Source organism: uncultured Streptococcus sp., assembly GCF_963525625.1.
Taxonomy (GTDB): Bacteria; Bacillota; Bacilli; order Lactobacillales; family Streptococcaceae; genus Streptococcus.
The window spans coordinates 173015-228800 of record NZ_CAURLD010000002.1 but is presented as its reverse complement, the minus strand read 5'-3'; the positions used below and the strand labels follow the sequence as shown (position 1 = coordinate 228800).

Here is a 55786-nt window from a genome sequence, read left to right as displayed (position 1 = left end):
ACCTCGTTTATCGAAGTAATACCAATTTCCATTTTCATCTTGGATAAAGGAATTTCTAGCTTGATAGCCACTAGTTGAATAGTACTTAGTACCACTAGCATCACTGACAAATCCTGTGTAAGCATTCTTATTAACTAATTGCTTAGGCAGTACCATCTCACCATTCTTGTTGTTGAGATATTCGTTGCTAGCCCAGTCTTTAAGAACATAGTAAGCACCACGACCCAAGATATTGGTACCGTTGAAGTGTTTAGCAGACCACTTGGTAATCTTCTCATCAGTCGTCATCTTTTGGCCGTTGGAAATCTGTACTCGTTCAAAGATTTCTGGGTATTTAGCTTTGAGTTCATCCAAGAAGGCTCCACCATACTTGCCTTGATAGTCTGTACCATTCGTTCTAGTATTGGCAACGTAAAGTTTTTCCTTGATTTCTGCGCCTTCACGGTAGGTTCCATAGTTGTTGACACGAGTTGCCGTTACCACTTCTTTACCTGGCAGGTTGTAGATTTGGTCTGGCACCCAGTCCGCAATGGCTTGGATATTGACACTGTGAAGAGCACGGAGAGCATTGAGCAGGTCATTTAAAGAACCATATTTATTGTTCTTGCTCATTGCCATATCATAACGGTCTTCAAAGGCATAACCATTCTGGATGATAGAATCTAGGAAAGTGCCATCTTGGCTAGACACATACTGAGGCGGCAACTCAAATGAAGTCACTCCCCATTCCTTGAAGAGGTTGACATTTTTAGCAATGACTTTATTGGTATACTGGTCATCGCGAGTTGCAAAATCTTGGAAGTTAGAGAAGCCTTCGTAAATCAGCTGAGAATCAAGGGCTGCGCTAGACTCATAAACCTGACCGCTGGCATTTTTCTTCTTGCTAGCTGTTACACGAGCATCCTGATCTGCCTTAGCACCAACTGGTACCCAAACAGCCAGATAACCAGAAACTTGGACATTGCTGTAGCCTGCGATATCGTTCATATCAAAGGTCAAAATACCATTGGCATCTGTCTTCTTCCAGAGGGATTGCGGTACTTCTTCGTCAGTTAGATAGCGGGAAATGCCATCTTTGGTCGTCAAGAGCACAGGACGGTAGTATTGATTCTTATGGGCTGCTCCCATATTGACTTGCAGTTTATCCCATACATTTAACTTGAGATTAGGGTTGTTAGAAGCAATAACAGCCATCCCTTGGGTACGGGTTTCTGCTGTTCCTTCATCTGTCGCTTCGTTAGCACCAGTACCGTAACGAACAGAAGTCAAAATACCATTGTAAGACCATTTATCAGCCTCACGAGGTACACCCATATAGGTGACTTTCATGTCCTGACCGCCGGCTACATACTTAATACGAGCCCGCAACAAGGCATCGATAGCGTCGTGGTAAGGAGATTTTTTCTCCATATATTGGCCATCATCTGTGTAGAGATCACCATAGTAAACCCGAGTGATGGAGTCTTTGTTGGAGAGCATGAGAGCATGAGCAGTTGGGATATTGAACTGCGTATACTTCTTGTCTGCCTTGCGCATATCTTCATTGTAGATCTTGAAGGCTTGCTTGAGCTCATCCATGGTAAAGGTCAAACCATCCGTATTTGGATTGATATTTTCTCGGATGATGTCAGCAATAACGGTTTGTACTTCACTATCATGTGCCCGGACAAAGATATAGTTAGCCATCCGCTCGCCATTTTTCTTTTCAGTAGAACGGTCATTCAGACTATTCGTAATCGTTGGCTCTACACCGCTACGGATAGAAAGTTTACGCATGAACGAATAAAGCAAGGACAGACGAAGCTTATTATCAATCGGCAATTGAGCACCCTTGGTGTCTTTGTTGTAGTCAGGGTCGTTGTCAGACCAAGCTTCTAAGATAGACAGATGCTTAATAGCCTGCTCTTCACTTTCTCCGACCTTGTAGCGAGACTTGAAGTAGTCAGAGGCAATTTGGAGCAAGTCCGCATTGACATTATCCACCGCATCGACACGGACTCCGTCAAAGTTAGCAGTCGGATCATTAGCTACGATGCTGCCGAAGTTCATCATAAAGTGCAGCCAGTTGAGTTGCTCAGCCTGAACAGCTGGATTAGAGTTGTCAAAGTCGTTGGCCAACAGGAACTCATAACCACCGTTTGACTTGTCAATAAAGTACTTAGGTGTACCAGTTTGGCTGGTAGGTGTGCGGTTCAGGATGCGGTACTTAGAATTAGCATGAGAAGTCTTATCACTATTGGTATAAAGCAGAGCTCCGCCTTGCAAGTGGTCCTTATTCGTACCAGTTGTTTCAGACTCTGTCTTAATGTTCCAGTTTGGCTGAGTTTTGACAAATGAGCCCATCAGTGTTCTCAGCCATTTAGTATCGCCTTCTTTACCGATTCTTTCTTCAATTTTGCGCTGAACCTGCTGAGAAGCACCTGTCAGGATAGCTTGTTCCACTTTGTTTTCAAAAGCTCCTGCTCCCAGACCTTGCTGGTTCATATAGTTAAGATAGCTAACCTGCGTTTGCTTATCAGGCCACCAAGCCATTAAAAGCGGACGCAAGTCAGTCTCTGTAGACTGAGTCCATGTTTTTCCATCCTTGAGGATAGCTTTTGGACGATACCAAGTATCCGCTGTCAGGTAGCCGTCAACTGTTTCGATGTCCTTTTCCGTAGTGCCATGGAAGGCATTCATTCTGGTGAATTCATTGTTAAGGCTGCTAGTACCTTGCTGGAATTGATACTCAGCTGAATCAATCAGTGCTCCAGTCTCTGCATCGAAATAAAGAATTTTTCCATTGAGCTCAACAGCGAAATTCTTTTTAACTGTACCGTCGTCCTGAACATAGTATTTCTTACCATCAATCGTCTTGATGTGAGATAAGACATCATCATCATGCTCAGTATTAACAGGTGCCGCTTGGGCTTGAGCAGCACGCATTCTTTCAGCTATCGCTCCCTGTCTTTGAGCCGGTTCTGGCAAACGATCTTTCTTTGCAACCTTTGGATTTGCAACTATCTTGTCTGTAACAGTCTTCTTTGCTTGTTTGTCAGCAGTTGCGGGACTTGCTTGTATATCCTGACCAGCTGCTTCCGGTTTAGCAGTTTCTGATGTTGCATTAGCTGCTTTTGCTTCTTCAGCAACGGCTGCTTTTTCTGTAGTTGCTGCTTCTGCTACTGCCGGCTTAGCTGGCTCTTGAGCATCTGTTTGAACCGCTGCTTCCGTATTTGCTGCAGTTTCAGCAGTTTTTTCACTGGCTACAGCAGCATCAACCACCTTGTCTGCAGAAGTTGCTTTTTCTGCTTCCAACTGAGAAGCTGAGTTGGCTTGTACTTGAACCGGCTGCCCTGAGCCACTATCCTGAGCTGCAGTTGGTTCTTGAACTGCCACCTGCTTAACATCATCAGCGTGGACAAGACCTGCTTCGAGACCAAGTACTTTTGGTGCTACGATAAGTGCTAAGGTAGTCACACCGATGGCTACCCAGTTCTTCTTAACTTTATGCATCTTATAATGAATTTTTTTCTCCATCATAAAGCCTCCTTCTGAATTTGGTATAAAGTTATACTCTTATTCTAGTATATTTTTAGAAATGAGTCTATTTTATTTGCACATCTGCAACTGGGAAAGGCAAATTCTTTCAAACTGAGCCTTGAGCTTCTGGGCAACACCGAAGGAATCTAAAAATTCCAAGAAAGATAAGCATTCCTCAATATCACTCAGAGCATAGCTATTCCCAACCTTGTAGGAATAAAGAGCCCTATGATACTTAATCAGCATCCGATCATAAAGATCTGTCTCAGGGATTTTAGAATGGTCAAGATAATTGAGGAATCTCATAGCAACTAGCAAATGATTACTCTCTATGCAGACGCTGATAACATTAAGCAGCATCTTGATAATACGCCGGCGATTCTCCGGTAGATTATTATAAAACTGGGTGCGGTTAATCATTTCACTAGCAAAGGTCTCCAGTGTTTCCAAGGTCAATAGATCCACACTATTAGTAAAGAGCCAGAGCTCATAACGCCCCCACTCCTCAACGGAAAAGAGATAATCGGTCAGAAATTCTACATCTTTCTTGCTAATCTGAAAATCTGGACTGCAGGAAGACAATACTGCTCTAACAACAATTGTATTAAGCCTATAATTCTTCTTCTCAGGGAACTTTTGAGCCAAAGCTTCTGAGCTAGCCAATATACTTTGGAGCTTGACGACATTGTTTTCCTGATAAGCATCAGCTACTTTTTTTGAGAAAAGCGCATCATCTGCCTCAATGTAGTTATGGTAAACATACTGAAATTCGTCTAGAGAAACAGCCATATTCTTTAAGCAGCAATAGAAAGAATCAAGCGTGATACCACTGACTCCCCGCTCAAAACGAGACAGCTGAGCCACTGAAATATCTCCGGCTGCCGCTTCTTTAAGAGACATGTTTTTTGATTCTCTAATGACTTTGAAAATTTTTCCAAATGTTTTCAACATACCGAACCCCCGGTTTCATATATGCAATAAAATTTTTTACTAAATTTAATATACTAGTAATATATTTCTGTTTTGTTACAAAAAAACTACTTTGTATTTCTAAATGATACAAATAGATTAACTTGAACAATAAAATAACTCAATATAGTGACTTTTTCTGAAAATTTTATGGTTTTCAAGAAAATGCTAATTTTATAAGAAAGTCAGGAGGGTTCAACCTGACAACTTGAAAACACCGGCTTTTTTAAATCTAGCCTCCTTACTTATACAAAAATAAACTTGGATAATCTAAATTTTATAGACAACTGAAATGAAACTGTAACAAAATCTAAACGAATATTTTTTAGACATGACTTATTTTAGATATGACTTAAAGGAAGTAAAATGAAAAGGACTTAGTCCTGAATAATACAGAACTAAATCCTTTTGGTAGTTATTTATCTAACTTTTGGGAATAATTTCAGTTTCCCAGTTTTTACATCTGTCTCAATCGCTCCACCCGCTCTGAGATGGGAGGATGCGTATAGAAGAGTTTCTTCAGTCCGCCTTCTTTCTTAGGGTCGCTGATATAGAGAGCTGCACTTGCATCATCAACATGATGTTCCATAGGCTCACTGCGATCCAGCTTGAGCAAAGCATTAATCATCCCTTGCGGATTGCGGGTCAGCTCTACACTGGAAGCATCAGCCAGAAACTCCCGCTGACGAGAAATGGCCAACTGCACCAAGGTAGCTGCCAAAGGTGCCAGAATGATGGCAATTAGCGATACGATAAGGAGAATAATTCCCAAACCACTATCGTTATCTCGATCATTACTACTGCGCCGTCCGCCACCAAACCACATCATCCGGCCAGCCAGGCTAGACAATAGGGTAATAGCACTGGCCAAAGCAACAGCAATCGTTGAAATTCGGATATCATAATTTCGAATATGACTGACTTCATGGCCAATCACTCCCTCAAGCTCCTCACGATTCATGATTTGCAAGATACCCGTCGTTGCTGCGACAGCTGCATTTTCCGGCTTAGAACCGGTCGCAAAAGCATTGGGAGAGGGATCCTCTACGATATAGACACGTGGCATAGGAATCTGAGCGACCATAGCCATATCTTGTACGATATGATAGAGCTCAGGTGCTTCCTGCTCAGAGACCTCACGGGCTCCATTCATAGCCATGACCACTTCTGTAGACTGAAAAATCATCACTCCGGCATAAATAGCTCCGATAATCAAGGCTAGCAAGACACCACCTACAGCAGACCGCAGCCAGAGATAGCCAACAGCCGCTCCAAGGAGAGCCAAGAGACCGAAAAAAGCGATAAGGAGGAGCCAAGTCCTCCTTTTATTGCTGGCAATTTGATCAAATAGCATCTTAGTCACCTAGTCCAGTGCTACCAAAATCAACTTTTGGTACAGCCTTTTCTTCTTCTGGTGTTTTGAGGAAGTCCGCAGCTTTAAAGCCAAACATTCCTGCAATAATATTGCTTGGGAAAGTTTCCAGCTTGACATTGTAGTTGCTAGTTACTGAATTATAAAGCTGACGAGAATAAGCAATTTTATTTTCAGTATTGGTCAGCTCTTCCTGCAACTTCAAGTAGTTGGTATTTGCTTTCAGATCTGGATAGCTTTCAGCTACTGCAAAGATTCCAGAAATCTGACGAGAAAGGGCGTCGCTGGCTTGCATGGCTTCGGCTGGTGAAGCAGCTGAAGCTACCTGGTTGCGCAGTTGGGTTACCTTTTCCAAGGTTGCTTGCTCGTACTTGCCATAGCCTTTGACCGTTTCCAAGAGGTTAGGAATCAGGTCATTACGACGTTTGAGCTGCACATCGATCTGACTCCAAGCTTCCTGAGTCTGCATGCGGCTTTTAACCAAGGTATTGTACGCACCAACAACGAAGAATGCTAAAACCGCGACAATAATAAGAACAATAATAAAAGTCATGATATACTCCTTCAATTTTGATTAGACTTATTATATCAAAAAATAGAGGAACTGTCTTTATTCTTGACATTGATTTAGAAAAGATGTACGATAAAGGAAAGAATAAACCGACTGTCGGTCTAATAAAATTTTACTAATAAAAAGGATGCAAGCATGGCCAATAAAAAAGACTTTATCTTAGATACCGCTCAGGAGCTTTTTATGGAGCAAGGCTTTGACCAGACCTCTATCTCCCAGATTTTAGAAGCGACTCAAATCGCCCGTGGTACTCTCTACTATTACTTTTCTTCTAAGGAAGAGATAATGGATGCCATCATTGAGCGAACCATTGAAAGAGCATTTACAGCTTCCCAAGCCTTTGCTGATAATCGTGAATTGACTATCATAGAGCGCTTGGTTGGCAGCATGGCTGCTCTAAATCTTAATCATCAAGAGGGAGAGGGAGTGCTGCTGCATCTCAATCAGCCGCAAAATGCACTCTTGCACGAAAAGACCAATCAAATTCTTCTTGAACGGGCACCCCAGATTTTACTTCCTATCATCCAAGACGGCATCGCCGCTGGAGACATGAAAACTGACTATCCATATGAAAGCCTGGAAATGATTCTTACTTATTCGCTTCAAGTTTTTGGCAGCAGTTTTCAGGCTCTACCTCCAGAAAAACAGCAGCAAAAACTGCAAGCTTTTCTCTATCTTTTAGAAACTCTTTTTCACAGCCGGAAAGGCTACTTTGATCCCTTTCTATCTCTGATTCAGACTCAAAGCAGCTAGACAGCTAATTACTAGATTTACTATTTACACTTACTTGACATTGCAAGCATAAGGAGGTAACTATGAAACAATCAGGCTTTAGACTCTTTTTATTGATTTGGATAGGAAGCCTCATTTCAGAAATCGGCTCTGGTATGACTTCTTTCGCTTTAGGTGTTTATATCTTCCAGCTGACCGGTTTGGTTTCTGTTTCTTCTTTTGTTACGCTTTGTGCTTTTCTACCCGGTCTTTTGGTTACTCCTCTGGCTGGAATTCTGGCAGATCGCTATGACCGAAGATTGCTGATGGCTCTGGGAGATGGCTTGTCAGGCTTAGGCGTTCTCTGGATTTACTTTAGTCTGAAGAATCCTGCTTTGATTTTTATCTGTATCGGAGCTGCGATTAGCTCACTCTTTTCAGCCTTGGTAAATCCAGCCTTTAGAGCTACGATTTCCGACTTGCTGCCTGAGGACCAGTTATCAAAAGCAACTGGTTTGTCCCAGATTAATGGCATTGCCCGCTATCTGATTTCACCAGCCTTGGCTGGAATGATTTTGGCGAGTGGACATATCAGCACGATTCTGTTGCTGGATTTTTCGACCATTTTCGTGACAGTAGCCTGCACCTTGCTCGCTCGGAGGGCCATTCACACACAAGTTTATAGCAGTGATAGTCGTTTCTGGGCTGATTTCCTTAAAGGTTTTCAAATCGTCTATGGAAAAAAAGGCATCTGGATTTTAGTCCTAGCTGGAATAGGCTTTTCCTTCTTTCTGGGAACAGTGCAAATCCTGCTTTCTCCCTTGGTGCTGGCTTTCTCAGACGCCAAAACGGTCGGTTGGGTCATGACCATCTCTAGCAGTGGTATGCTGATTGGAGGCTTGGTTCTGGGGATATTTGCTATCAAAAAACACTTCCATCGTATGCTCTGCCTATCTCTATTTCTACTGGGGCTCTTCATGGTTGGGCTGGGAATGAAGGAAAACTTCATCTGGATTTGCAGCTTTGGCTTTCTCCTCTTTGCTGCTCTGCCTTTTGCCAATACAGCCATTGACTACCTGGTCCGCATCAATATTAACAAAGCCGATCAAGGCAAGGTCTGGGGAACCATTGGCATTATTTCTCAGCTGGGCTATGTGCTAGCTTATGCCGGCATGGGTTGGGTTGCGGATACACTTTTCAAACCCTCGCTGACTTACTTTGGCTGGCTGGCAAATTCCGTCGGAAAAATCATCGGTGTTGGAGGAGGCAGAGGCTACGGTCTGCTCTTTATCCTATCCGGTATCTCTATCAGCATCGGTGCTTACCTGCTCTCCCGAGCACGTTCAGTAAAGGAGCTGGAATATGTTTCAACGCTTGATAAAAAATGATTTAAAAGAAAATAAAGTCAGTATGCTGGTCATCGGGCTTTTCCTTCTTCTGACTCTGACTCTAAGCTTTGCAGCCACGCGCCTGACCATCAGTCTCACTAGCTCGATTGAGCGCTTTGTGGAAACAGCTAAAAGTCCTCACCTGCTACAGATGCACAGCGGAAACGTCAACCGAGAACGCCTGCAAAACTTCGTCCAGCAGCATCCGGAAATTGCCTCCTGGCAGCTGACAGACTTTGTCAACGTGGAAGGGTCAGCCATCCGTATCAATGGGCAGGACTCGCTTCAGGACAGCTCTCAGGATAATGGCTTTTCCAGTCAGAACCAAAACTTTGACTTTCTGCTGGATCAGAATAACCAGCCTGCCCAGCCTCGGCCAGGGCAAGTTTATATCCCCCTTTATTATTACAATAGCGGAAAAATCAAAATCGGCGACCAAATAAGGGTCGGCAAACTGCAGCTAACTGTCCAGGGCTTTATCCGAGATGCCCAGATGAATGCTGGTCTAGTCTCCTCCAAGCGCTTCCTCATCTCGCAAACTGATTTGCAGACTCTGAAAAAAGAAGCATTTGCATCTAATGAGAACCTGATTGCCTTTCGAGTGCATAAGCTTAGCCAGATTTCTACTATCGAGCAAGCCTATAAAAATGCCGAGCTTGAGTCCAATGGACCGCCTATGATTACCTATCCGACTATAAAGATGATTAATGGCTTCAATGACGCTCTAGTCATCCTGGTCATGGGGCTGCTAGTTGTGGCCATCGTTGGCATCACCTTTCTCTGCATGCGCTTTGCCCTCTTGACCAAGATTCAAGAAGACCTGCAGCAGATTGCAGTTATGAAGGTGATGGGACTGCCCCAAAGCTTTATCAGCAGGGTCTACCTGACCAAGTATTATTTCTGTCTGGCTCTAGCAACCATCGTAGGCTGGGGACTGTCCTTTCTCCTGAGCGCTCCTTTTAAAAAGCAAATGTCACTGTCTATGGGACAAAGCCCGACGCCCTTCTATAGCTATCTTTTGGAAATACTAGTGGCTCTGCTGCTCTGTCTCTTGGTCTTCTGGCTGACTGCCCGGCCTCTTAGCTCCTTTAAGAAAATGACGCCCAGCCAAGCTTTAAGATTAGCTTCTTCCAACAGTCTGGCCGAGACTCGTTCTACTCCGAAAATGGGCTTACCGACTATCCCCTTCTTAGACAGACCCTATTTCGCTCTGAAAACGATTCTCAGTCATAAAAAACTCTATTTGACTATCTTGTTCATTGTCAGTTTGATTAGCCTGCTTATCCTGCTGCCAGCCAGTCTCTATAGCACTGTGATGGACAAGAACTTCATCCAGTATCTGGGAGCTGGTCAGGCAGATGTGTTGATTGATATTTCTCAGACTGAAGATATCGATACCAAGGCTGCCCAGCTTCTGAAAGAACTGCAGGCAGACAAGGATATCGCAGAGATCAATCAGTACCAAAGCCAGAATTTCTCCTATCAAGACCAGCAAGGTCAGACCCAGCAGTTGCGGGTAACTCTGGGAAACCATGCAGGATTTCCAGTCAAATACAGCCAAGGTCGTTATCCTAAAAACGAGCATGAAATTGCCCTCTCCAAGCTTATGGCAGAGGAGCTCAAGCTAAAAGCAGGAGACAGCCTGACCTTGACGGTAGACGGTCAAGCCAGAAAACTAAAAGTGGTCGGTATCTACTCAGACCTGACCTACGGCGGCAAGACCGCCAAGGCTGTCTTTGTGACAAAGCAAGCGCAAACCCTCAATAGTCTGACGACCATCCGTCTTAAAGATGCTAGCAACAAAGCTCAAAAAATCAACGAATGGAAAAAACGCTATTCCAACTATAAATTAACCGATGTAGAAGACTTTTTCCATCAGACTTTTGATGACACGCTAGCCATGCTCCGCCTGATTCAGACCAGCGTTTTCTTGACAGGGCTCGGCATTGTCTTCATCCTTATGACTCTCTTTGTCTATATGATTTTCACTAAGGATCAAGCTGACTTGGCGCTTTATCGGATGCTGGGATTTGGCAGTGAACGACTCAGGAGCCACTACCTGCTCGCTGTCTGCTTCATCTTGATGCTGGCTCTGGCAATAGCCGACCTGCTGCTCCTTAGTCTTGGGCAAGAAGTCTGCAGTCTGCTGCTCAGCAGCTTCGGTATCAGCAAACTCCAGCTCATCATCAATAAGTCGCTTACTTTTCTATGGGCACCGCTGACTCTGCTTCTTAGCGGACTCACAGCAGCACACATCAGTCTCCGAGCTCTGAACAAGCTGGAAATTGGACGCTATCTCAAGGAACATTAATCTTAAGCAGATAGCTTTCGAGCGCTTAGCATTTATTTTACATCCGAGGAGAAGCCTATGTTATTAGAAGCACATAACCTCAGCAAAAGCTATCAGGAAAATCAGGAGCCCATTCTCCGTGATTTGTCGCTAGAGATTGAAAGCGGCCAATTCATCGCCATCATGGGGCCGTCCGGCTGCGGGAAATCCACTCTTCTCAATCTTCTGTCCACCATTGACAGACCTGACCAAGGACAGATTCTTTACCAGGGACAGGACCTGCTAGCCATGAAAGATAAGGACTTAGACCGCCTTCGCAGAGAGGCTTTCGGCTTTGTCTTCCAGCAGGCAACCTTCCTGAAAAATCTCAATATCCTAGACAATATTTGCCTACCGAGTATTATTGGTAAGAAAAGCAGCGAGCGAAAGGCAGCCTATGAGCGAGCCAAGGAGTTAATGGCCCTGACTGGAATCGAGGATATAGCCCACCGCAGCATCCATCAAGTATCGGGCGGCCAGCTCCAGCGAGCAGGCATTTGCCGCGCTCTCATGAACCAGCCTCGAATCATTTTTGCTGACGAGCCGACAGGAGCCCTCAACTCTCAAGCCGGCCGTCAGGCTATGGAGCTCATGCAGCACTTCCATCAGCAGGGCGCAAGTATCCTTCTGGTAACCCACGATGCCAGCGTGGCTACCTATGCCGACAAGGTCCTGCTCATTTTAGATGGCAAGATCAAAAAAGAAGTTCTCTTTGACCCAGCCGCTAATCAGGATGAGCGGCGCCAGCTGCTCTTGGCGGAGCTCAATCAGATTGGCATATAAGAAAAGAGGCCCTTTGGCAGAATGCCGGGGTCTCCTTTTTGTGATATAATAGGATGAATACTGACAAACAAGGATGAAACTATGACACCGCAAGAATTTTACCAGCTCTTAGCCCAGCAGGGAATCGAGCCGACCGACCGCCAGAAAGACCAATTTGAGTGTTATTTTCAACTCTTGGTCGAATGGAATGAAAAAATCAATCTAACAGCTATTACCGAGAAAAATGAAGTCTATCTCAAGCATTTCTATGATTCAATAGCGCCCGTTTTGCAAGGCCTGATTGATAATCAAGACCTTAAGCTATTAGATATCGGAGCCGGGGCTGGCTTTCCCAGTCTCCCTATGAAAATCATCTGCCCTCAGCTGGATGTGACTATCATTGACTCGCTCAATAAACGAATCAACTTCCTCAAACTGCTGGCTGAAGAGCTCGGGCTGGACAAGGTTCACTTCTACCACGGTCGCGCAGAAGACTTTGCTCAGGACAAGGCTTTTCGGGCTCAATTTGACTTGGTCACTGCCCGTGCAGTCGCTCGGATGCAGGTTCTGTCTGAGCTGACCATTCCCTATCTAAAAGTGGGTGGCAAGCTCCTAGCGCTCAAGGCTTCTAATGCTCCAGAAGAACTGGAAGAAGCAAAAAATGCCCTCAATTTACTCTTTAGCAAGGTCCAAGACAATCTCAGCTATGCCTTACCAAACGGTGACCCTCGCTTTATTACGGTGGTGGAAAAGAAGAAAGAAACACCCAACAAATACCCCCGCAAAGCCGGCATGCCCAATAAAAGGCCATTATAAGAAAAAATCAGGCAAGGATTGCCTGGTTTTTTATGTCACCGACTAGAAGCTCAATGTAGAAAAGAGATGCTACAAGACTACCGCAAGTATAAAAAGTCACTTACTCACTGTCCTGTTCCTCTAGTTTTAAAACATTGATAAATTCTTCATAAGAATTGACTACATGATCTTGACCGTCTTTTGTGATATTACCATAAACAGTTAAATTATCAAATAGTTGCTTATCTTTCGGTATTAAAAGACTGTAAATGTCTGACAGCAGTTTAGGATCTGTCTTATCCGTCAAAAGATATAATTGACCTCCCTGATTCGTCATCAAGTCATAAGCTTTAGGGTATTCCTCCTTTAGGCGCCAATCAGAAGATTGTTTAATAACTGAATTGGGGAAAGAGATAGATGAGAATATATTATCAATAGGCTCTTTATAGTATTTTTTTAAACTTGTAAAATTACCAATAATATCAGTTCGCTTATCTTTTGGAATTTCGACATCTTTTGGAACATCCTCTATTTTTCCTGTCGCCATATTAAACAAAACTATACGGCCACTTCCGCCTCCAACCTTTTCTAACTCCACTGTTCGATATTCTTGATTATCATAACTAAAGAAAGCCGAATAAGTCGCAAAAGGTACATAACTATCATCATATTCTCGAATCGCTTCAAGTAAATCATATTCCTTACAAGATAACTTATTAGTACTAATATCGTAGACCTGTATTTTCCAAAACTCCCCCCAACTTAAATCTTTCAGATTAAAATCAGGATCATGAAATTGGCGAACAAATTGATAGCTGTCCGTTGAAAGATAGTGCTTTCCATAAACCGCTGCGCCAAATCCTAATGCCTGTCCTTCGCCACTGTTATTATCTGGGACTTTTGAGTCAATAATTTGGGAATTTGCTTTTTTCCATGAAATAACTAAGCCTTGTTTGTTTGCAATAAATTCGTAAGCTCGTGGTTCAATTGCATAGTTTCTTTCTTTATAACGATTATATGTAAAATATCGATACGCATCGTAAGCACCGACTAAAGACAAGACAATGACGAGCACTGCTATAAATTTCCATTTTTTCTTCATATTACTCCTTCCCTTTCAGCGTGTAAGTCTCCTAAAACTCCTAAAATAGTATGTAAATAGAAGATAGTTTAGGAAACCATACATTCATAAGGAACATGCTCCATTCTACCTCCACGGATTATAAAAGCGGCCGTGATTGACTGCGAAGAGGGCAAAGCAAAGTAATAGAAAAGCGACTGCCAGTGTCAGCACCAGCATATCTCGTCTGCTTAGAGCTTGATAGGTATACCAGGTACGTTTTTTATTTTTCCCAAAGCGGCGCAGTTCCATGGCTGTGGCAATGGTATTGATGCGCTCGAGAGAGCTGAAAATCAGCGGAATGATAATCTGCAGATTTCCCTTCACGCGCTGAGACAGTTTAGCTTTCTTGGATAATTCTTGCCCACGCGCTTCCTGAGACATTCTGATTAGGAAGAATTCCTCCTGCAAATCTGGAATATAGCGAAGCGTCAGACTGACCGCATAAGCAATTTTATAAGAAATACCAAGCTGATGTAGGCTAGAAGCAAACTGACTGGGATGGGTTGTCATGAGGAAAATTACTGCCAGAGGTATGGTCGAAACATACTTGAGCAGGAGATTAAAGAGGTAGAACAGCTCCTGAGCAGTTAGATTATAAGCTCCCCAGCCAGTCCAGAGGACATCTTTGGCTCCATAGATATCGACACCATACTGAGGGGCAAAAAGATAGACCATCACTAAGTTAAGAGCAGCAAAGGATGCCGCAAAGACTAAAACAAATGAAATGTCTCGGATGCGGATGTGGGATAGCCGAAAGAGGCAGAGGGACAGCAGGGCTAGCCCCAGCAAAAAGCGAGTATCATAGCTAATCATAGCTGCCACTGATACCAGAACAAAGAACAGCATCTTGCTGGCACCGGACAGACCATGAAGAAACGTCTCGCCTGCATGGTAGCCGATTAATTTTCGCTGATTAAGCATGCTTGTTCTCCTTTTTTTGCATATAAAACTCGGTCAAAGCCAGAGGGTCGGCACCAATCTTCTCAGCCAGAGCAAAGATTGACGTTTCCTTTAGATGGGCCGCCGCAATCAACTCTTGATCTGTCAGCACCTGCGCAGGAGCCTTATCGGCTAAAATCTGACCATCCACCACAACCACTGCCCGATCTGAGTAATCCAGCATCAGCTGCATATCGTGCGTAATCATGATAATGGTATGTCCCTGCTGGTTGAGCTCGTCTAGAAAGTCCATCATTTCGGTATAATGGCGCTGGTCCTGACCAGCTGTCGGCTCATCCAAGAGGATAATCTCTGGATTCAGCACCAAGATAGACGCAATGGTCACCCGCTTCTTCTGGCCGAAAGACAGGGCCGAAATCGGCCAACTACGAAATTCATTGAGGCCACATGTCTTAAGAGCCGCATGGACCCGCTCTTCGATTTCCGCTTCTGCCAGCCCGCGCAAGCGCAAGCCTAGAGCCACTTCATCAAAAATCATGGCTGCCGAAATCATCTGATTGGGATTCTGCAGGACATAGCCAATCCGCTCTGCTCGCTCCTTGATGGAGTCTCCTTTTATATCCTGACCCTGCCAGCTATAGCTCCCCTCAGTCTCGATAAACTGACAGAGGGCCTTGGCCAGGGTTGACTTACCAGCTCCATTTTTACCAACGATAGCTATCCGCTCTCCCTCGAAAATCTTCAGGCTGATATCTTGCAAAATAGGCTTGCCGCCGCTCTGGTAAGCAAAGGAAACATGTTCCAGTTCCAGCAAGGGCTCCTGAGACTCTTTGTCAGAGTCAGACCAGTCCTTGCCCTCAAAGGTCACATCTACTAGCTGCAGCTCATCCAAGTGGGACAATCCTTCAGTCTTTTCCACTTCAACGCCTAGCTGGCGTAGAGTGGTAATGTAGAGCGGTTCGCGGATGCCATTTTCAGCTAGCAGCTGGGTTTTGAGCAGCTCATCAGGATGCCCATCAAAGAGGATGCACCCATCATTAACAAGCACCAAGCGGTCTACTGGCCGGTAAAGAACATCTTCTAAACGATGCTCGATAATCAGAGTCGTTGTCCCCGTATCTCGATGAAGCTGGTCAATCAAATCAATGGTGTCCTGTCCTGACTTTGGATCCAGATTAGCCAAGGGCTCGTCAAAGAGCAGAATGGGACTTTCATCAATCAAAACCCCAGCCAGACTGACGCGCTGCTTTTGACCGCCTGATAAATCCTGGGGCCGATGCTGCAAAAGCTCCGCTAAATCCAGCTTCTCTGACCATGTTTTGACTTTTTCTCGCATAAGCGACAGCTCCATCACGTCATTTTCCAGCGCAAAGGCCAAATCTTCTGCTACGCTAAGCCCGATAAACTGGCCATCCGTGTCCTGCAAGACCGTGCTGACTAGATTGGACTTATCATAAATGCTGGATTCAAAGGCTGGCTGCCCCTTAATCAAGAGCTGACCGCTGGCCTCTCCTTTATAAATGTTGGGGATAATCCCATTGAGACACTGGCCCAGCGTTGACTTACCAGAGCCAGATGGCCCGACAATCAGAACCTTCTCCCCCTCGTAAATAGTCAGATTAATCCGCTTCATGGTCGGCTCAGACTGGGCCTGATATTGAAAGCTAAAGTCTTCAAATTGGATAATTGGTTTTTTCATCTTATTTCTCTATAGTGCCAGAGCGATCTGAATCGCTAGATTGGCAATCTTATCTTTTTCGTCCAAGTCTGCATGATTGGCTAGGTTACGCATATCCCAAGCTTCCTCAGATAAGTGGTCAGCTGCATAGAAGAACTGGCAGACGGTTATCTCTCGAAAAGCTGCTAAAGCCGCTACAGCTGAGCATTCCATGTCCACACAGATTGCGCCCTCCGCCTTTCTATGGCGGAGCTTAGCAGGCGTCTCACGGTAAATGCCGTCTGTCGTCCAGACCTTGCCCTTGCTATGGGAAATACCGCGCTCCTCCAGAAAAGCCGTCAGAAAATCTTTCAAGCCAAGATTGACTTCCAGCTCACGGCTAGCTGGCTGGTAGTGATAACTAGTCCCCTCATCACGCAGGGCCTCCGTCGGGATAATGACGGAAGTTTCCTTAATCTCCTCATCCAAGATGCCACAAGTCCCGAAAAGTACTAACTTTTTCATGCCAAACGCAATCAGGTCTTCCAGAATAGCCACACAGGCCGAAGCTCCAACTGGTGCATTAAAGAGAGCCAGTTCCCATCCATCCGCAAAAATACGATAGATAGGAATTTCAATATTTGCCATGCTGGTCGTCGTAATCAGTTCATGCTCAAAATCAGCCAACATCCGCGCAAAAGTCTCTCTGGCAAAGCAGGAGACAGCCGTCTCTGGAAATCCTTCTATGGATTCATTCAAGTCTTTTGGGTTGATGATGGCCTTGCGACTTTGGTCAAATTCTTCAAGTATCATAGGCTTGCTCTCTTATCCCTTTCTTCCTGATGAAACAACCAGCAGAACTCTACTGACTTCATCTTACCATTGTATCATAAAAAGGCGGTCTGCTGAATGCTGCCTGCATATTTTCTACATAGCCAAAGCCATAGGCAGACTCTATAGCGAGATTGCAGTCAATGCTTTTCAAAGGTAAGCCACAAAAAAAGACTGGGCATAAATCCCAATCTCATCTTACATAAGGGCTGTTGCAGCAGTAATCAAGCCAAATACGATGCCCGGCATATTAGCCGCAGCCAAAGGAATGTCCCGCTTCTCTTTAAATAGACCATAAATGACCCAGAGAGTACAGTTTAGAGCAGCTACTGAAGGCTGGATAAAGTCACCCTTGTTGCCAGCTAGATTATTCATAATCTGTGGGATATAGGAAACATACATCATAACAGACATAAACGTGGCCACCCAGCCCAAAATTAGCATGTGTTTTTCTTTCATTTCGTTCTCCTTTTTATAAAACTGACCTCTATTCTATAGCTTCTTTTTGAAATTTTCAAGATATTTTCAATAATGTTATCAAAACGAAAAGAGTCACAAAATTGTGAGAACTGCTGACAAACCTTAAAAAGCCGCCTTTTGGCAGCTCTGTTAAGATTAAAAAAGTAAATTTTCCTAGCGCTAAAACTTCGGTTCTCCATCGGGAAGCTGATCCAAAATGGCTTCCAGTTCCAGCCGATTGAGTGGCTGAATCCGGATCTGACTGGAATCCAGATAGCTACGGTGAGTCTCTGGAATCTTCTCCAAAAAAGCTTTTAAATCCTTTGTTGCCAGATATTTATATCCTTGCGGACTACTGGCATCCTCTATCAGGATATGAAGATGCCATTCCATGTCTTGACTAGCACCGCTCTCAATCATCTCTTTTACCAAGTATCCCTTGGGCATGGGTTGCGTCGGAAGAACTGTCTCCACTCCTTCTGCCAGAACATAAGAGCCCAGGTATTTCCCACCCTGATCCTTATAATACTTAGGAGTAGAAAATTGACTCTGAACTTGCTGCATCTCGGCCATCTGCCTGCCAAACTCCTCCACAGGATCTTCAGCTTTGAATAGTTCCAGAAGTTTTTCCTGCGACATATACAAATCATGAGCATAGCCTTCGAAAACATGCATAGGCGCAGCTGCAACTCTGGCATCGTTGAGGCCGTAGAGAATATCCGCTTCAAAATCAATATTAAAAATCCCGTCAGCGGTGTAAGTGGTGCCGTATTCATCGACAATATCCTGCTTCATCTTCTGAGCCAAACGACTCATGAAGAGAATAGCCCCCTTCCAGTCGCCAACCGTCGATGGTGTCAAGACGCGAATCTGGTAGGTTTCTCGGTCTGACAGATAATAAACTTCAAACCCACGTCCAGCCCCTTCCCAATAGACAGCCAGAAAAGTTCCGACCTGATCCAAGGATTGATAAGCCTTATCGCCCTCAAGGCCTACGACCTCCAGCCCTTCCACCAAGGAAACCAGAGACAGGGGTGTTTCGACCGCCTTATAGCTAAACAAGCCCTTTCGGTTCTGAATGTAAAAAGAAATACTCATACCATGCTCCTTTCTAACGACAAAAGCCTTTCAGAAAGCGAGAAAATGCAAAATCAAAACTCAATACAGGTACAAACTAGCTTTTCTCCAAGGCTTTTAAGACATGCTCCATTCTTAAAATGGACTCTGGTATTAGTATAACATTTTTGGAAGAAAAAGACGAAAAAACCTGTATCCATGAAGAGACATTCCGGCTGAAAACTTCATCAATACAGATTCTAAGAATATATTTGAAAAAAAGCAATGAATAAACTTCTAAGAAAGCAAAACTCATCTGAGCACTTCTCATTTTTTATTCTGCTGCGTCAGCTCCTGATTGTAGGACAAGGCTAGCTTGATCCAGTAAGACAGTTCTTTTTGTCCTTCGCCATCTAAATCAATATAGCCATGATAAAGCCTACCCTTCATTAAAGTCACGCTAGCACCATTTTTAGGCAGAACCTGCTTTTCCATTTCCTTACCAATGCGTACCATGACAAGCTCTTGACTTCTCGAACTCACAGTAACGGTCATCTTACCTCGAACCATAAAAGCCAAGCCACCAAACATCTTCTTCTCTTCTACCTCTTCTTCAAAAACATGAGGGGGAAGATCAGTAGCTAAAATGGCACGGACTTGCTGGGCTAAGGATTCACTATAAGCCATCCTCCTACCTCATTTCATCACATCCCAGCCGATACCAAAACGGTCAATCAAGCGGCCATAAAACTCTGCGAAAGCTTGTTCCTCTAAAGGATAGAGAATTTGCCCACCTTCAGCAAGCTTGGCAAAAAGCTCATCGGCTTCTTCTCTACTGCCTGGGCTCAGAACTAACCATTGATTGGGCTGATGGTGGCTAGGAATAGACAGGTCATTAAAAACACCTACATCCTCACCATTAAGGGTCAAGTTTTCTGTATCTAAAACAATCCAGGCAATCTTATCTCGTTTTTCTGCAGGAAGGTCTGCTGGATCCATCATCTCACTGGCTCGGACAAGTCCCTTTATCTCTATCTGAAAAAGATCTGCATAAAAACAAAAAGCTTCTTCTGCCTGACCATTAAAACTTAAAAACACGTCTAATTTCATTATTGTTCCTCCAATTTTTTATAGCTGAGAATAAATCTCTAGTATCAGTTTATCAATTAAGATAAAAATTTTCTTATTCTCAATTGCGCTTGTTTGGCTAGGGAACGCATGATTAAAACTGGAAGATTAACTGTAATAGGTGGATCGCTGGGCAAGGGCCTGCGCATGCTGATTTCCTCCTGATAGATGCTATCGCCTGCAAAAGTGAGAGGCTCATCGCTGCCCCAGCGAAAGTTATGCTTCAAGACATAGTTTTTAGTTAGGCGTAAATCCTCCAGCAATTCACAGGCCAAAAGATAGTAGCGACCATCGGGTACATTTTCAAAAGTAAACCGGCTCTCCTGACTCAGTGCTACTCCGATAACCGGCTCTTCTTTGGGTATGCGGGTTTTAAACAGCCCGACACAGCTAATGCGTGGTTCATACCCCTCAGGATAAGATAGCGTCACAGTCAAGCGATTGCCACTTTTACAGTCGGGATCCTGATGCAACAAAGCTCCCTTCTCATCCAACTGTTTGACCATAAAATCATAAGCCTTGCTTGATTCCTGATAATATTTTTTAGGCGAAAGTCCAGTATGCCGCTTAAAAGTATTGGAGAAGCTGCCTAGACTATCATAACCAGCTTCCATAGAGGTCTCAGTCACATTTTGCCGACCTTCTACAATCTCCTGAATCCCTTTTTCCATCTTAAGAGCTTCCACATATTGCTTGATAGAAAAGCCCATCTTTTTCTTGAAAGTTCTGGATAGATGGGAAGGGCTATAGTGGAAATGCTGAGCCAAATCGGTCAGACTCAGCTCTTCATCTGCATGCTGACGAAGATAGGCTACCACTTCTTCCATGATAGCTTTAGACATAGACTTGCTCCTTTCCCATTTATTAAGCCCATTATATCACATCAAAAAGAAAGGACAAAAAATCAAAACCGCGGAAAGAAAACCAGAAAGCAAGTAATACTCCGCGAGATATCCCAAGAACATGAGGAAATAGTCTGCTTTCCCAAATCCCTATTTAACAAGACTTTTACCTGTAGATAAATGATAAAAAAACTTTAGACGCTTGAATCGTCTAAAGTTTTTAGTTTTTCTTAGGAATTTAGAAACTTGCCTTACCATCAAAAATAGTCAGCTTATGCAAATTTTCCATGCCTGCAATAATGGGTCTAGCTTTTGCAATGAGATTTTGAAAAACTTCCAAAGTAAGGCTATCATTATGAGCTTGCTCGCTCTCCCAAACTTCGTAAATATAGATGCTATTGGGTTCGTCTGCTTTCTCTCCTAAGATATAGCAGAAACAAGTATCAAGATTTTGCATTTCTTTGACAACTTCTTGCATATATGCAACAAGTTCCTGAGCCTTCCCTTCTTTGGCAATTAATTTACCATAAACGCAAAATTTTTCCATTAGAATCTCTCCTTATTACTGAGCCACTAGTGTTTCCAAGCTTTCTCCAATCGCAGCCAAACGTTCCATCACTTCTGCATGGCTCAAGCCGTTTTCAGCTACATAGCGGTTGCGAGGGTGAACACGGCATTCATGCGAACAGCCACGGAGGTACTTGTCTTCGTTTTCTTCAGAGGTCAGGATGCGGCGGTTACACTCTGGATTGCCACAGTTGACATAGCGCTCGCAAGGAGTACCGTCAAACCAGTCTTTCCCAATCACAACTGGATCAACATGGTTGATATCAACCGAGATACGCTCATCAAAGACATACATCTTGCCGTCCCAAAGCTCACCTTGAACTTCTGGATCCTTGCCGTAAGTCGCGATACCGCCATGAAGCTGGCCGACATCCTTGTAGCCTTCACGCACCATCCAGCCTGAGAATTTCTCACAGCGAACACCACCGGTACAGTAAACAACCACGCGCTTGTCCATGAACTTCTCTTTGTTATCACGGACCCATTGCGGCAATTCGCGGAAGTTGCGGATGTCTGGACGAATTGCCCCACGGAAGTGACCCAGATCGTACTCATAGTCGTTACGAGTGTCTAAGACAACAGTGTCTTCGTCCAAGAGAGCTTCCTTAAATTCCTTAGGTGACAAGTAAGCTCCTGTCGTCTCCAGCGGGTTGATGTCATTATCAAAATCATTGTCTTCCAAGCCCAAGTGCACAATTTCTTTCTTGTAGCGAACAAACATTTTCTTGAAAGCTTGTTCGTTTTCTTCATCCATCTTGAACCAAAGGTCTTCCATACCCGGAAGGCTGTGCACATAATCCATGTATTTTTGAGTGGTCTCATAATCACCAGAAACCGTTCCATTGATTCCCTCATCTGCTACCAAGATACGGCCTTTCAGACCAATAGATTTACAGAAGGCCAGATGATCAGCTGCAAATTTCTCAGCATTCTCAATCGGAACATATTTGTAGTAAAGTAGGACGCGAATATCTTTTGCCATAAGATTTCAACTCTCTTTTCTCTATAAAATTTTCTGAATTTTTTAATTCATCTATTTATTATAACGCGAGAAGAAAAGCTGGGCAAAATATTTGTTTGAAAAATAGCAGAGCTGAAAAGTTTAAGCGAGAAGGATAGGTTAACGCTCTTCTTCCAATTGATCCAAATACTTCTCAAAGCGCTTTTTCTGCCATTTGTTTATATACTCCAAGAAAATATTGACCAGCAGCATAAAGGGAAAGTGAATGACAAAAGTAATTAAAATAACAAATAGAAACATCGGGTGAAAAACACTATTATGATAAATAGCATGATTCAGTTGGAAATTCTGGCAGGCAATCAAGAAAGTCAGAAAGCCTGTCGAAACCAGTAAGCCCCAGATAGTCAGACTGAAACTATTGTAATAATTAGCTCCCAGATACTGAGCTCGAAAGAAGAAATATAAGCAGGCGATAATGATCAAAACCAAGAAGGGCTGATAGTTAATGGCTCTAGCATTCATAGCTACAGAACCAGCATATAAGGCTAAACCACCATACAAGAAGAGACTAAAAGCCTCCATACCAGCCTTATTAACCAGCTTCTCTTCCCGCTCGTCCAAGATCTGTCGTTTAATAAGTTTAATTTTCATGACTAGTCCTTTCTCTATTCAATCCAAAACAATTGATCCAGCGTCTTATTGAGACATTTGCAAATCGCTAAGCATAAACTGAGACTAGGATTGTACTTACCTGCCTCAATCAGGCCAATGGTCTGGCGGGTCACTCCGATAGCATCTGCCAAGTCCCCCTGAGTCATATCATGCTCGACTCGCGCCATCTTTAGCTTAAGATTTTTTGCCATGATCATTGTCCTTATCATTTTTCTTCTTAGTTGCTATGCCTAAAAGTGCACAACCAATTGTAATATCACTGCCAGCAAAAATAAGAAAAGTCTGATTTTGATTGTTCAGTCCTATAACCAAAAAAATGATACCCAAAACAAGCCAAATAAGTGGTGAATATATATTTTTGATATTTTTCATATCGCTTCTCCCTTCATTTTTATAAGTCTATTATACAATATATTTTAAATAATGCAATATATAAATTACATTTTGTTTTTTATTTTGTACAAAAAAAGACCAGGAATTCTCCCAATCTTTCAATTTTTGATGTAATCAATCTTTTTTGAGACTTCCTGCGCGTGTGCGGGTGCGAGCGTAAGCAGTCAGCAAGACAGTTCCGATGACTGCTACTGTCGCAGAATTCACCAGAATTGCTACAATACTTTGAGCAATGACCTTATTGACCGGCTCACCAGATACAATCACATCACCAATCGGGCCGATTAGCCAAGCGATTGCATTGGCTCCAAACTGAATCAAGTTAAAGCGGATAATATCCTTGACTTCAAATTTTCCTTCTTCCACTTGGAAGAATTTTCTAAAGAAGCCAACTAATAGACCGAAGACTCCGCTGCCGGCAATCCAGAACCACCAAAGTCCGCCACCGCTCATAGCGTCTTTAATGGCATGGCCAATGAAGCCCATCAGGAAACCGACGATTGGTCCAAAGATGACGCTAAAAAGAGCTTGCAGAGGGTATTGGAGCTGGATGCTGGTATTGGGTACAGGCGTTGGGATATTGATCATTCCGATGACCACGAATAGGGCTGCTCCAATTCCTGTTGCGACTACGTTTCTGATTGTATTATTTTTCATTTTCTTCTTCCTTAATTTTCAATTCTCTTGATTTCAATATGCCATTGGGCACCGACGCCAACATTGTAGGCCTTAGCAAAAGAACCTTGGTTAATCGCTAAGCCAACCCGATAGAGGGAGTTGATATAGAGGATAGGCTGACCGATGCGGACATCCGCAAAGGACTTGCCATAGGTTACTTGGTTTTGATAAACCAGCATATCATTGTTGTAGATGGTAACCTCGAAGCGGTCGCCAAATTCTGGTTTTAAGGTGCAGAATTCCTCGCGGGTGATAGAGGTCCAGAGAGAGCCGAAGCGGACATCCAGGATATCAATAGCTCCGCTGACATAATTATCCGCAAGCGTAGTTTCGACTACCTGAATTTCGACAATGTCTTCAACTTTAAGCTCCGGTCCAACCTCTTCAAAGCTGATGTGGCCACTGGCTAGCTTAGCACCCGTATAGGCATAAACATCACGGCCATGGAAAGTATAGGAATGCTCTGTATCCTTGCGGCGATTTTCCACCTCAGAAATTTCCCGAATAGCCTCAATGCCAACATGCTTCTTGATGAAAGACAGGGTGCCATTGTCAGGTGTGACGATGTACTGGCCCTTTTTAGTCTTGGCTACCACACTCTTACGCTTGGAACCAACGCCTGGATCCACTACTGACACAAAAGTCGTTCCTGCTGGCCAGTAATTAACTGTCTGAAAGAGACGATAGCTCCCCTCAAAGATGTTGTAAGGGGTGATATCGTGAGTCAGATGATGAATTTTCAGAGTAGGCGATTCTTCTAAGGCTACTCCTATCATGGCTGACACAGCTCCATCTACCAGACCAAAGTCCGACTGGAGTACGAGTAAATTGTTCATGTTTTCTCCTTAGTTATATTTTCGATGGTATTTAGACCGAAGCTGGCTTGGGAAGTCTCGCTTTAAGGATTTGCTTTCCTAACAGGGCTCCAAGTAAAGCGCCCAGTAAAATGCTGGCTACAAACCAGAGGACCAAGCTGGGTTCAGGCTTAAGCATGACCTGCTCGATGTAAGCCAGAGTCTTGCCTCTGGCAAGAAGACTAGCTTCATACTGCTTGGGCGCCAGCCACATTAGGAAAATAGGACCTGCTGTGCTAAAGCTGAAAACCATAAAAGCCAGCAAGCTTCTAACAGTCTTTTGATAGCTGCCTGACCGAGCTATAAGATCCGCTAAAATACCACAAATCAAACCTGGTAGAAAGGCGCCAAAGCCATGTCGACTGAGCAGAAAGAAGAAACCTAGCAGACAGCCTAAGCCGCTGATCAGACCGAAGGTCTTTATTTTCTCTGTATAGAAGATAAACAGAACTCCGCCAAAGAAAGCTGTAAAAGCTGGAGCGTAAAACATATTGCCTGAGCGGTCAAATAGAAGCCCAACCAAGACGCCTAAGAGCATGGCTAGGAAATAAAAGAGGTAAAAGAAGCCAGCCTGCTTCAGTTTGTCTTTTCTTATAGAGTATAGCATAAGCCTTCCTTTCCCGCTAGTCAACTCGACGATAACTGCCAATCAAGTCTTGAATGAGCTCTATATGTGTATAATAATCAGCAATTTTTACATTCTCATCTCCGCCATGATCTCGACTATTGGCATTGCCAAGTCCGAAAGCCGCCATAGGAACCTCCAAGGCCTCATAGACCGTGTGCATCGGACCAGTTCCAGCTGAAGTCGGCAGAACAGAGATGCCCTCTTGGTAGTAATCTTTAGCCAGCTCGATAAGATTGAGAATGGAAGGTGCACTCATGTCGCTGCGATAGCTCATCTCTCCTAAGGTATAGGTCAGCTTAACCGCTGGATAGCCATTCTTGTCCAGCTGCTGACGAATCTTGTCCAAAACATCTTGTGGTTCCAGACCTGGCACCAAACGAACCTCCATCTTGGCCTGGGCATCTGAAGGCAAAATGGTTTTAACCCCTTGGCCTTGATAGCCTGATCCGAAGCCTTCAATATTCACCGAAGGCTCAAAGTAAAATCGACGGAGAAATTCCTTACGTTCGTCCAATAGAACTGGCAATTTCAAGCCATAGACTTGACTCAACTCTTCAGGAGTCCGCAGGGCATATTCCTCAATTAGGGCCATCTCCCGTTCATTAGGCTCTTGAACCTGCTCATAGATGCCTTCAACTAAGATGTGGCCGTCTGGACTGCGCAAGCTGGATAAAGCATTGAGCAAATACCAGGAAGCGGAATTGATAACGCCACCGAAGCTGGAATGGATGTCAACATCTGCACTTTTGACCGTCATGTCAAAGGTAACAATTCCCTTGTTACCGCCCGAGATTTCCAGCTGCCCTAGGTTATTGCGGCTACCTTGCTCCCAGACCAGCAAATCCGCTCCTCGCAGGCGTTTGCGATGCTTGGCCAGATATTTATCTAAGTCTGTCGAAGCGGACTCTTCTGCCCCTTCCATCATAAAAATGATATTGACTGGCAAATCACCGTACTCTCGAATATACTTGCGAACGGCTGTCAGACGGGCAGTAATGTGCCCCTTGTCATCATCCACTCCTCGCCCATAAATGACCCCGTAATGAACTGACAGTGTAAAGGGATCATTGGTCCAAGGCTGGTCATCGTCTGCCGGCACTGTATCGTAGTGGTTGTAGAAAATAATAGTCTTAGCAGCAGGATTTGAAGAAAGAAACTCCGCCAAAATAAATGGAGCAGTATAGCTGTCGTCAATCATGACCTTGGCACCTGCAGCTGTAAAAATCTCTCCTAAATAATTGGCTACTTCCTGAAGACCAACCTGCTGGGCAAAGATTGATTTTTTAGAAATCAAGGTCCGCAGCACTTCAAAATAGTGCTGGGCTACCTCGTCGTTTTCAAATTTCTTGATTTGTTCAGTCTCAGTTGAGAAAGGCATGCGTTACTCCTATTAACAGCAGATAAAGGGCTGGGGAAATAAGCTTCCCCGCCCTTATCGTATTTCTTGTATCAAAGTCTAGTCAGCCAAATTGCAGACTAGACTTGATGGGATTTCTTACTTGATGTCTTTTGCATCTGGCAGGTAAGAGCCGCCAAAGAATTCTTGTGATAGTTTTTCAAGCGTACCATCCTCATAGAGTTCTTTGATTCGCTTGTTGACAAATTTTTGCAAGTCTTCCTGACCGCTTGCAATAATCGGATAGACATAAGGCTGCTGGTCGCTTGGAAGCTCAATCACTTCCAGATTATCCAAGCCTTGATCTTTGATAATAGACTCTACAGTTATGCGCTCAAAAATCTTATAGTCCGTACGGCCGTCATTGAGATTGGCCAAGATTTGCTGAATGGTTCCATCCGTATAATTGATTTTTGTCGGTTTATCGCTATGCTCCTTGTTGTAGTCCTCTAGCTGCTGAGCTGTTGAAGTCCCCTGAACAACCTCAGTAGACTTGCCGCCAATGTCATCCAGCGACTTGATGCCCTCACCCTTACGGACAACTAAAACTGTTGGATTTTTTGCATATGGACTAGCATAGAGATATTTGTTAGCCCGTTCTTCAGAATAGCTGATATTATTGGCACCGATCTGGTAGCGGTCGCTGTCCAGACCTGAGAATATAGAAGCCCACTTGGTCTTATTGAAATTGACTTCATACTTGTCTGAATCCTTAAAGATAGCACGAAGGACTTCGATATCGTAGCCAGTCAGTTTACCGTCTTTATCCTCGTATGAAAATGGTTTGGTCGTCCCCACTGTTCCGACTTCTACCTTTGTTTTCTCTGTTTTCTTCTCACTTGATGATGAGCAAGCCACCAAGGCACCAATGGCCAAGACACTGACGGCTGCCAGAGAGAAGTATTTCAAGGTTTTCTTCAGGTTCATATTTCGAATTCCTCCTAAAAAGTCTTTCTTTATCATATCAAATAAGAAGAAGCTTGACCATTATATATTTTTTATGGAGGTGATAGCTTTTCTTTATCAGCTCTGAGGCAGTCATTTACTCGACTTTCTGCCTGTAGTGCTGCAGAAGAAAGAGGGCGCTTTCGACATAGTAGGGAACGGAAACTTTGAAGGCTTCATCATCAATGACCATGCTGTCGTGATGGAGGTCAGGAGCATTTTCCGCACCATTTGAGCCGATAAAGGCAAAGACGCCTGGAAGCTTCTCCTGATAAAAGGCAAAATCTTCTCCAGCCGAGGATGGACTGGCTGGCAGGACATCAGCCAGATTCTGTGAGTGCTCATAAAGAAGCTCGGCCAATTCAGGGTCATTATAGGTCACTGGCGGAGTATGGTCCCACGAAATCCTGACCTGAGCTCCAAAATTCTCAGCTGTATTCTCTACAATTCGGACAAAGTCTTCCTTGAGACGCTGCTGCAAGGTCGGATTGAAGCTACGAATCGTTCCTTCAAAAAAGCCCGACTGCGGCAGTACATTCCAGGTCGCTCCTGCTTCGATATGAGTCACAGATAAGACAGCCGCTTCAAAAGGAGACACTGTACGGGCTACTTGCGCCTGCAGATTTTGAATCATACTGGTTAAGGTCAATACTGTATCAACACCCAAATCTGGTCTAGCCGCATGGCTGCTGACTCCTTCTACCTCCACCTTGAATTTCTCAACCCCAGCCATCATGGCTCCCGCTTTAAGTGCTAGCTGTCCCGCCTTAAGCTGGGGCATATTGTGAAAGCCGATAATAGCAGACACATCGTCCAACAGACCAGTCGCAAGAACCTGACTAGCTCCCTGAGAAGTTTCCTCAGCTGGCTGAAAAATCAAACGAACCGTTCCTCTCAAATCTCCTTCCATAGCCTTGAGCAGCTCCGCTGCCCCCAAGAGGCTGGTCTGGTGAAAATCATGGCCGCAAGCGTGCATAACGCCTGAATTCTGACTGGCGTACGGCAGACCTGTCTGCTCCAAAATGGGCAGAGCATCGATATCTGCTCTCAGGGCAATAATGGGCTTGCCAGAGCCAATCTCGGCAACCAAGCCCGTTTTTAGATTGGATTCTAAAATCCTAATCTCCAAATCTTCCAAATAGCCTTTTAGGAAAGCCGTCGTCTCAAATTCCTGCCCAGACAGCTCTGGATGCTGATGAAGATAATGCCGCGTTTGCATTAGTTTATCATAAAATTTTTTCATGGCAGACTCCTTTACTCGAATACACCTATCTATCATTCAGTATAGCACAAAGCTGGACGAGGACACAAAAATAGAGAGCAAATAATCAATAATCAGCCCTCTAATTTTTGTATTAGGATATATCACCTTCGAAGGAGATGACAATGGATTCATAAGAAAAATCACCCTCCAAGACCCACTTGCCATCTGTCTTTACAAATTTCAACTGATAATCTCGTTCTGGGGTGAGAAGCGGCCGTGAGTCCAATCCAGCCATCATGTCATCAGCATAATTCTTATCCTGTGCTTTATAGAATTCCGAAAGATTCGCATACTCAGAACGATGTTTGTCAGAAAACTCTTTACTGTAGTTCAGGATGGTTTTACTTAGACTGACCGTTCTCGGTTTAATCTTGATCACTATCTCGTTCGGCATGTACTGGGCTACTGTATAAGAAATTTCGGAGCGTTTTGCATTATTTTCCACATAGGCATCGATAAAGGTATTGACTTCCTTATCAGTAAAGGGATAGTCATGCAATTTACGTTTGAAGTCTTCAGCAAAAGCTGCTCTAAAGTCATTTTTATCTTGCTCCAAATCACCGCCTAAGACAAAATCTTCCTTGCCCTTGGATGACTTTGCCTTGTCTTTGCTTTTGGCGTCTCCACCTAAGAAAACAGCATTCAGATAATCAGAAGCTAGTTTCTTTGAATCTTCGATTTGATCAGGATAGCTCGAAGGATCAACATTTAGCTTGATTTCTTCTGTTTTCTCATCAGCATCATAAGTTTTCTTCTCATAGTGCAGCTCATATTTTTTATCCTTTTCAACCTTAAATACAAGATAACCAGAAAGAGTCTTTCCCTTAGCTAAATCTTCATATTTCAGTATTTTAAAGTTTTCTGCATCATCATAAACTCCGACCGGCTGGATTTTCTCACCTTCTGAATCATAAAAACCAATATCTGAAGAGGAAATCATGATTTTTTCATCCGTTTTATTCTTAATTTCCAATGACAAAGCCAAGTATTTTGAATCAGCGGCCCCATTGCTTGGCAAAATAAACTGGCCTTCCTTAATCTTGACCTCTACTTGCCCATTGCTGGCTGCTTTCTTGTCCTTCTTCTCCTGACTTTGCTTACTTGGAATATCCTGATTTGAAGTCGGAAGCAAGGCACAGGCTGTTAAGCTCATTCCTGCTAGAAGCAAGGTCGCGTATTGAAATACTTTTTTCATCATTGTCTCCTTAATAACTTAATAATATGACCTTTTTATTTTACCATACTTATCTTGACTGGTAAATACAGTCTGAAAGTTATTATCATATAAAAAACCTGCAGCTCAAGCTACAGGTTAAGAATGTTTAGAATCCATCTACATTCGTATAGATTTTTTGGACATCTTCATCGTCTTCTAAAACGCTATAAAGTTTTTCAAAGGTTTCAAGGTCTTCACCGGTCAACTCTACTTCAGACTGAGGAATCATTTCAAGCTCAGTTACTTGGAATTCTTGAATGCCAGATTCACGCAGAGCCACGATGGCCTTGTGAAGGTCAGTTGGCGCTGTATAGACAGTGATGCTTCCTTCTTCTGCTTCAACATCATCAACATCCACATCCGCTTCCAGCAGCTGTTCAAAGACACTGTCAGCGTCGTCCCCAGCAAAGACAATCACACCTTTATTATCAAATAAATAGGCTACAGAGCCGCTAGCTCCCATATTGCCGCCATTTTTACCAAAAGCAGCACGGACATTGGCTGCAGTCCGATTGACATTTGAAGTCAGAGTGTCAACAATCAGCATAGAACCGTTTGGCCCAAACCCTTCATAGCGGCCTTCAGTAAAGGTTTCGTCAGTGTTTCCTTTTGCTTTATCGATGGCCTTGTCAATGACATGCTTCGGCACTTGAGCCTGCTTAGCTCGGTCGATAACGAATTTCAAAGCTGTGTTAGACTCTGGATCTGGATCACCCTTTTTAGCTGCTACATAGATTTCTACACCAAACTTAGCATATACTTTTGAGTTTGCGCCGTCTTTGGCCGTTTTCTTTGCCACAATATTGGCCCATTTACGTCCCATTGGAGATTCTCCTTTTGATAAATTACATTTTTAATCTTTCTTATTATAACACAGGGAATCAGAAAAATCACTAAGAAAAAATGATAGCTTTTAGAAGCTTCAGATTGGTTTCTTCGACTTCTACTGGGCTAAAATCGATACAAAATTGATTTCAGTTTTCCTTCCATAAAAAATCCAGTCGCTAAAAAAGCAACTGGACGGTACATTCTATTTCCTGAAACTGGCAGGTCTTTCATAGCGGACCTTTACCGAAATCCATCAAAAATATCACTGATAATTTTTCACAATAGGCAAATCCGGTTTGCACCTGCTTAAGCAAGCAAAAACATCCTCTATCCTGCCATCTAAAAAAGTGACATCTACTCGAACGGACTTGCCATGATAAGGCTTGACATATAGGTAGTCTCTCCGATAGTACCTGACTCCCAGTCGAAAAGAAGCCTGCCCATCAGAAGTTCTTCCCCAAGCCGGCCGGTAAAAGACACTTTCCAGCTGATTCCAAGCAAAGCTATGCTCTTTCAAGAAAGCACCTCGCACGGTCAAGCCCCACTCTGTTCCCGCAAGAACAAAGCACTTTTTACTCAGCTTGCGTCCCGCATGAACTATTGCAAAGATTTCGACTACAGCAGCCATGAAAAAAGCAAGTATAAAAGGCAAACTGAACGAGCGTATTCCTGCTCCAGGCATGGCTTTATCAATTGAAAACAAGAGCAAGGAAGCTAAAGCGCCGAAAATGATGCCTGAGGCTAAAAAGACAGAGGCCAAGATGACTATGGTCAAATAGAGTCCTCTACGGTAGCGAAAAGCAAACAATAAAGGCATGACTTTTCCTTTCTTTCTCAGCTAATAATTCCGCTTATGCTTTACTGAGGCGCCTTAAACTCATCTTCCTCTACCTTATTCCAGTCAGAATATTGAGTATCTGTTTGAACATCCAAACTGCCTTCTTCACCTTTATAAGATAAACCTAGCTTAAATTCTTTTAAGAATAAGGTCTTTTTATCCAAGCGTACTTCTAACGTTTTATCCATATCAGCCTGAGTAACACCTGTTAGCTCTAGTTTGAATTCTTCACCAAAGAGCCCCAGTAAATCAGCATTTTTACTGCTTAATTTAAAGACATATTCATCACCGCTTTCCTTTACAGTGACATCATCAGCCATTTGATAAAAGCCATCCATGAGTTTGAAATAATCGGGCTGAACATAATAATCTGCCCCACTTCCCATTTCTTGCTTAGACCATGTTCCATTTTTAGAAGAACGAGTATACAAAAGTTTATTCTCTCCGCCTGGCATAATCGCTTCTTGATAACTCTCCTGACCGCTCTCTTTTCCATCTATGACTAAATGCCCCTTGGCCAGCTCATCTGTGCTTTTATCATAGAGAAGGTCTCCGCTCATAGTTTGAGTTTTATTGGAACCATCTACAGTGATAGATAATTTCACCTTCATTTTCATTGAAGTTAGATCTTCATTCGCAGTTTCTGCTTTCTCCAAGAGTTCTTCAATATCGTCAGAAGAAGTATTCTTTTGGCTCTCACGGGAGCTATTCTCAGTCCCACCCTGATTCTTTTGAGAATGCTTCTGCCCAATCAAGCTACAAGCACCTAAACTAAGCGTCAGTAAAGCAGTAAGTGCCATAAAGGTAATCTTTTGAATTTTCATGAGTCTTCCTCCTTTGAGACATGGATAGGAAAGATAATCATTCAATCAGCATAGCAATGTTTTATTGACCGAATGTTAGCTTTCATACCTACAATCAAACCACTAAAAAGCAAATCATGCTCCTTAGTGAAAACAAGTTTATTTGTTTATTATACCATTTTTTATTTACCATCGCAAACAAAGCAAAAAGGCTGAATATTCAGCCTTACTTATCTTTCATAATCGGAACCCGTCCAAAATTCTGTTCCATAAGTGCAGGATTGCCTAGCTGATAGACCTTATCAGCCTGCTGGGTCAAACTGTCCCACGGCTCCTTGCCGATACGGCTGACTAATTCAACCTTTCCCTTAAGCATGGACAAATGCTGACGCCCCTGCTCGGAAAAGCCTAAAATATGAACACCTGACGGAAGCTCTTCTTGCCTAGCTCCGACCAGGATATAGGTCAGCAGACGCCGGACCCTAGCCTTGGTATAGCGTTTGGTCGCCACCTGTTCAACTAGCTCTTCTATGGTCTCACTGCTTTTCAAGGCCACTCTAATCCTGACGGCCAACTCCTGATTGACCTGATAAAAGTCCGTCAAATCCGGACAGGTCACTATCTGGTAACGGAGATAGGGAAAAAAGTCCAACCAGGTCACCTTAGGTGCCGTTTCAAGCAAGTGATGGGCTGGGGTGAATTTTTTGAGAAAGTCTGGCTGATCCAACTTCTGACGAAGGGCAGTTGCGGAGGCGAATTCCTGATCAGCCGATAAGGAATGATAGCCGGCTCCCTGACGTTGAATCGGGCACAACTTTATAGCCTTTCTCGCCACAGCCTTGGCATAGGCCAAGCCCAAAATATGATTGGGAGTAGAGCCTGAGAAATTGAGCCCTGCAAATTCCTGCCACATGGCCTGAGTCTTCTGGGGATAGGATAGGGAATCAGGCAAGCCAGCCAGATAAGCCTTCATCTGCTCTGCCTTTTCACCATAGACCTTGGAAATTCTCTCATAGTCCAGCACTTCCTCAGTTCCAAAAGTCAGCTGTTCAATGCCCAGTCTATCTAAGATGTCTACTGCCCCCTTAGCGAAAAAGTCTGCCGCCTGAACGCTGACCAAGAAAGGCAACTCAAGGACCAGATCCGCTCCAGCTTCCAAAGCCATCTGTGCCCGAGTCCACTTATCCACGATAGCCGGCTCCCCTCGCTGAACAAAATTGCCACTCATAGCGATAATTTTCAGACCAGAAGCCTGCTCCAGCAGATATTTGTGCCCATTATGAAAAGGATTAAACTCTGCGATAATACCGGTGATAGGCATTAATTCCTCCTCGAATATAGAATTATTACTATTTAAATATTGTTAATCATATCTTTTGACTGAATGATTTCGTCAGTTGATTTATAATCAGCCAAAGCAATCCTTATTTTTTCTTCCTCGCCGCTACCATTTGTTGCTAACCTTAGTAAAGGAAGTTGATAATTTTTGAAAATATTATTTTTCATCGAATCTCGCTTCATTTGGTCAGGATTATTATGATACTTAACTCCATCAACTTCAATTGCTAGAACCGGAACTTTTGTAACCTTATTAAATATCAGGAAATCTACACTGGTTCGACTCTGATTAACAAATTTTGCTTCATCAGATGACAGCAATGAAAAATCTTTTATCAAATGTTTTAATCGGTACTGTGTGATAAAGTCAAGCTCTGAATATGAAGTAAGAATTTCTTTTAGTAATTCAAACATCAAATTTTCTGAATCATATTTTGAATGTTTGCTCCGATTTTTAAAATAATTTAGTCTACGTTCTTCATATTGTTTATACAGATAATCAAATACTGATCTAACCATACTGTCTTTGATATCACAATTTTGATATGCAATATAGTCTATTAAATCTGTTATATTCATATTTGATTTTTGTTTATTACCAGAAGTAACTAAAATAAGTCGATTTTTAGCTCTTGAAACAGCCACATTCAATAGGTGGGGATCATCAGTAAAATGTGTTATTTGATTATCTACTGTAGAAAGGATTATTGTTTCACATTCTCTACCTTGAAATTTATGTACAGTTTCACTAATATATTTCTCCAGTTGATTTTGAGACAACTCAATCTGATTACGATATGGAGCAATAATTCCTGTGGTATTATTATCTAATAGATAATAATCAATCACCTCTTTTTTTATGATATCAATTTCTCTCTGATTTGAGTGCTGGCGTGCATGATTCCCCGCTACAGACTTATAAGCAATAAGTACATCTTTCTCGCCATGATCTTTAGTCATAATACATAATTTCCCATTATAGAATTTTTGATTACAAAACTGAATAATTTTAGGATGACAGCGATAATGCTCTTTCAATAAGGTAGCAGGCTCTTCAGGAAATAATTCTACCATTACTTCCAAAAGGCTCTTTTTAAAGCTATATATAGGTTTTATCTTCAAATCCTTTCGTAAACATTCTGACTTTTCTTTTGCTTCCCTTGTAACAATATTTGGTAATTGCTTAAGATCTCCAACAATTACTACATTTTTAGCACATGATAAAGCTAATGCTCCTGTAGCAATATCGACTTGTGAGGCTTCATCAATAATTAAATAGTCGTACAACATAGAATCAGCTACACAGTTTCTGGCAGAAAATGTTGTACTTAAGATTATAGGATAATCTTTTAAAATTTTTTTAGAAAAATTTAGCCTATTCTTTGCAGAGTTATCTGTATTATTTACTTTCCGAGGCGCCCCAGGAATATATTTTTCTAACAAAGCACTTTTCAAAATAGATTTTGAATATTCTATCATATTGGCTATATATTCATCGCCCAAATTTGTTTTATAATCATTTTCGAGTTTTGATAACTTTTTATTAAGTTTTTCCAACTCAGTCTCATAGAATTTCTTCTGAATCGTTGCAGCTAAAAAATCTGGATTTTGCTTATAAAAACTAAAATTCCTTATTTTATATTTAAAAATACTTTTTATTTTAAATATAAAACCGATTTTTCTATTTTGTTCAAAAATTTTTTCATACTCTAACAATAAATCCAAAAGAACTTTTGGAGATAACTTTGATAAATCTACTTCAAAAAGATCCTTATCAGACATGTAATCTTGAAAATGTTGATATTCTATCTCAATAAAAGAGATCTGTGATTTTATATTTGCTATTTCTTCTTTTAGCGAAAAAGCCTTTTTAACCAGTTCAAACTTTAGATTTCTTTCTTTATTTTCAAGAATATCTGGTAAATAATTAGGATAATGAGAAGATTGATTTTTTAAAAATTTTTCTTTATTTTTTTTACTGCCCAGTGTAGCTGTCAAAAAATCTAAAGCTATCTCTGGTTGAGATAATTTCTCTTTAATATTAGCAATTGCAGAATTATTATTTGACACCACTAAAGCTGTCTGATTTCTGTAAATAATATTCGACAAAATATTTAAAATTGTTTGAGTTTTTCCTGTTCCGGGAGGTCCCTCAATGAAGCTAATTTGATTTTTCAACGCTTTTTCTGTCGCAATGAGTTGACTATTATTACAACCGAAAGGAAATATTAGATTTTGATCATCAGATTTAGATTCCGATTCAGATTTTGTACTTGATGCTGATAGGAAACGATGTAAGACAGATTGTTGTGAAACAAAAGTAACTCTTTCATAATTCTTACCTAAAAGAGAACTACCATCGTCAGATTTTATATTATTTAAATTGGCAAGTTTTTTAAGATACTCAAAGACGTCATTAGCCTCTTTTTCAAATAAGGCGGATTGTTCAATTTTTAAATTCTCTTGATTTAAAATAACGTTCTTACCATGTTCAAAACAAACTTTTATTTTATTTTTCTCTAAATATGAGTATTTTTCAACAGAGATAACATTATTATAGGCGCCACATCCTGAGCGGCTAAATTGATAATTTTCTACAGGTAATTTTTCCAAAAATTGATATTCTTCAACATCTTCTTTGTTATAGGAATATTCTTTATTATTTGTATACCTCACCTTAATTTTGCCCTCTATTCCCGGCTTAATTGATAAAACATCATCTGTCCGATTTTTCTGTTTTATAAAAATTAAAGTCTGTTTATTTTCCAAATTCAATTCCTCAAAACATATTGCTAGGCTTTATTTCTCCGCCACAAAGAACCAGCGAGCGCTCTTGTCAGTTGGCTCCTTGTCCTCAAAGTCCGCGTAAACCTTGATATTCTTAAAACCAGCCTGCTCCAGCAAGATATCATAGGTCAGAATCTCATAGGTCCGCTCCTCATGCACCTCATCATGGCGCGTGAAGCTCCCATCCTCCTCTTGGACAAAGAAGGTCAGCTCATGCACGATGGAATGAGGCGGTTCATCCGCATAAGAATCCCAGACCATGGCAAAGGTTTCAGCATTTTCATGATAGGAATAGCCTGGAAAAACCTCATCAATCTGGTAAATCGAGTGCACGTCAAAGATAAAGCGACCGCCCTCATTTAGATGCTGGTAAACTTGAGTGAAGATCTGACCGACATCGACTTCATCCTCCATATAGCAAATCGAGTCCGAATAACAAGTCACCAAATCAAACTGACCAACGCCACTCAAATCCAGCATATTACCTTGTATAAAGGGAATGTCCAAACCGGCCTCTCTGCTACGCTTTTCTGCCAAGTCCAGCATCTCCTGACTCAGATCCAGCCCTGTCACATCAAAACCTGCCTGCTTAAAATAAATGGACTGAATCCCCGTACCACAGGCCAGCTCCAGCAGCTTTTTCTTATCCTTGGGAAAATGCCGCAGGCTGAAATCCGTCCACTTCTCATACAAAGAATCATCCATAATCGCATCGTAAACCGACGCGAAGGTTTCATAAGTTGCCATACTTTTCCTTTCAAAAATAGCCCAGCCAGCAGTCTGACTGAGCTAAATTCTGCTTTCTGCCTAAGGGCAAAAAATCACTTATTTTTTTCTTCCAATAAGGCTGCAACATCCACACCAGTTGCTTCGTGCCACAGTTTTTCCAGATTGTAATGCGCCCGCATTTCCTCAGAAAAGACATGGACGACCACACCACCCAAGTCTAAGAGAACCCAGCCACCAGCTGCATCGCCCTCAACATGACCAGCAGAAACACCCGCCGCAGCAGCTTTCTCACGGATATTTTCAGCGACTGCATCCAGCTGACGACTGTTCATAGAGCTTACGATGACAAAGTAATCTGTCACAGTAGTCAGACCTTGCAGGTCCAAAGCTACAATATCTTCTGCACGCTTTTCATCGGCCGCCTTCACGACCAGTTCCAACAATTCTTGTTCTTTCATAGTTCCTCTTTAATTTTCTTCTATTTCCTTCAAATACCCTACAAAGGCATTGTAGGTCTCCAAGGTCTGCGGATAGATGGGCATTCCTTTGTGAGCCAAATGCTCCACTGTCCTTGCTGTTTCATAAGCCACAGCTAGATTGAGCGACCGCTGTGCCAGCTCTCTGGCCTTGTCCACTCCGGGAAAGTCCCGGTTGTGCTCGATATAGTCAGCGACATAGACGACCTTGTCCAGCTCAGACATGGTGCCGCTACCCACTGTATGAATCTCAATGGCTCGCAGAATCTCAGCATCTTTCAAACCCAGGTCTTCCTGAATCTTGTAAATGCCCACCATGCCGTGCCAGACATTGTTGCCCCAGTTTTTCAGATTAGGATCCAGCCGGTATTTGTCAATCAAGGATAGGAAATCCTCATCCGAGACCTTTTTGGCATAGTCGTGCAGGAGTCCTGCTAGACCAGCTTTTTCGACATCAAGACCGACGCGCTCCGCTAATTCACGAGCAGCCTTTTCCACTCCTAGGCAATGCCGCAGACGTTTCTCAGACATGACTGTTTCCATCTTAACCAGCAAGGCCTCACGGCTCATGCTGATATAACTTTCATAGGTCATAGATAAAGCCCTTCTTTCTTGATATAGTCTAGCACTGGCTGCGGCAGCAGGAAATTAGGAGTCCGTCCCTGAGCCAGAAAATCCCGCACCATACTGGAGGAAATATCCATGAGGGGCACATCCACCCAGATAACAGGGTATGATGTCCCAGCCTTGTAGCGCGGCCGCTGAACACCGACAAACTGAACCAGCTCAACCAGCTCATCAATCCGGTACCACTTGGGCAGATAGTCCACCATATCTGCACCGATGATAAAGTAATAGTCCGTATCTGGATGTTGCTCTGTCAGCAGCTTCATAGTGTCGTAGCTGTAAGAAATTCCCTTTCGCTCCAGCTCAATGGTCTCAATTCCTAGGCCTTCAATGCCCTCGATGGCCAGCTCCAGCATTTTTAGCCGATGCTGTTCATCGATGGTCTCTTTCTTATCCACATGCGGCGGCTCGTACTCTGGCATAAGCAGGACCTGATCCAAGCCTAACTGTTGGCGGACCTGATCCGCCACGACCAAATGAGCATTGTGGACAGGGTTGAAATTCCCACCTAAAATGCCAATCTGCTTGCGTTTTTTATCTTTAACTTCTGGTTCTAATTCCACCTTGGTAAAGGGGGTCAGTAATTCAATAGCCATAGGCTGATATCTCCACAGAAATTTTTCCTTAAATTTGCTTGACTTTGACAGAGAGTTTACGATTTTCCTTCTTGCTGGACTGCTTGTAGAGAATCAAGATCCGGCCAATCTTCTGCACTGTATCCACTCCGATTTCTTCTTCCAAAATCTCAGCAACTTCATGGATATTCTCATCTGTATTCTGCAAGAGCGTAACCTTGATCAGTTCTCGCGCATCCAGTGCCTGACGGACACTGGTTTTGATTTGGTCGTTGAGTCCATTTTTCCCAATCTGAATGATAGGTTTGAGACTATGTGCCTGACTGTTGAGAAAGGCTCTTTGTTTTGATGTTAGTGTCATGTTCTTCTATAAGGCTTGAGGTCAGTTGGGACCTGCTTTTCCCCACTGCTCATGGCCTTTTCCTTCCTTATTTTAAGGGAATTTATTCCCCTTGGTTTCTTGAGTATTATATAATGGCTTTCCGAGTGACAACCGCCACACCCTCTGGCGCCCATCCGGCTACTCTGGCAGGACCACTGACGCGAATCCAACCCAGACCAGAGAAGACGATATCTGTCTTGTCCTTGATGGTAAATTCATGCTTGACCAAGGCTGGAAATTCTTCCTTTTCCTTGCCAACCGGCGGCACCAAGAGACTGCCGACATGCTTGTCATAAAAGCCACTGGCGCCTTCCAACTTGGTTCGGTGGAGCTTGAGCTCATTGTCAAAATACGCTGTGAAGCCCTGCTTGTCGCCTGCCACAAAATCAAAGCGGCCTAAACCACCCAAAAATAGGGTTTGCTCAGTATTGAGCTGATAAGTTTTGGGCTTGATTTCCTTTTTAGGACTGATGTATTTGAGATTCTTAGCAGAAAGATAGTGAGCCATCTGGTGACGATGGATAATACCCGGCGTATCATAGATATGACTGCCGTCCGCTAAAGGAATCTCGATTTTGTCCAGAGTTGTACCCGGGAAACGCGAAGTCGTAATAATATCCTTATCGCCCGTGATTTCCTGAATAATCGCGTTAATCAGAGTGGACTTGCCCACATTGGTCACGCCAACCACATAAACGTCACGTCCCTTGCGGCAATGCTCAATCTTGTCAATCAAGTCCTTAATTGCCTGCTTGTTCTGAGCAGAGGTCAAGACCACATCGACTGGACGCAGACCTTCTTCGTGAGCCCGCTCCGTCAGCCATTGGGTCACCTTGCAGTCCTTGACCGACTTAGGCAAAATATCTTTTTTATTTCCGACCAAGAGAACATCATTTCCTGCGACAAAGCGAGGCAGACCAGGAATGACCGAGCCATTAAAGTCAAAAATATCGACTACATTGACGACCAAGGCGTCGCTATCTCCAACCTCATGGAGAAGCCGCAGAAAGTCATCATCCGTCAGCTGGACGTCGCTGATTTCATTATAATGGCGCAGGCGGAAACAGCGCTGACAATAGAGTTCACCTGTCTCCAAGCCTTTTTCTAGAGCTGATTGGGGCGTGTAGCCTAGCTTACCCTTATCTTCTGTCTGAATAGTGGCTCCGCAGCCGATACAGAGAAGTTCTTCCATGCTTAAATTCCTTTTTTGTATTGAATTGGGCCGTATTTTTCAGTGATTTTCTTGAGCACACGGCGTTCACGCGCCCGATTGATCTGGGTTTTGATAGAGTCGTGCTCAACCAGTGGCTTAACCAAAATGGAACGAATCCCAGCCCGATGTGCTGCCCGAATATCCGTCATGAGCTGGTCGCCTACCATGACCACTTCCTTTTTTTCAAAATGAAAAAGCTTAAGCGCCCGGTCAATTCCCCAAGTGAAGGGTTTCATCGCCCAGTAGACATAGTCAATATCAAACTTTTCAACAGCCCGTTTGACCCGTTTTTGGTTATTATTGGACACCACAATAATCCGAATGCCAGCATCCCGCAAATCATGGAGCCACTTCTTCATCTCTGGGGTTCCATCAGGATTATTCCAAGCAATCAAGGTGTTATCCAAATCCACCAAAACCGCTTTGATCCCCTGTCTTTTCAAACTCTCTACTGTTAAATCGTAAACTGCCTCGACCGCAAAGTCCGGCATATAATCTTCAATCGCCACATCTCTCTCCAAAAATTCGTATTCTCACTATTATAGCATAAAATGGGCTTTTTGGCACTCCTGGTCCTATTTCTTCTAGAGCGAATAGGTGATGTTTACTTTTCTATTTTTCAAGCAAATGAAAACAGCTCCCCAAGCGGGAAGCTTCATTTTAAAATGGGCAAAATTCATGCTCATAAGACCACTATCTATTTTTTTTCGCTCTCTAACTTTTTTTCATAAAATTTTTGAAGTTTAGAAATAATACCGGTAGCACCCTCTGCTTCATCTTTTTTTATGTGAAGAACCTTAGAAAATTTCTGAAGATCCTTTTCTTCATCACCAGGGGCAATGCGAATGTCAACAGATTGCCATTCACCATCTTTCTCTTCGTAGCCTACTAAAGCAACTAAAAAATGTTTCCCCTCTATATGGCTACGTGTAAAGAAATACGCTGTATCACTAAAAAGACCATCGTGATATTGAGGATTAGCTTCTGCAAACAGTATAACATCTTCTTTCTTAAGTTCTCCATCAACACTAGATAAGGGTTGCTCATCTTCAATCTGTAAGCTCATTTCTACTGGAAATAACCAAAAGGATTGGTTATAACTTGAATCTGGACTCATAATTTTGTCATAGCTATTCACAAACTCTGCGACTCCTCCCAAAAGGAACAAGGAGAAATAACTAACTATAAATAGTAAAGTACATTTTTTTCGAAATATACGTAAAAGATTAAGAAAGAAATAATTAAAAATAATACAAAGAAAATAATTGTATGAGGGTGGAAAAATGTTCTTATGAGATTCTCATATGCAATCTCCCACAATTTTTGATGATATAAGTTTAGAAATTCTTGCACTATAACTCTCCTAACTCTTAGAATTTTTAGTTCGAGCACAAGCACTCTCTAATTTTTGAATGCTTATAGATTATTGCTCACCAGTCATATCATTATATCATCTTTCAAGTTTTTTAGCATCTCCATCCTCAAAGGTTACAAAAAGGACAAAAGATGATATTATAGTGGTGATAGTATAAATGTCCTGGAGGTTTGTATGGCAGAAAAAAACAGGCAGATGCAGGCTGTTTCTCCTCTTTTGCAAAAGATTATCAACTGGTCATCCGCCATTGGCGCTCTAGGAACGGTGGCCTTTTGTCTTTGGGCCTATTTCGCAGGCATTCTCCAGTCCAAGGAAACTCTCTCAGCCTTTATTCAGCAGGCTGGCATCTGGGGACCGCCTCTCTTTATCTTCCTGCAGATTCTACAGACGGTCGTGCCCATTATTCCTGGTGCCCTGACCTCTGTCGCTGGTGTTTTCATCTACGGCCATATCGTCGGCACCATTTATAACTATATCGGCATTGTCATTGGCTGCGCCTTTATATTTTATCTGGCGCGCACCTACGGTCCGGCTTTTGTCCAGTCTGTCGTCAGCAAGCGCACTTATGATAAATACATCGGCTGGCTGGATAAGGGCAATCGCTTTGAACGCTTCTTTATTTTCATGATGATTTGGCCCATCAGTCCAGCCGACTTTCTCTGCATGCTGGCCGCCCTGACCAAGATGACTTTCAAAAAGTACATGCTGATTATCCTTCTCTGCAAACCCATCACCCTCGTCATCTATACCTACGGACTGACCTATATCATCGATTTTTTCTGGAAAATGGTCTCCAAATAAAAAGAAGTTGAATGAAATCAACTCCTTTTTTATTTATCCTTTTTGTCTCCCATATATAATAGTTCAACTAAGAGAGTCCGCAGGACTTTTTCTTTTTTGCAGCCATAAATCTTTAAGGGAAACAGCTATTAAAATCATAGCAATCCCTACCAGGTCAACGATATAAAAATGCTAATTCATCAGAAAAAGGCAAAGAAGACTACTGAAATAGGCTCAATGGAAGCTAGAAGACTGGATTTGACAGGACCTATCAGGGAAGTATCCTTAAAAAAGACCGTGTAGGAAAAGATGATTCCTTTCAAAACTTTTGGTATTCCAGCATCTTTCTATATCTTTGCTTATTACAACACAAACCATAAAGAAAATCAGCCAGTTTTGACTGATTTTCATCTCATGATTAAGCAAAGATTTATTCCGGCGATACCAAAATCTTGATCTGCGCCTTGTCCTGCGTCAGCTCGATAAAGCCTTCTTGCACAATATCCTCCAGCTTAATCTTCTTGGTCACAAGCTTGTCAGCAGAGAAATAACCCTGCTCCATCAGCTCCAGCACCTTAGGGAAAATATGCCGATAGGCGATAATACCCTTGAGCGTTTTTTCTTGAATGGCAAATTCATTAGGATTGACGCTGGCTTCTCGCTCCCAGATAGAAACTACCATACATTCCCCTGCCTTGTGAACAGCAGCCAAAGCCTGCCCCAGCACAACCGGCACCCCAGTTACTTCATAAGATACATCTGCCCCGCCACCAGTTAAACGATGAATAGCAGCTACCACACCTTCGCCTTCTTCTGGCCGCACAATGATGGCCCCAAGCTCCTCTGCCTTGGCTTGGCGTTCTGGAGATAACTCGACACCATAAATCTTAGAGGCCCCGGCTGCCCGCAATGCCTCAATAATCAAGAGCCCGATTGGCCCCAAACCGAAGACAACCGCTGTATCGCCCGTCTTAAGAGCTGACTGACGGACCGCGTAAACAGCCACAGCAGCAGGTTCTGTCAAGGCTGCCTGCTCATAGCTAAGGCTGTCTGGAACTTTGTGAACAATGTCTCCATCCAAAACACAGTATTTGGCAAAACCACCGTCTGCCGCCAAACCGACAAAGTTTAGATTAGGGTCCAGATTGTAATCACCGATCAGATTATGCTTAGCCAAAATAGGCTCAACCGTTACCCGGTCGCCAACCTTGACTCGCGTCACAGCACTGCCGACCTCAACAATTTCTCCAGCAAACTCATGCCCCAAGGTTACAGGCGCTTTCTGGCCAGAGTAGACATGCTCTGTTTCCGTCGGAATAAAAATCGGTCCGTCCAAGTATTCATGCAGGTCAGTTCCGCAGATTCCTGTGAACTTGACCGCAATCTTAACCTGATGCGGTTTAACTTCCGGTACATCCACTTCTTCAATACGAACATCTTTAGCGCCATACCAACGCGCAGCATTCATTTTTGCCATAAATATACCTCGCTTTATAATTTGTTAATTTTATTGTAAACCCTTTCAGAAATCTTGTCAAAAGATTAGCTACATTTTCAAAAAATAACATACAAAAAACCAGCATCTGCTGGTATCAAGTTTATTCTGCAATTCTAGCAGAGTAGAAAGGAAGAAGGAACATTAAAACAATATAAAGAATCAAGAGAATCGCACGAAGCAATCCACCAAATAGAAAAGCAACTACTAAAGTTCCCAAACAAATAGAAAAATTAGTAAAATTTGTTTCAATCAGCAAGGTTTGCCCTGCTTTAACTGTCACTGGCTTAGTTTTCATAGGAGCTGCTCCTACACGAACAACAGCTTCTTCTCCCTCAATAGGAAAAATAGCCTCGTCACCATTCTTAATTGCGCCAACTTTCTGATCATTGATAAAGATTGGAAACTTCCCAATAATCCCTACAAAACCTGTCTCGCGTTTGATTTTAATTTCTGACATAAAAGACTTCTTTATTTTTTTAATTATTTTAACACAACTGATGGCTAAAGAAAAGACGAAATAAAAGGCTGTGATATTTAAAAATACTAAGCTATTAATCGTCAGCAACATGAGAAGCATATAGTCGCCTCTATTCCTTATCTCTTAATTTGACTATTTGATATATGACTTTTACTATTTTCAAATATATAAACATAATAAGGAATATTTGCTGAAAAATCCTCACACTTTTCTATAATTACTTTTTTTATTCATTTATCACTCCATATCTATCACAATTGAATTCGTAATTACAAGTAATCGTTCTTCGTCAGAGAATTCTAGTATAAGCTCAAAATGACCCTCGCTATTAATCATTACATCAACAGAGGTTGAACAATCTTTTTTTAATCCATACTTTTCTTTTAAATTATTAAAATATTTACTTGCATCTACAATATTATAATCAATCCGTTTCATACCTGTATCAGGATGTTTGGTCATGTAATCAAAAATAGATAGTTCTTGGAAAAATTTAGGCTCTAATTTCAGATTTAAAACCTCTAAATCATATTCTTGAGGCACCTCCTTATCATATTGTAATTCGCTGTTATTATACTGAGCATGAAACTCCGTATTTTGTCCCCCTTGCTCAATTACATACTCTCCTGTATTATCAGGTTTTAAATAAACACCCCTTGATATTTTACTATCAGCATTTTCATCCATCATAAAAATTTTACTGCTATATAATTTTACATTTGACAAATCTTTCTTATCTTCCGCTAAAAAGTCAAAAAGTGGCTGAAACTCCTTCTCTAATTCGTACTGTTCTTTTGTGCGATTTTCTGGTATTTTCTCTCCGCAGGCGCTCAACGGCTGCACTATTTCTTCAAGTGAATATTATTAAAGATTACTGCCTTTAAATTAATTAAAAGAATATTACCTAAACTAGGTATATCTGTATTATCGAAAACCTCCAGTAATATCGCTAAAATATCCCTCAAAACAAATTTTTCAGTAGACTTGTCAATCTTCTCTTCAGTTTTTAATAAACAAAGATTACGTTGTATATGGTCAATAAAGTCCATCATAAAAAAATTATTAATATCATCTAATGAATCAAAATAACCAATTTCTGTAGGTGAATTATTGATAATATAAGATTCTTTATTCAATATGTACTCTAATCTAAAATCAAATTTTTTAATTTCATCAAAACAATCTGTGTTGTATTTTACAATATCTAACACATCTTGCAATACTGAATACACACTGGAAAGTTCCACTGTATTTGCTTCAATTTCATAAGAAAGCAACTCAAATAAGGAGTTTAAGAGTTCATTAAAATTCCTTGAATCAATAATGCCTTTCATTTTATTTGTGTTCAGAAAAATCTTTTCTCTAATTTCGTATGTGTTATAAAAGAAAATTTCAGATAACGTTGAATCAGTCGGCACACTAATATTGTTATAGTCTCCCCAATCTTTAGAAGATGATATATCACTATAATTTCCAATACCAGGATATAATGCATTCCCCTTCGATTTTAAATATTTATAAATCTTTATGCCTCCATTTAGATACCCAAAAAGAATTTCCTCACCAATTATTGTTGTAGCAGTAATATAAAATGAACGTGGTATCTTCTTAGAAACAACATCTCCCGACTTTAAAGATACTTTACTAATACAATTTTTCGTATTATCGCTAGAATCATAATACTTTACATTCTCTATATATAAAGTATCTTCTCGCATTATCAAGATTATACCTTTAGTAGCATCAACCACAAAACTAGGTCTATAATGATCTTTATATTGCTCTAATTCTTTTTCCTTTTCTTTTACATTTCTTTCACGTTCTTTTTCACGTTCTTTTCTATCATCACGGTATCTATTCCTTTCATTACTGACAAACACAAATACTGTGAAACTAATAGTTAGTGCAGTTGAATAAAACGAAAAGTTCTCAACCACAACATTCAGTGCTAACTTCCAAGGCTCTGAAGGAATTATAAGACCATAATAAGCGAAGTATCTAAACATCTTCACTATAATCGGGAAAAAGAATATAAAAGCAGTAAATAATCTAACTGGCCAAGTGGTGAGCTTAAAATCATCCTGTTTATTCGTCGTATTTCTCAAAATATTATCTCCTTTTTATAATGATTAATTAATAATTAACAATAAAAATATTGTTATTTTAGTAAATGTTTTTATTCACATCGTTCCAGATTGAACTACAGCGCTTTGAAAACTATACGGTACTGTCTCATTTATTACTTTAATTTAAATTTTGACGATCCTCAGGAATAAACACATGAATTGTCTCTTCATCTGAATTGCTATCACTTTTTAAACTAATATAAATTCTACGTCCTAAAATCAATGCCCCTTTTCTATATTCTTCAATTTCATAGTAAACTTCTCCTTTAGAATTTTTCTTATCATTTAAGAAATTCTGCACTCTCTGTTCGAATTTTAATTGTCCAACATAATCTTTTGAATTTCGGTTGGCCTTTGGGTCTTGAGGTGTTATATTTTTCTTGTTTCCTTTACTAAAAAAATTATTAATTTTCAGTTTTTCTTGATTATTAATTTTTTTTACTGATGGTATCAGATATTCTTTAAAACAATTCGGAACAAAATGTCCTCTATCTTTACCTTCAACTCTTTTATCATTCTGTAATTCATAATTGTCAAGCGCGTTTTTAAAATAGTCTTGAGATGGGTTATTAGTGAGATGAAATTTCCAAACTATTGGATTTTCTGAAAAAAATGGGATCTTCCTATCTTTATATTTAGAAACTTTGTATACTTTCTTATCAGTTCTATTCAGTAATTCAAAATACTTCCCCTCAGGAATATATTTAAATTCTATTCTAGGCTCTTTTTTTTTTAAAAATTCTAATATCTCTCTAGTTGTAATATTTTTTTGTTTCATAGATATCAATTTCCATTCTAAACCATTAACTTCTTAATTAATAATTATATCATTAATTAATAATATATTTTTTAAGTAAATCTCTCTATTTTATGATACTGTCAACAATTTTGTGTAAACACTCAAGCAGAGTTACGGATTGTTAATTAAATAAGCTTTCAAGGGTATCAGAACATTGGCCAAACCCTTTATGAGTTCGTTGACTATGCCTGAAATTATAATCTTCAAGCAAAGTAACTAAATAACGTTCCAGAGCCTCCTCGTTAGGGAAAAGAACCTTCTTTTTCGTTTGACGTTTTATTTCTTTGTTGAGAGATTCAATAAGATTTGTCGAATAAATGCCGTGCCAAATCTGGTAGGGAGACTGATAAAAAGTTAAAAGATTATCCGTATTCTCTAGACTCTCCATTACTTTCCTATACTTTGGTTTCCATTCAGCGACAAAGTCCTCTAAAGCTTGTACTGCCATTTCTAAATTTTCAGCACGATAAATTGTCTTAAACTGTTCAAGAATGATTGCTCTATCTACTCGTTTCACTTTTGTTTTTCTATCAGTTATGTAAAGTGAGTTATAATAAATTTTTACATTTGATAAATCCTTCTTTTCTTCCGCTAAAAAGTTAAACAGTGGCTGAAACTCTTTCTCCAACTCGTACTGTTCTTTTGTGCGATTTTCTGGTATTTTCTCTCCGCATGCGCTAAATCCTACCATTATCGGTAATCCAGCTAGTAGGAGAATAATTATTTTTGAGAGTTGTTTCATATCTATAGCTCCTATGTTTTTTCTATTTTATCATATTTATTCTCCACAAAAGAAAACCAGCCTCTTGACTGGTTTTCTACTTATTTCTACAATTTCTCCAACTCTTCATTGAGCAGTTTTTGTGCTACTTGAGGGTTGGCTTGACCCTTAGTGGCCTTCATAAGCTGACCAATCAGAGACTTGGCCGCATTCTTATTGCCGCCTTTATAGTCATTGATAGCTTTTTCGTTGTTGGCAAATACTTCTTGGATAATTGGCAGAAGTTGGGCAGGGTCTGAGATTTGAATCAGGCCTGCTTTTTGTACATATTCCTTGGCAGAACCACCATTTTTAGCTAGATGAATAAAGACCTTCTTAGCAATCTTAGAAGAAATCGTTCCATCTGCAATCAGAGCAATCATCTCAGTCAGGTTCTCAGGCGTCAGCTCAATCTCAGAGATAGTCTTGCCTTCGGCATTGAGGTATTGCGCTACTTCTCCTTGGAGCCAGTTAGAGACAGCCTTGGCGTCTCCTCCTGCCGCAACAGCAGCTTCAAAGAAGTCTGACACAGCCTTGGTCGCTGTCAACTGCTTGGCATCGTAGTCAGACAGGCCGTAATCGCCCACATACTTGGCACGGCGCTCTTTTGGAAAGGCTGGCAGACTGCTGCGTACTTGCTCAATCCAAGTATCCTCAATCTCAAAGATAGGCAGATCAGGCTCTGGGAAGTAACGGTAGTCCGCTGAACCTTCCTTGACCCGCATGAGTAGGGTTTCGCCAGTTGCTTCGTCATAACGACGGGTTTCCTGACGGATTTGACCGCCGCTGCGTAGGATTTCAGCTTGGCGTTTTTCCTCAAATGCTAGACCCTTTCGGACAAAGTTGAAGGAGTTAAGGTTTTTCAGCTCAGTTTTGGTACCAAACTCTTCCTGACCGTAAGGACGGATGGAAATATTGGCATCGACCCGCATGGAGCCCTCTTCCATCTTGACATCAGAAATGCCCGTGTACTGGATGATTTCCTTGAGGGCAGTCAGGTAGGCATAGGCCTCTTCTGGACTGCGCATATCCGCTTCCGAGACAATCTCAATCAGTGGCACTCCTTGGCGGTTGAGGTCCACATAAGAGTAGCCATCGCTGCCGTGGGTATTCTTTCCTGCATCTTCTTCCAAGTGGGCCCGCTCGATACGGATTCTCTTGGTTGTACTGTCTTCTAGCTCAATTTCAATCCAGCCATTGTAGCCAATTGGCTCATCAAACTGAGAAATTTGATAGGCTTTTGGATTGTCCGGATAAAAGTAATTCTTGCGGTCAAAGTGCATCTTCTGGTGAATATCCATGTTCAAAGCCAGAGCAGCCTTGATACCATAGTCAATGACACCCTTGTTCATAACAGGCAGAACACCTGGGAAGGACCAGTCAATGATATTGGTGTTGGCATTTGGATCTTCACCGAAGTGAGCTGGAGCCGGTGAGAAAATTTTTGAATCGGTCTTCAATTCAACATGGACTTCCAGTCCGATAACTGTTTCAAAGTTCATTATTTTTCACCTCCAAAGATAACTGGCTGCTGTTTGTGGTAGTCAGTCGTCGCTTCAAATGCTGCGGCTGCCTGATAGATGGTCACTTCATCGAAGTGGTTACCAATCAACTGCAAGCCGACAGGAAGACCATCTGCAAAGCCAGCTGGGATTGAAATGCCAGGCAGGCCGGCCAGATTGACTGGAATGGTCAAAAGGTCAGCCAGATACATGGCCACTGGATCTTGGTTTTGACTACCCAAATCATAAGCAACAGTTGGTGCGGTTGGACCTAAGATCAAGTCATATTTTTCAAATACCTTGGCAAAATCTTGCATAATCAAGGTCCGAACCTGACCAGCTTTCTTGAAGTAGGCATCGTAGTAACCAGATGACAAACTGAAAGTTCCTAGCATAATCCGGCGTTTCACCTCTTCACCAAAGCCTTCACTACGAGATTTGACATAGACATCTTCTAGATTTTCAATGCCTTCTGCTCGGTAGCCATAGCGAATACCGTCAAAACGCTGCAGGTTAGAACTAGCTTCAGAAGAAGCAATGATATAGTAGACTGCCACGCCGTACTTGCTGTGAGGCAGGCTAACTTCTTCAACGATGGCTCCTAGACTTTCCAAGTGCTTCGCCGCTGCCAGAATCGTTTCCTTGACCTTGCTGTCAATTCCCTCACCCATGTATTCCTTAGGCAAGGCAATCTTCATCCCCTTGATATCTTGGCCAATCTTGCTGGTAAAGTCTGGTACTGCTTCTTGTGATGATGTAGAGTCCTTAGGATCATTACCAGAAATAACATTCAGAAGTTGGGCATTTTCCTTAACCGTCTGAGAGAAAGGCCCAATCTGGTCTAAAGAAGAACCAAAAGCAATGAGACCAAAACGGGAAACTCGCCCGTAAGTTGGCTTGAGGCCGACTACACCGTTAAAGGAAGCCGGTTGACGAATGGAACCACCCGTATCTGAACCCAGTGACAGACGAACCTGACCTGAGGCAACAGCTGTCGCTGATCCACCAGATGACCCACCAGGAACCTTGCTGCTGTCCCAAGCATTCTTAGTCGTCTTAAAGTAAGAGTTTTCACTGGATCCACCCATGGCGAACTCGTCCATGTTGGTCTTCCCGACGATAATCATATCCTTACCGTAAAGCTTCTCTACGCTAGTCGCATCGAAAATCGGCTTGTAATTGTAGAGTATCTTAGAAGCAGCCGTCGTCAAAATCCCCTTGGTTGAGATATTATCCTTGACTGCCAGCGGAATTCCGCTCATAAGATTGTCCACATCAATGCCCTTAACATCCAGAGCCGCAGCCTGAGCCAAAGCCTCTTCTTTGCTGACAGTAATGAAGCTGTCCACAGCCGCTTCACGTTCTTTGATATCTGCCAAAGTCGCCTGAGTTAACTCTACCGCAGAAATTTCTTTCTTGACCAGCAAATCATGCAACTCTTCAATAGTCTTGTGATTAAAAGTCATTAGGCATCTCCTCCGTCATCTAGGATGGCAGGCACTTTGATGTAGCCCCGCTCTTTTTCAGGTACATTTTGGAAAAGCTCTTCCCGGTTCCAACCTGGCTGAGCCACATCTTCTCGCATATAGTTGATATTAGCAGCTACATTAGAAGTGAAAGGCACACCCTCCGTGTCCACTTCATTGAGCAATTCGACCATGTCGACAATCTTGGTTAAGGTCGTCGCAAACTCAGCAGTTTCTTCTGGTGAAAAAGCCAGTTTTGACAGCTTAGCAACGTGACTTACTTCTTCTTGAGTAATCTTCATCTCTGATTCCTTTCATAAGATATGTGAGCTTTAGCGACTAAAAATAACAATTTCTAGATGATATCTTTATTTCCAAGCTTCAGCTCACCTTTACTTTGACAAGCCAGGGATGCTGATTTATTTACCATCCGCTAGCTCTTTTCTTCAGCTTCTTCCTGCCATTCTTCAGGAATTCGCATCATTTCATTTTACCATATTTCAGGCTAATTCTTCAATTCCAAATGCAGTTCTTTGAGCTGTCTTAGATCCACCAAACTTGGACTTTCCAGCATAGGATCAAAGCCAGTACCATTTTTCGGAAAGGCGATGACTTGCCGGATATTTTCTTCCCCAGCCAAAATCATAACCAAGCGATCTAAGCCCAGAGCCAAGCCGCCGTGTGGTGGGAAGCCGTATTCTAAGGCTTCCAGGAAGAAACCAAAGTCCCGTTCATAGTCTTCTCGGCTCATGCCTAAAAGCTCAAACATAGCTTCCTGAGCCTTCCGGTCATGAATCCGCAGACTCCCACCGCCGATTTCATAGCCATTCAAGACGATGTCGTAGGCATGGCTACGGAATTGGTCTGGCTCTTGTCCATCTTCAAAGATGCCCTGTGTGAAAGGATGGTGCATGGCTTGATAGCGGTTTTGGTCTTCATTCCACTCCAGCAGCGGCCAATCCACAACCCAAAGGAAATGAAGCAAACTCGGATCAATCAAATCTAAAGCTTTTGCGACTTCTATACGTAGATGTCCCAAAGCTTCCTGAGCCCGACGCTTCTTAGACATGACTAGCAGAATCAAATCTCCATCCTTGGCCTCAAAACGTTCCAGCAACTCCTGACTTTCAGCTTCAAAGGTACTAGCCAAATCACCAACTAACTGGCCATTTCCAACCTTTAGACTGGCGAAACGACTGCAGCCAAATTCCTTCATTTCCTGATAGTAATGACTCAGTTGTTTCTTACTAAAAGCACTAGCCGCATCTGGCACACAGATTCCCATCACTTCCTCTTGGTTATCCAAGACTTTCTTGATGAGAAGCGAATCATTGGACTGGCACAAATCCGTTAAACTCTTCAGCTCTAAACCAAAGCGCGTATCTGGCTTATCAGAACCAAAGCGGCTCATAGCCTCTTCATAACTGATAGTCGGAAAAGCTTCTGTCAACTCTAAACCATGAGTTTTCTTGACAACAGCCTTGAGCATGGCTTCAACCAGAGCTCGGATTTCTTCTTCGCTTGCAAAACTCAACTCCAAGTCCACCTGGGTAAATTCTGGCTGACGATCGCCCCGCAGGTCTTCGTCACGGAAACAACGAACAATCTGATAATAGCGCTCAAGGCCAGCGCCCATCAATAACTGCTTAAGCATCTGCGGGCTCTGAGGCAGCGCGTAGAATTGGTTTTTAAAGACCCGACTAGGAACTAAAAAGTCTCTAGCCCCTTCTGGTGTTGACTTGGTCAGATAAGGCGTCTCCACTTCCAAAAAGTCCAAACCATTCAAATATTCCCGAATGGTTGAGGTGACCTGGTGACGTAGTTTGAGGTTATGTGTCATCTTCTCACGCCGCAAGTCTAGGTAGCGGTATTTCTGACGTAGGTCTTCCCCCGTATGGGCATGCTGGTCCAGCTCAAAAGGCAATGCCTTGCTGCTAGCAATAACCTCAATCTTTTCAGCTCTCAGCTCAACCTGACCAGACTTGATGGACTTATTGACGAAACGCTCTTCCCGCTGAACTACTTGCCCCGTCACTGCAATGATATCCTCTTTGCCAATGTCTTCCAACTTAGCAAAATCTTCAATCTCACCGCCAACGAAGACCTGAAGCAAGCCCTCGCGGTCCCGCAACTCAATAAAGGCTAGTTTGCCGTGATTGCGGATATTGGCCACCCAGCCAGTTGCGGTCATGGTCTGTCCGACCTGCTCTAAACCATAGTTTCCGATAAAAATTTCTTTCATGTTCTTTCCCTCTCAAATCAATTAGTAGCTCCGCCCTATTGTTCAGGTTATTAGCAATATTTCCCAACCGCCTTCACCTGACCTACTGCAAAATAAAAAACTTCCGTCTCTAAAACAGACGAAAGCCGTGGTACCACTGTTATTCGCCGCCCTAAAAGGCAGCCTCTGAACTCGTAACGTGAGCGACGTTTGTGCTTAATCACACAAAAGATTACGAAACATGTTCTTCGGTTTTTGCTTTCTTGGTACTGCTCTCAGCTATCAGCACTCTCTGTGCAAGCCAGCAAGCCTACTCTGCTTCTCTTTTACTCTTAAATTGTATCTATTATAGTCGAACCCAGAACATTTTGCAAGTGGTTTAAGGCAAATTTGTGATTTTCCTCTGACAGAGAAGCCACAGCTGGCTCTACCACTTGAATCTTATAACCAAGATTATAGGCATCAATCGCTGTATGCAAGACACAAATATCCGTCAAGACTCCAGTCAAAATGACCGTATCTACCTTTCTTTCCCGCAATCGAATATCTAAATCCGTGCCGGAAAAGGCAGAATAATGACGCTTATCCATCCAAAAGACCCGAGAGTATGCTTGATGCTTCTCATAAAAATCAGCCAAAGGACCATAAAGATTACGACCGCTGGTCCCTTTGATATTATGAGGTGGAAACAGCTTGCTCTCTGGGTGAAAGGCATCATTCTCATCATGAGCATCAATAGTAAAGAAGATATAATCTCCTCGGTCAAAAGCTGCCTCCGTCACTTGAGCAATGGCTTCAGAAATTGCCTGTGCTGGCGCTCCTGCTGTCAACTTGCCCTCATCTGCGACAAAATCAACTGTATAATCAATGGAAATCAGTGCTTTAGCCATTAGTAGTCCCTCTTTTTAATTTCATCAAAGACATCTGGAATCAGGACTTTCAGATAAGTTCCCTTCATCCCCAGTGAGCGGCTTTCAATAATCCCAGCACTTTCCAGCTTACGCAAGGCATTAACAATCACTGAGCGGGTAATCCCGATACGGTCAGCAATGACAGATGCTGTCAGCTGGCCTTCATTGCCATTCAGCTCTCCCAAAATTGCTGAAACAGCTCTCAGTTCTGAGTAAGACAGAGTATTGACCGCCATGGTCACAGCTGTCCGGCGGCGGATATTTTTCTCATCCTCTTCCCGCTGGAAGTTAAGCAGCTGGATACCAACCACTGTGCTGGCAATCTCAACCAAAATCAGATCATCGTCCGCAAATTCCTTGTCATTACGCCAGATAATCAATGAGCCCAAACGAATCCCTGAAACATGAATGGGAGCAATAGTAGTCAGGCCATCTGGAAAATCATCCTTGGTCTCTACCGGAAAAATCGTCAAATCATGCGTAACCGGCAGATTAGCCTCCGTTTCATAAACCAGGTTGGCTTCTTGGACATACTCCTCTGGGAAATTCTTATCTTGAAAAAAAGCTTCTACACGGTCATTATTGGTCTTGTAGCGCATGAAATAGCCTAGAAGACGTCCTTTGCTATTGATAATGCAGGCATTGCAGTGGATAATATCAGCCAACTGACGCGTAATAGCATTATAGGGCAAATCTTCCTGCATCTGCTCTTCCGAGCGCTTCAGAATAGACGTAATTTTTCGTGTTTTTTCTAGTAAATCGGCCATATTTTTACCTCATATTTATTAGCTTCATTGTAACATAAAAGCCGTGAAATTTCAATAATTATCTGAAAATTTTTTATTGAAAAACAATTACATACAATTCTATAAAATAAAGAATTTTTCAAGTATATGACTTGATATATCAAGCCATATTAAACAAAAAAACAGTCAAGAATTTGACTGTTTTTGATTACTTTTGTTCTTTCTAATCAAGAGAACGTTTCTTGTAGAACAATTTCATAGCCATGAGCAGAAGCATTTGGCCTGCTAGAAGAAGCCAAGAAGAGTTTTCTCCTGTCTTAGGCAAGGCATGACCTGAAGCAGCTGTCTGCTTATGATTTCCAGAGCTAGCACTTCCAGCATTTCCAGTAGTTCCAAGAGCTGTATGCTGAGGATCTCCTACTTGTCCAGCAAGCGGAGAGCGAGCGAAACGCTCCTCTGTGTGAGCCAAAACAGATTGGTAATAGCGAATATCTTCTTCCTTATTCTGCTCAGCATAAGTTTGAGCTAGCAAGTCATATGTC

General features: G+C 42.3%; 56 protein-coding genes and 2 pseudogenes (1 of these 58 only partly in view). 6 read left to right on the top strand and 52 right to left on the bottom strand.

Annotated elements, in window-relative coordinates:
• From RYK49_RS02225 to RYK49_RS02210, 4 genes are all read right to left on the bottom strand, one after another.
• On the bottom strand, positions 1-3519 hold a 3519-nt coding region (locus RYK49_RS02225; RefSeq protein WP_314864718.1), incomplete at its 3' end, for a glycoside hydrolase family 70 protein.
• Positions 3520-3588: 69 nt separating this feature from the next.
• Positions 3589-4470: a helix-turn-helix domain-containing protein gene (locus RYK49_RS02220; protein WP_125410656.1), complete on the bottom strand. Its 882-nt coding sequence runs from the start codon at positions 4468-4470 to the stop codon at positions 3589-3591.
• Positions 4471-4945: 475 nt separating this feature from the next.
• Positions 4946-5842, bottom strand: a complete 897-nt coding sequence (gene htpX / locus RYK49_RS02215; RefSeq protein WP_314831397.1) for a zinc metalloprotease HtpX — start codon at positions 5840-5842, stop codon at positions 4946-4948.
• 1 nt (position 5843) lies between these two features.
• A complete protein-coding gene (locus RYK49_RS02210) occupies positions 5844-6413 on the bottom strand; it encodes a LemA family protein (RefSeq protein ID WP_125348368.1) in 570 nt (189 codons plus the stop codon).
• A 153-nt stretch (positions 6414-6566) separates the two neighbouring features.
• Between RYK49_RS02210 and RYK49_RS02205 the strand changes: the two genes are divergently transcribed.
• The 5 genes from RYK49_RS02205 (at position 6567) to rsmG (ending at position 12437) form a co-directional block, all read left to right on the top strand.
• A complete protein-coding gene (locus RYK49_RS02205; RefSeq protein ID WP_314831396.1) occupies positions 6567-7184 on the top strand; it encodes a TetR/AcrR family transcriptional regulator in 618 nt (205 codons plus the stop codon).
• A gap of 62 nt (positions 7185-7246) precedes the next feature.
• Complete coding sequence (locus RYK49_RS02200) at positions 7247-8530, top strand: MFS transporter (protein WP_314831395.1); 1284 nt, start codon at positions 7247-7249, stop codon at positions 8528-8530.
• Complete coding sequence (locus tag RYK49_RS02195) at positions 8505-10841, top strand: FtsX-like permease family protein (protein WP_314831394.1); 2337 nt, start codon at positions 8505-8507, stop codon at positions 10839-10841. The genes RYK49_RS02200 and RYK49_RS02195 overlap by 26 nt, the downstream gene beginning before the upstream one ends.
• Positions 10842-10898: 57 nt before the next feature.
• Positions 10899-11642: an ABC transporter ATP-binding protein gene (locus tag RYK49_RS02190; protein WP_314831393.1), complete on the top strand. Its 744-nt coding sequence runs from the start codon at positions 10899-10901 to the stop codon at positions 11640-11642.
• A gap of 81 nt (positions 11643-11723) precedes the next feature.
• Positions 11724-12437 carry a 16S rRNA (guanine(527)-N(7))-methyltransferase RsmG gene (gene rsmG, locus RYK49_RS02185; RefSeq protein ID WP_314831392.1) on the top strand — a complete coding sequence of 238 codons (714 nt, stop codon included), beginning with the start codon at positions 11724-11726 and terminating at the stop codon, positions 12435-12437.
• 100 nt (positions 12438-12537) lie between these two features.
• On the opposite strand, the gene RYK49_RS02180 is transcribed toward rsmG, so the two are convergent.
• From RYK49_RS02180 to RYK49_RS02015, 34 genes are all read right to left on the bottom strand, one after another.
• The gene (locus RYK49_RS02180) at positions 12538-13518 is read right to left on the bottom strand and encodes a hypothetical protein (RefSeq protein WP_314831391.1); all 981 of its coding nucleotides are present in this window, start codon (positions 13516-13518) and stop codon (positions 12538-12540) included.
• A 105-nt stretch (positions 13519-13623) separates the two neighbouring features.
• Positions 13624-14460 (bottom strand): energy-coupling factor transporter transmembrane protein EcfT, encoded by an 837-nt coding sequence (locus RYK49_RS02175; RefSeq protein WP_314831390.1) that lies wholly within the window; start codon positions 14458-14460, stop codon positions 13624-13626.
• Positions 14453-16138 (bottom strand): ABC transporter ATP-binding protein, encoded by a 1686-nt coding sequence (locus RYK49_RS02170; protein ID WP_314831389.1) that lies wholly within the window; start codon positions 16136-16138, stop codon positions 14453-14455. Before RYK49_RS02170 ends, RYK49_RS02175 begins: the two co-directional genes overlap by 8 nt.
• A gap of 9 nt (positions 16139-16147) precedes the next feature.
• Positions 16148-16909, bottom strand: coding sequence for a nucleoside phosphorylase (locus RYK49_RS02165; protein WP_314831388.1), 762 nt, complete (start codon positions 16907-16909; stop codon positions 16148-16150).
• Between the two features lie 216 nt (positions 16910-17125).
• On the bottom strand, positions 17126-17386 hold the full coding sequence (locus RYK49_RS02160) for a SemiSWEET family transporter (protein ID WP_002898091.1): 261 nt from the start codon (positions 17384-17386) through the stop codon (positions 17126-17128).
• A gap of 180 nt (positions 17387-17566) precedes the next feature.
• On the bottom strand, positions 17567-18484 hold the full coding sequence (locus tag RYK49_RS02155; protein WP_314831387.1) for a DUF4299 family protein: 918 nt from the start codon (positions 18482-18484) through the stop codon (positions 17567-17569).
• 285 nt (positions 18485-18769) lie between these two features.
• Positions 18770-19129 (bottom strand): TfoX/Sxy family protein, encoded by a 360-nt coding sequence (locus RYK49_RS02150; RefSeq protein WP_314831386.1) that lies wholly within the window; start codon positions 19127-19129, stop codon positions 18770-18772.
• 9 nt (positions 19130-19138) lie between these two features.
• The gene (locus RYK49_RS02145; protein WP_314864716.1) at positions 19139-19552 is read right to left on the bottom strand and encodes a VOC family protein; all 414 of its coding nucleotides are present in this window, start codon (positions 19550-19552) and stop codon (positions 19139-19141) included.
• 56 nt (positions 19553-19608) lie between these two features.
• Complete coding sequence (locus tag RYK49_RS02140) at positions 19609-20412, bottom strand: AraC family transcriptional regulator (protein ID WP_314831384.1); 804 nt, start codon at positions 20410-20412, stop codon at positions 19609-19611.
• A 238-nt stretch (positions 20413-20650) separates the two neighbouring features.
• Positions 20651-20959 carry a putative quinol monooxygenase gene (locus RYK49_RS02135; protein ID WP_314864714.1) on the bottom strand — a complete coding sequence of 103 codons (309 nt, stop codon included), beginning with the start codon at positions 20957-20959 and terminating at the stop codon, positions 20651-20653.
• 15 nt (positions 20960-20974) lie between these two features.
• The gene (locus RYK49_RS02130; protein WP_314864711.1) at positions 20975-21961 is read right to left on the bottom strand and encodes a rhodanese-related sulfurtransferase; all 987 of its coding nucleotides are present in this window, start codon (positions 21959-21961) and stop codon (positions 20975-20977) included.
• 138 nt (positions 21962-22099) lie between these two features.
• Complete coding sequence (locus tag RYK49_RS02125) at positions 22100-22591, bottom strand: DUF6773 family protein (RefSeq protein WP_314864709.1); 492 nt, start codon at positions 22589-22591, stop codon at positions 22100-22102.
• Positions 22592-22605: 14 nt separating this feature from the next.
• Positions 22606-22803 (bottom strand): helix-turn-helix transcriptional regulator, encoded by a 198-nt coding sequence (locus RYK49_RS02120; protein ID WP_125434198.1) that lies wholly within the window; start codon positions 22801-22803, stop codon positions 22606-22608.
• Positions 22787-22984, bottom strand: a complete 198-nt coding sequence (locus RYK49_RS02115; RefSeq protein WP_125434199.1) for a hypothetical protein — start codon at positions 22982-22984, stop codon at positions 22787-22789. The genes RYK49_RS02120 and RYK49_RS02115 overlap by 17 nt, the downstream gene beginning before the upstream one ends.
• 135 nt (positions 22985-23119) lie before the next feature.
• Positions 23120-23662, bottom strand: a complete 543-nt coding sequence (locus RYK49_RS02110) for an ECF-type riboflavin transporter substrate-binding protein (RefSeq protein ID WP_002900998.1) — start codon at positions 23660-23662, stop codon at positions 23120-23122.
• A gap of 11 nt (positions 23663-23673) precedes the next feature.
• On the bottom strand, positions 23674-24519 hold the full coding sequence (locus tag RYK49_RS02105; protein ID WP_002911906.1) for an S-adenosyl-l-methionine hydroxide adenosyltransferase family protein: 846 nt from the start codon (positions 24517-24519) through the stop codon (positions 23674-23676).
• Positions 24520-24550: 31 nt separating this feature from the next.
• A complete protein-coding gene (locus RYK49_RS02100) occupies positions 24551-25144 on the bottom strand; it encodes an MptD family putative ECF transporter S component (protein ID WP_314831532.1) in 594 nt (197 codons plus the stop codon).
• A gap of 16 nt (positions 25145-25160) precedes the next feature.
• Positions 25161-26543: a M20/M25/M40 family metallo-hydrolase gene (locus RYK49_RS02095; RefSeq protein ID WP_314831531.1), complete on the bottom strand. Its 1383-nt coding sequence runs from the start codon at positions 26541-26543 to the stop codon at positions 25161-25163.
• A 117-nt stretch (positions 26544-26660) separates the two neighbouring features.
• A complete protein-coding gene (locus RYK49_RS02090; RefSeq protein WP_125336485.1) occupies positions 26661-27488 on the bottom strand; it encodes an amino acid ABC transporter substrate-binding protein in 828 nt (275 codons plus the stop codon).
• Positions 27489-27603: 115 nt separating this feature from the next.
• Entirely contained in the window at positions 27604-28749 is a 1146-nt protein-coding gene (locus tag RYK49_RS02085; protein WP_314831530.1) for a M20 peptidase aminoacylase family protein, read from the bottom strand.
• A 112-nt stretch (positions 28750-28861) separates the two neighbouring features.
• On the bottom strand, positions 28862-29968 hold the full coding sequence (locus tag RYK49_RS02080) for a DUF4352 domain-containing protein (RefSeq protein WP_314831529.1): 1107 nt from the start codon (positions 29966-29968) through the stop codon (positions 28862-28864).
• A 124-nt stretch (positions 29969-30092) separates the two neighbouring features.
• Positions 30093-30809, bottom strand: a complete 717-nt coding sequence (locus RYK49_RS02075) for a YebC/PmpR family DNA-binding transcriptional regulator (protein ID WP_002907099.1) — start codon at positions 30807-30809, stop codon at positions 30093-30095.
• Between the two features lie 267 nt (positions 30810-31076).
• Complete coding sequence (locus RYK49_RS02070) at positions 31077-31442, bottom strand: hypothetical protein (protein ID WP_314831534.1); 366 nt, start codon at positions 31440-31442, stop codon at positions 31077-31079.
• A 230-nt stretch (positions 31443-31672) separates the two neighbouring features.
• On the bottom strand, positions 31673-32476 hold the full coding sequence (locus tag RYK49_RS02065; RefSeq protein ID WP_314831528.1) for a DUF6612 family protein: 804 nt from the start codon (positions 32474-32476) through the stop codon (positions 31673-31675).
• Between the two features lie 205 nt (positions 32477-32681).
• Complete coding sequence (locus RYK49_RS02060) at positions 32682-33776, bottom strand: nucleotidyltransferase (protein ID WP_314864707.1); 1095 nt, start codon at positions 33774-33776, stop codon at positions 32682-32684.
• 32 nt (positions 33777-33808) lie between these two features.
• Positions 33809-36562, bottom strand: coding sequence for an AAA domain-containing protein (locus tag RYK49_RS02055; RefSeq protein ID WP_314864705.1), 2754 nt, complete (start codon positions 36560-36562; stop codon positions 33809-33811).
• Positions 36563-36592: 30 nt separating this feature from the next.
• Positions 36593-37327 (bottom strand): class I SAM-dependent methyltransferase, encoded by a 735-nt coding sequence (locus tag RYK49_RS02050; protein ID WP_314831579.1) that lies wholly within the window; start codon positions 37325-37327, stop codon positions 36593-36595.
• A gap of 74 nt (positions 37328-37401) precedes the next feature.
• The gene (rsfS, locus tag RYK49_RS02045) at positions 37402-37767 is read right to left on the bottom strand and encodes a ribosome silencing factor (RefSeq protein ID WP_002901020.1); all 366 of its coding nucleotides are present in this window, start codon (positions 37765-37767) and stop codon (positions 37402-37404) included.
• 9 nt (positions 37768-37776) lie between these two features.
• The gene (yqeK, locus tag RYK49_RS02040; protein ID WP_314864703.1) at positions 37777-38379 is read right to left on the bottom strand and encodes a bis(5'-nucleosyl)-tetraphosphatase (symmetrical) YqeK; all 603 of its coding nucleotides are present in this window, start codon (positions 38377-38379) and stop codon (positions 37777-37779) included.
• Entirely contained in the window at positions 38376-39008 is a 633-nt protein-coding gene (locus tag RYK49_RS02035; RefSeq protein WP_314864701.1) for a nicotinate-nucleotide adenylyltransferase, read from the bottom strand. The genes yqeK and RYK49_RS02035 overlap by 4 nt, the downstream gene beginning before the upstream one ends.
• Positions 39009-39036: 28 nt before the next feature.
• A complete protein-coding gene (gene yhbY / locus RYK49_RS02030) occupies positions 39037-39348 on the bottom strand; it encodes a ribosome assembly RNA-binding protein YhbY (RefSeq protein WP_002896287.1) in 312 nt (103 codons plus the stop codon).
• Positions 39349-39454: 106 nt separating this feature from the next.
• Entirely contained in the window at positions 39455-40561 is a 1107-nt protein-coding gene (gene yqeH / locus RYK49_RS02025; RefSeq protein WP_314864699.1) for a ribosome biogenesis GTPase YqeH, read from the bottom strand.
• Positions 40562-40563: 2 nt separating this feature from the next.
• A complete protein-coding gene (locus RYK49_RS02020; RefSeq protein ID WP_172858948.1) occupies positions 40564-41091 on the bottom strand; it encodes a YqeG family HAD IIIA-type phosphatase in 528 nt (175 codons plus the stop codon).
• Between the two features lie 188 nt (positions 41092-41279).
• Positions 41280-41720: a hypothetical protein gene (locus RYK49_RS02015; RefSeq protein WP_314864697.1), complete on the bottom strand. Its 441-nt coding sequence runs from the start codon at positions 41718-41720 to the stop codon at positions 41280-41282.
• Between the two features lie 411 nt (positions 41721-42131).
• Between RYK49_RS02015 and RYK49_RS02010 the strand changes: the two genes are divergently transcribed.
• On the top strand, positions 42132-42758 hold the full coding sequence (locus tag RYK49_RS02010; RefSeq protein ID WP_314864695.1) for a TVP38/TMEM64 family protein: 627 nt from the start codon (positions 42132-42134) through the stop codon (positions 42756-42758).
• A 63-nt stretch (positions 42759-42821) separates the two neighbouring features.
• Here the strand turns inward: RYK49_RS02010 and RYK49_RS02005 are convergent.
• From RYK49_RS02005 to RYK49_RS01940, 14 genes and pseudogenes are all read right to left on the bottom strand, one after another.
• Positions 42822-43078 (bottom strand): annotated as a pseudogene (locus tag RYK49_RS02005) (EamA family transporter); the annotation flags it as partial.
• An 89-nt stretch (positions 43079-43167) separates the two neighbouring features.
• Positions 43168-44214, bottom strand: a complete 1047-nt coding sequence (locus RYK49_RS02000; RefSeq protein WP_314864693.1) for a 2,3-butanediol dehydrogenase — start codon at positions 44212-44214, stop codon at positions 43168-43170.
• Between the two features lie 121 nt (positions 44215-44335).
• Complete coding sequence (locus RYK49_RS01995; RefSeq protein WP_314864691.1) at positions 44336-44803, bottom strand: hypothetical protein; 468 nt, start codon at positions 44801-44803, stop codon at positions 44336-44338.
• A gap of 147 nt (positions 44804-44950) precedes the next feature.
• On the bottom strand, positions 44951-45556 hold the full coding sequence (locus RYK49_RS01990; protein ID WP_314864690.1) for a hypothetical protein: 606 nt from the start codon (positions 45554-45556) through the stop codon (positions 44951-44953).
• A complete protein-coding gene (locus tag RYK49_RS01985) occupies positions 45556-46818 on the bottom strand; it encodes a hypothetical protein (RefSeq protein WP_126435847.1) in 1263 nt (420 codons plus the stop codon). Before RYK49_RS01985 ends, RYK49_RS01990 begins: the two co-directional genes overlap by 1 nt.
• 139 nt (positions 46819-46957) lie before the next feature.
• Positions 46958-47617 carry a hypothetical protein gene (locus RYK49_RS01980; protein WP_314864687.1) on the bottom strand — a complete coding sequence of 220 codons (660 nt, stop codon included), beginning with the start codon at positions 47615-47617 and terminating at the stop codon, positions 46958-46960.
• Between the two features lie 142 nt (positions 47618-47759).
• Positions 47760-48161 (bottom strand): annotated as a pseudogene (locus RYK49_RS01975) (transposase); the annotation flags it as partial.
• Between the two features lie 305 nt (positions 48162-48466).
• On the bottom strand, positions 48467-49900 hold the full coding sequence (gene gatB, locus RYK49_RS01970; RefSeq protein WP_314864685.1) for an Asp-tRNA(Asn)/Glu-tRNA(Gln) amidotransferase subunit GatB: 1434 nt from the start codon (positions 49898-49900) through the stop codon (positions 48467-48469).
• On the bottom strand, positions 49900-51366 hold the full coding sequence (gene gatA, locus RYK49_RS01965) for an Asp-tRNA(Asn)/Glu-tRNA(Gln) amidotransferase subunit GatA (RefSeq protein WP_314864683.1): 1467 nt from the start codon (positions 51364-51366) through the stop codon (positions 49900-49902). Before gatA ends, gatB begins: the two co-directional genes overlap by 1 nt.
• Positions 51366-51668, bottom strand: a complete 303-nt coding sequence (gatC, locus tag RYK49_RS01960) for an Asp-tRNA(Asn)/Glu-tRNA(Gln) amidotransferase subunit GatC (protein WP_002896305.1) — start codon at positions 51666-51668, stop codon at positions 51366-51368. Before gatC ends, gatA begins: the two co-directional genes overlap by 1 nt.
• Positions 51669-51871: 203 nt before the next feature.
• Positions 51872-53608 (bottom strand): aspartate--tRNA ligase, encoded by a 1737-nt coding sequence (aspS, locus tag RYK49_RS01955; RefSeq protein WP_314864682.1) that lies wholly within the window; start codon positions 53606-53608, stop codon positions 51872-51874.
• A 311-nt stretch (positions 53609-53919) separates the two neighbouring features.
• Positions 53920-54477, bottom strand: a complete 558-nt coding sequence (locus RYK49_RS01950) for a cysteine hydrolase family protein (RefSeq protein ID WP_111676294.1) — start codon at positions 54475-54477, stop codon at positions 53920-53922.
• Complete coding sequence (codY, locus tag RYK49_RS01945; protein ID WP_002896308.1) at positions 54477-55265, bottom strand: GTP-sensing pleiotropic transcriptional regulator CodY; 789 nt, start codon at positions 55263-55265, stop codon at positions 54477-54479. The genes RYK49_RS01950 and codY overlap by 1 nt, the downstream gene beginning before the upstream one ends.
• A gap of 202 nt (positions 55266-55467) precedes the next feature.
• Positions 55468-55786, bottom strand: partial view of an SEC10/PgrA surface exclusion domain-containing protein gene (locus RYK49_RS01940; RefSeq protein ID WP_111676296.1) — the end only. It continues 2267 nt past the right edge of the window; 319 of the gene's 2586 nt are visible here — the last part of the coding sequence; the start codon falls outside the window, past its right edge; its stop codon occupies positions 55468-55470.

Coding starts and splice junctions, on each gene's coding strand:
- RYK49_RS02095 (WP_314831531.1), bottom strand. CDS start 26,543: ATGCCTTTCTCAACTGAGACTGAACAAATCAAGAAATTTGAAAACGAC.
- RYK49_RS02150 (WP_314831386.1), bottom strand. CDS start 19,129: ATGGCTTATAGTGAATCCTTAGCCCAGCAAGTCCGTGCCATTTTAGCT.
- yqeH (WP_314864699.1), bottom strand. CDS start 40,561: ATGGAAGAACTTCTCTGTATCGGCTGCGGAGCCACTATTCAGACAGAA.
- RYK49_RS01950 (WP_111676294.1), bottom strand. CDS start 54,477: ATGGCTAAAGCACTGATTTCCATTGATTATACAGTTGATTTTGTCGCA.
- RYK49_RS02115 (WP_125434199.1), bottom strand. CDS start 22,984: ATGAAAAATATCAAAAATATATATTCACCACTTATTTGGCTTGTTTTG.
- RYK49_RS02200 (WP_314831395.1), top strand. CDS start 7,247: ATGAAACAATCAGGCTTTAGACTCTTTTTATTGATTTGGATAGGAAGC.
- rsmG (WP_314831392.1), top strand. CDS start 11,724: ATGACACCGCAAGAATTTTACCAGCTCTTAGCCCAGCAGGGAATCGAG.
- yhbY (WP_002896287.1), bottom strand. CDS start 39,348: ATGACACTAACATCAAAACAAAGAGCCTTTCTCAACAGTCAGGCACAT.
- gatB (WP_314864685.1), bottom strand. CDS start 49,900: ATGAACTTTGAAACAGTTATCGGACTGGAAGTCCATGTTGAATTGAAG.
- RYK49_RS02220 (WP_125410656.1), bottom strand. CDS start 4,470: ATGTTGAAAACATTTGGAAAAATTTTCAAAGTCATTAGAGAATCAAAA.
- RYK49_RS02035 (WP_314864701.1), bottom strand. CDS start 39,008: ATGGCTATTGAATTACTGACCCCCTTTACCAAGGTGGAATTAGAACCA.
- RYK49_RS01995 (WP_314864691.1), bottom strand. CDS start 44,803: ATGTTGCTGACGATTAATAGCTTAGTATTTTTAAATATCACAGCCTTT.
- gatC (WP_002896305.1), bottom strand. CDS start 51,668: ATGAAGATTACTCAAGAAGAAGTAAGTCACGTTGCTAAGCTGTCAAAA.
- RYK49_RS02050 (WP_314831579.1), bottom strand. CDS start 37,327: ATGGCAACTTATGAAACCTTCGCGTCGGTTTACGATGCGATTATGGAT.
- RYK49_RS02210 (WP_125348368.1), bottom strand. CDS start 6,413: ATGACTTTTATTATTGTTCTTATTATTGTCGCGGTTTTAGCATTCTTC.
- RYK49_RS02135 (WP_314864714.1), bottom strand. CDS start 20,959: ATGGAAAAATTTTGCGTTTATGGTAAATTAATTGCCAAAGAAGGGAAG.
- RYK49_RS02070 (WP_314831534.1), bottom strand. CDS start 31,442: ATGGCTGCTGTAGTCGAAATCTTTGCAATAGTTCATGCGGGACGCAAG.
- RYK49_RS02175 (WP_314831390.1), bottom strand. CDS start 14,460: ATGCTTAATCAGCGAAAATTAATCGGCTACCATGCAGGCGAGACGTTT.
- gatA (WP_314864683.1), bottom strand. CDS start 51,366: ATGACTTTTAATCACAAGACTATTGAAGAGTTGCATGATTTGCTGGTC.
- RYK49_RS01980 (WP_314864687.1), bottom strand. CDS start 47,617: ATGAAACAAAAAAATATTACAACTAGAGAGATATTAGAATTTTTAAAA.
- RYK49_RS02000 (WP_314864693.1), bottom strand. CDS start 44,214: ATGGCAAAAATGAATGCTGCGCGTTGGTATGGCGCTAAAGATGTTCGT.
- RYK49_RS02170 (WP_314831389.1), bottom strand. CDS start 16,138: ATGAAAAAACCAATTATCCAATTTGAAGACTTTAGCTTTCAATATCAG.
- rsfS (WP_002901020.1), bottom strand. CDS start 37,767: ATGAAAGAACAAGAATTGTTGGAACTGGTCGTGAAGGCGGCCGATGAA.
- RYK49_RS02140 (WP_314831384.1), bottom strand. CDS start 20,412: ATGTCTAAAGCTATCATGGAAGAAGTGGTAGCCTATCTTCGTCAGCAT.
- RYK49_RS02155 (WP_314831387.1), bottom strand. CDS start 18,484: ATGAGTATTTCTTTTTACATTCAGAACCGAAAGGGCTTGTTTAGCTAT.
- RYK49_RS02145 (WP_314864716.1), bottom strand. CDS start 19,552: ATGAAATTAGACGTGTTTTTAAGTTTTAATGGTCAGGCAGAAGAAGCT.
- RYK49_RS02195 (WP_314831394.1), top strand. CDS start 8,505: ATGTTTCAACGCTTGATAAAAAATGATTTAAAAGAAAATAAAGTCAGT.
- aspS (WP_314864682.1), bottom strand. CDS start 53,608: ATGAAAGAAATTTTTATCGGAAACTATGGTTTAGAGCAGGTCGGACAG.
- RYK49_RS02205 (WP_314831396.1), top strand. CDS start 6,567: ATGGCCAATAAAAAAGACTTTATCTTAGATACCGCTCAGGAGCTTTTT.
- RYK49_RS02105 (WP_002911906.1), bottom strand. CDS start 24,519: ATGAACAATTTACTCGTACTCCAGTCGGACTTTGGTCTGGTAGATGGA.
- RYK49_RS02010 (WP_314864695.1), top strand. CDS start 42,132: ATGGCAGAAAAAAACAGGCAGATGCAGGCTGTTTCTCCTCTTTTGCAA.
- RYK49_RS02130 (WP_314864711.1), bottom strand. CDS start 21,961: ATGGCAAAAGATATTCGCGTCCTACTTTACTACAAATATGTTCCGATT.
- yqeK (WP_314864703.1), bottom strand. CDS start 38,379: ATGACCTATGAAAGTTATATCAGCATGAGCCGTGAGGCCTTGCTGGTT.
- htpX (WP_314831397.1), bottom strand. CDS start 5,842: ATGCTATTTGATCAAATTGCCAGCAATAAAAGGAGGACTTGGCTCCTC.
- RYK49_RS02075 (WP_002907099.1), bottom strand. CDS start 30,809: ATGGGACGTAAATGGGCCAATATTGTGGCAAAGAAAACGGCCAAAGAC.
- RYK49_RS02085 (WP_314831530.1), bottom strand. CDS start 28,749: ATGAAAAAATTTTATGATAAACTAATGCAAACGCGGCATTATCTTCAT.
- RYK49_RS02165 (WP_314831388.1), bottom strand. CDS start 16,909: ATGATACTTGAAGAATTTGACCAAAGTCGCAAGGCCATCATCAACCCA.
- codY (WP_002896308.1), bottom strand. CDS start 55,265: ATGGCCGATTTACTAGAAAAAACACGAAAAATTACGTCTATTCTGAAG.
- RYK49_RS02125 (WP_314864709.1), bottom strand. CDS start 22,591: ATGAAAATTAAACTTATTAAACGACAGATCTTGGACGAGCGGGAAGAG.
- RYK49_RS02060 (WP_314864707.1), bottom strand. CDS start 33,776: ATGCCTATCACCGGTATTATCGCAGAGTTTAATCCTTTTCATAATGGG.
- RYK49_RS02190 (WP_314831393.1), top strand. CDS start 10,899: ATGTTATTAGAAGCACATAACCTCAGCAAAAGCTATCAGGAAAATCAG.
- RYK49_RS02110 (WP_002900998.1), bottom strand. CDS start 23,662: ATGAAAAATAATACAATCAGAAACGTAGTCGCAACAGGAATTGGAGCA.
- RYK49_RS02180 (WP_314831391.1), bottom strand. CDS start 13,518: ATGAAGAAAAAATGGAAATTTATAGCAGTGCTCGTCATTGTCTTGTCT.
- RYK49_RS02160 (WP_002898091.1), bottom strand. CDS start 17,386: ATGAAAGAAAAACACATGCTAATTTTGGGCTGGGTGGCCACGTTTATG.
- RYK49_RS02120 (WP_125434198.1), bottom strand. CDS start 22,803: ATGGCAAAAAATCTTAAGCTAAAGATGGCGCGAGTCGAGCATGATATG.
- RYK49_RS02065 (WP_314831528.1), bottom strand. CDS start 32,476: ATGAAAATTCAAAAGATTACCTTTATGGCACTTACTGCTTTACTGACG.
- RYK49_RS02100 (WP_314831532.1), bottom strand. CDS start 25,144: ATGCTATACTCTATAAGAAAAGACAAACTGAAGCAGGCTGGCTTCTTT.
- RYK49_RS02090 (WP_125336485.1), bottom strand. CDS start 27,488: ATGAACCTGAAGAAAACCTTGAAATACTTCTCTCTGGCAGCCGTCAGT.
- RYK49_RS02080 (WP_314831529.1), bottom strand. CDS start 29,968: ATGATGAAAAAAGTATTTCAATACGCGACCTTGCTTCTAGCAGGAATG.